The organism is Desulfobacter hydrogenophilus (assembly GCF_004319545.1).
In the GTDB taxonomy this organism is placed as follows: domain Bacteria; phylum Desulfobacterota; class Desulfobacteria; order Desulfobacterales; family Desulfobacteraceae; genus Desulfobacter; species Desulfobacter hydrogenophilus.
Window position 1 is genome coordinate 1 of record NZ_CP036314.1, and the last position, 45,346, is coordinate 45,346.

The 45,346-nt window shown below is 37.8% G+C and carries 47 protein-coding genes; 21 read left to right on the forward strand and 26 right to left on the reverse strand.

Annotated features, from left to right (window positions below; genetic code table 11):
• Positions 1-22: 22 nt before the first annotated feature.
• From EYB58_RS22745 to EYB58_RS22835, 19 genes are all read right to left on the reverse strand, one after another.
• Positions 23-664, reverse strand: a complete 642-nt coding sequence (locus EYB58_RS22745) for a TrbM/KikA/MpfK family conjugal transfer protein (RefSeq protein ID WP_111959047.1) — start codon at positions 662-664, stop codon at positions 23-25.
• The gene (trbB, locus tag EYB58_RS22750) at positions 661-1,596 is read right to left on the reverse strand and encodes a P-type conjugative transfer ATPase TrbB (RefSeq protein WP_111959045.1); all 936 of its coding nucleotides are present in this window, start codon (positions 1,594-1,596) and stop codon (positions 661-663) included. Before trbB ends, EYB58_RS22745 begins: the two co-directional genes overlap by 4 nt.
• Positions 1,597-1,624: 28 nt before the next feature.
• Entirely contained in the window at positions 1,625-2,062 is a 438-nt protein-coding gene (locus EYB58_RS22755) for a S26 family signal peptidase (protein ID WP_111959157.1), read from the reverse strand.
• A gap of 2 nt (positions 2,063-2,064) precedes the next feature.
• On the reverse strand, positions 2,065-3,864 hold the full coding sequence (locus tag EYB58_RS22760; protein ID WP_111959043.1) for a type IV secretory system conjugative DNA transfer family protein: 1,800 nt from the start codon (positions 3,862-3,864) through the stop codon (positions 2,065-2,067).
• Positions 3,861-6,182, reverse strand: a complete 2,322-nt coding sequence (locus EYB58_RS22765) for an ArdC-like ssDNA-binding domain-containing protein (protein ID WP_111959042.1) — start codon at positions 6,180-6,182, stop codon at positions 3,861-3,863. The genes EYB58_RS22760 and EYB58_RS22765 overlap by 4 nt, the downstream gene beginning before the upstream one ends.
• Positions 6,183-6,380, reverse strand: coding sequence for a hypothetical protein (locus tag EYB58_RS22770; RefSeq protein ID WP_111959040.1), 198 nt, complete (start codon positions 6,378-6,380; stop codon positions 6,183-6,185).
• 3 nt (positions 6,381-6,383) lie between these two features.
• Positions 6,384-8,546 carry a DNA topoisomerase III gene (locus EYB58_RS22775; RefSeq protein WP_131072146.1) on the reverse strand — a complete coding sequence of 721 codons (2,163 nt, stop codon included), beginning with the start codon at positions 8,544-8,546 and terminating at the stop codon, positions 6,384-6,386.
• Positions 8,547-9,872 carry a TrbI/VirB10 family protein gene (locus EYB58_RS22780; protein ID WP_111959155.1) on the reverse strand — a complete coding sequence of 442 codons (1,326 nt, stop codon included), beginning with the start codon at positions 9,870-9,872 and terminating at the stop codon, positions 8,547-8,549.
• Positions 9,869-10,297, reverse strand: coding sequence for a conjugal transfer protein TrbH (locus EYB58_RS22785; protein WP_111959153.1), 429 nt, complete (start codon positions 10,295-10,297; stop codon positions 9,869-9,871). Before EYB58_RS22785 ends, EYB58_RS22780 begins: the two co-directional genes overlap by 4 nt.
• A 1-nt stretch (position 10,298) precedes the next feature.
• On the reverse strand, positions 10,299-11,132 hold the full coding sequence (gene trbG / locus EYB58_RS22790; protein WP_111959151.1) for a P-type conjugative transfer protein TrbG: 834 nt from the start codon (positions 11,130-11,132) through the stop codon (positions 10,299-10,301).
• Between the two features lie 18 nt (positions 11,133-11,150).
• A complete protein-coding gene (locus tag EYB58_RS22795) occupies positions 11,151-11,813 on the reverse strand; it encodes a VirB8/TrbF family protein (RefSeq protein WP_111959149.1) in 663 nt (220 codons plus the stop codon).
• Between the two features lie 2 nt (positions 11,814-11,815).
• Positions 11,816-12,892 carry a P-type conjugative transfer protein TrbL gene (gene trbL / locus EYB58_RS22800; protein ID WP_111959148.1) on the reverse strand — a complete coding sequence of 359 codons (1,077 nt, stop codon included), beginning with the start codon at positions 12,890-12,892 and terminating at the stop codon, positions 11,816-11,818.
• A gap of 138 nt (positions 12,893-13,030) precedes the next feature.
• Positions 13,031-13,783 carry a P-type conjugative transfer protein TrbJ gene (gene trbJ, locus EYB58_RS22805; RefSeq protein ID WP_111959146.1) on the reverse strand — a complete coding sequence of 251 codons (753 nt, stop codon included), beginning with the start codon at positions 13,781-13,783 and terminating at the stop codon, positions 13,031-13,033.
• A gap of 30 nt (positions 13,784-13,813) precedes the next feature.
• On the reverse strand, positions 13,814-16,513 hold the full coding sequence (locus EYB58_RS22810) for a VirB4 family type IV secretion/conjugal transfer ATPase (RefSeq protein WP_111959144.1): 2,700 nt from the start codon (positions 16,511-16,513) through the stop codon (positions 13,814-13,816).
• A complete protein-coding gene (locus tag EYB58_RS22815; RefSeq protein WP_242637684.1) occupies positions 16,513-16,926 on the reverse strand; it encodes a TrbC/VirB2 family type IV secretion system protein in 414 nt (137 codons plus the stop codon). Before EYB58_RS22815 ends, EYB58_RS22810 begins: the two co-directional genes overlap by 1 nt.
• Positions 16,927-17,067: 141 nt before the next feature.
• Positions 17,068-17,817, reverse strand: a complete 750-nt coding sequence (locus EYB58_RS22820) for a P-loop NTPase family protein (RefSeq protein WP_111959138.1) — start codon at positions 17,815-17,817, stop codon at positions 17,068-17,070.
• Positions 17,818-18,110: 293 nt separating this feature from the next.
• Positions 18,111-21,290: a 7TM diverse intracellular signaling domain-containing protein gene (locus EYB58_RS22825; protein WP_111959136.1), complete on the reverse strand. Its 3,180-nt coding sequence runs from the start codon at positions 21,288-21,290 to the stop codon at positions 18,111-18,113.
• Positions 21,203-21,475 (reverse strand): helix-turn-helix domain-containing protein, encoded by a 273-nt coding sequence (locus EYB58_RS22830; RefSeq protein ID WP_111959134.1) that lies wholly within the window; start codon positions 21,473-21,475, stop codon positions 21,203-21,205. Before EYB58_RS22830 ends, EYB58_RS22825 begins: the two co-directional genes overlap by 88 nt.
• Positions 21,476-21,675: 200 nt before the next feature.
• Positions 21,676-22,044: a TraK family protein gene (locus EYB58_RS22835; RefSeq protein WP_131072147.1), complete on the reverse strand. Its 369-nt coding sequence runs from the start codon at positions 22,042-22,044 to the stop codon at positions 21,676-21,678.
• A 385-nt stretch (positions 22,045-22,429) separates the two neighbouring features.
• Between EYB58_RS22835 and EYB58_RS22840 the strand changes: the two genes are divergently transcribed.
• The 3 genes from EYB58_RS22840 (at position 22,430) to EYB58_RS22850 (ending at position 23,545) form a co-directional block, all read left to right on the forward strand.
• On the forward strand, positions 22,430-22,708 hold the full coding sequence (locus EYB58_RS22840; protein WP_111959131.1) for a hypothetical protein: 279 nt from the start codon (positions 22,430-22,432) through the stop codon (positions 22,706-22,708).
• A 206-nt stretch (positions 22,709-22,914) separates the two neighbouring features.
• Positions 22,915-23,136: a helix-turn-helix domain-containing protein gene (locus tag EYB58_RS22845; RefSeq protein ID WP_111959129.1), complete on the forward strand. Its 222-nt coding sequence runs from the start codon at positions 22,915-22,917 to the stop codon at positions 23,134-23,136.
• Between the two features lie 16 nt (positions 23,137-23,152).
• Entirely contained in the window at positions 23,153-23,545 is a 393-nt protein-coding gene (locus EYB58_RS22850) for an RDD family protein (protein ID WP_111959127.1), read from the forward strand.
• 245 nt (positions 23,546-23,790) lie between these two features.
• Here EYB58_RS22850 and EYB58_RS22855 read toward each other — a convergent pair whose 3' ends face one another.
• The 3 genes from EYB58_RS22855 to EYB58_RS22865 all read right to left on the reverse strand — a co-directional run bounded on the left by EYB58_RS22855 (position 23,791) and on the right by EYB58_RS22865 (position 27,554).
• Entirely contained in the window at positions 23,791-24,039 is a 249-nt protein-coding gene (locus tag EYB58_RS22855; protein WP_207309190.1) for an excalibur calcium-binding domain-containing protein, read from the reverse strand.
• A gap of 377 nt (positions 24,040-24,416) precedes the next feature.
• Entirely contained in the window at positions 24,417-25,103 is a 687-nt protein-coding gene (locus EYB58_RS22860; RefSeq protein ID WP_111959125.1) for a thermonuclease family protein, read from the reverse strand.
• A gap of 1,146 nt (positions 25,104-26,249) precedes the next feature.
• Complete coding sequence (locus EYB58_RS22865) at positions 26,250-27,554, reverse strand: hypothetical protein (protein ID WP_211318000.1); 1,305 nt, start codon at positions 27,552-27,554, stop codon at positions 26,250-26,252.
• Positions 27,555-27,750: 196 nt separating this feature from the next.
• On the opposite strand from EYB58_RS22865, the gene EYB58_RS22870 reads away from it, so the two are divergent.
• From EYB58_RS22870 to EYB58_RS22925, 12 genes are all read left to right on the forward strand, one after another.
• On the forward strand, positions 27,751-28,368 hold the full coding sequence (locus tag EYB58_RS22870) for a ParA family protein (protein WP_111959123.1): 618 nt from the start codon (positions 27,751-27,753) through the stop codon (positions 28,366-28,368).
• Positions 28,369-28,413: 45 nt separating this feature from the next.
• Positions 28,414-28,827, forward strand: a complete 414-nt coding sequence (locus EYB58_RS22875; protein ID WP_111959121.1) for a hypothetical protein — start codon at positions 28,414-28,416, stop codon at positions 28,825-28,827.
• Positions 28,828-29,042: 215 nt separating this feature from the next.
• Complete coding sequence (locus EYB58_RS22880) at positions 29,043-29,225, forward strand: hypothetical protein (protein ID WP_131072148.1); 183 nt, start codon at positions 29,043-29,045, stop codon at positions 29,223-29,225.
• Positions 29,226-29,318: 93 nt separating this feature from the next.
• Positions 29,319-29,771, forward strand: a complete 453-nt coding sequence (locus tag EYB58_RS22885) for a hypothetical protein (protein WP_111959104.1) — start codon at positions 29,319-29,321, stop codon at positions 29,769-29,771.
• Positions 29,772-29,867: 96 nt separating this feature from the next.
• Entirely contained in the window at positions 29,868-30,818 is a 951-nt protein-coding gene (locus tag EYB58_RS22890) for a tyrosine-type recombinase/integrase (protein ID WP_111959081.1), read from the forward strand.
• A 58-nt stretch (positions 30,819-30,876) separates the two neighbouring features.
• A complete protein-coding gene (locus tag EYB58_RS22895; protein ID WP_111959079.1) occupies positions 30,877-31,257 on the forward strand; it encodes a hypothetical protein in 381 nt (126 codons plus the stop codon).
• A 53-nt stretch (positions 31,258-31,310) separates the two neighbouring features.
• Positions 31,311-31,583: a hypothetical protein gene (locus EYB58_RS22900; RefSeq protein ID WP_111959077.1), complete on the forward strand. Its 273-nt coding sequence runs from the start codon at positions 31,311-31,313 to the stop codon at positions 31,581-31,583.
• Positions 31,584-31,614: 31 nt separating this feature from the next.
• Entirely contained in the window at positions 31,615-31,869 is a 255-nt protein-coding gene (locus EYB58_RS22905) for a hypothetical protein (protein WP_111959075.1), read from the forward strand.
• A 167-nt stretch (positions 31,870-32,036) separates the two neighbouring features.
• On the forward strand, positions 32,037-32,468 hold the full coding sequence (locus tag EYB58_RS22910) for a hypothetical protein (protein WP_111959073.1): 432 nt from the start codon (positions 32,037-32,039) through the stop codon (positions 32,466-32,468).
• 234 nt (positions 32,469-32,702) lie between these two features.
• The gene (locus EYB58_RS22915; protein ID WP_111959071.1) at positions 32,703-32,891 is read left to right on the forward strand and encodes a hypothetical protein; all 189 of its coding nucleotides are present in this window, start codon (positions 32,703-32,705) and stop codon (positions 32,889-32,891) included.
• Between the two features lie 58 nt (positions 32,892-32,949).
• Positions 32,950-33,186 (forward strand): hypothetical protein, encoded by a 237-nt coding sequence (locus EYB58_RS22920; protein ID WP_111959069.1) that lies wholly within the window; start codon positions 32,950-32,952, stop codon positions 33,184-33,186.
• Entirely contained in the window at positions 33,183-33,755 is a 573-nt protein-coding gene (locus EYB58_RS22925; protein WP_111959067.1) for a lytic transglycosylase domain-containing protein, read from the forward strand. Before EYB58_RS22920 ends, EYB58_RS22925 begins: the two co-directional genes overlap by 4 nt.
• Positions 33,756-34,184: 429 nt before the next feature.
• Here EYB58_RS22925 and EYB58_RS22930 read toward each other — a convergent pair whose 3' ends face one another.
• A complete protein-coding gene (locus tag EYB58_RS22930) occupies positions 34,185-35,099 on the reverse strand; it encodes a substrate-binding domain-containing protein (protein ID WP_111959065.1) in 915 nt (304 codons plus the stop codon).
• A gap of 183 nt (positions 35,100-35,282) precedes the next feature.
• Between EYB58_RS22930 and EYB58_RS22935 the strand changes: the two genes are divergently transcribed.
• From EYB58_RS22935 to EYB58_RS22950, 4 genes are all read left to right on the forward strand, one after another.
• A complete protein-coding gene (locus tag EYB58_RS22935; RefSeq protein WP_111959063.1) occupies positions 35,283-36,179 on the forward strand; it encodes a sulfite exporter TauE/SafE family protein in 897 nt (298 codons plus the stop codon).
• Positions 36,180-36,692: 513 nt separating this feature from the next.
• Positions 36,693-37,250: a hypothetical protein gene (locus EYB58_RS22940; protein WP_111959061.1), complete on the forward strand. Its 558-nt coding sequence runs from the start codon at positions 36,693-36,695 to the stop codon at positions 37,248-37,250.
• 104 nt (positions 37,251-37,354) lie between these two features.
• Positions 37,355-37,984: a hypothetical protein gene (locus EYB58_RS22945; RefSeq protein ID WP_111959059.1), complete on the forward strand. Its 630-nt coding sequence runs from the start codon at positions 37,355-37,357 to the stop codon at positions 37,982-37,984.
• 90 nt (positions 37,985-38,074) lie between these two features.
• The gene (locus EYB58_RS22950; protein ID WP_111959057.1) at positions 38,075-38,746 is read left to right on the forward strand and encodes a hypothetical protein; all 672 of its coding nucleotides are present in this window, start codon (positions 38,075-38,077) and stop codon (positions 38,744-38,746) included.
• Between the two features lie 543 nt (positions 38,747-39,289).
• On the opposite strand, the gene EYB58_RS22955 is transcribed toward EYB58_RS22950, so the two are convergent.
• Positions 39,290-41,053: a site-specific DNA-methyltransferase gene (locus EYB58_RS22955; protein WP_163354521.1), complete on the reverse strand. Its 1,764-nt coding sequence runs from the start codon at positions 41,051-41,053 to the stop codon at positions 39,290-39,292.
• On the opposite strand from EYB58_RS22955, the gene EYB58_RS24625 reads away from it, so the two are divergent.
• Both EYB58_RS24625 and EYB58_RS22965 read left to right on the forward strand, forming a co-directional pair.
• On the forward strand, positions 41,029-41,394 hold the full coding sequence (locus EYB58_RS24625) for a helix-turn-helix domain-containing protein (protein ID WP_249037239.1): 366 nt from the start codon (positions 41,029-41,031) through the stop codon (positions 41,392-41,394). The two genes, EYB58_RS22955 and EYB58_RS24625, sit on opposite strands and share 25 nt — an antisense overlap.
• A gap of 5 nt (positions 41,395-41,399) precedes the next feature.
• Positions 41,400-42,869 (forward strand): HEAT repeat domain-containing protein, encoded by a 1,470-nt coding sequence (locus EYB58_RS22965; protein ID WP_111959053.1) that lies wholly within the window; start codon positions 41,400-41,402, stop codon positions 42,867-42,869.
• A gap of 374 nt (positions 42,870-43,243) precedes the next feature.
• Here EYB58_RS22965 and traI read toward each other — a convergent pair whose 3' ends face one another.
• Both traI and EYB58_RS22975 read right to left on the reverse strand, forming a co-directional pair.
• A complete protein-coding gene (traI, locus tag EYB58_RS22970) occupies positions 43,244-44,767 on the reverse strand; it encodes a TraI/MobA(P) family conjugative relaxase (protein ID WP_111959051.1) in 1,524 nt (507 codons plus the stop codon).
• Between the two features lie 97 nt (positions 44,768-44,864).
• Positions 44,865-45,209, reverse strand: coding sequence for a plasmid mobilization protein (locus EYB58_RS22975; RefSeq protein WP_111959049.1), 345 nt, complete (start codon positions 45,207-45,209; stop codon positions 44,865-44,867).
• Positions 45,210-45,346 lie beyond the last annotated feature (137 nt).

Genomic DNA, 45,346 nt, shown 5'->3' on the forward strand with positions numbered 1-45,346 from the left:
ATTAACAGATAACTAAACTTCGCTATTCAAGCCATTCCCAATGATTATTTTGTATTGCGGTTATGGCCTGTTGTTTTTCTTGTGAACTCATGCCTCTTGTATTAACAATATAATAGGCTTTGCCTTCATCGTCTTCACGTCTTGCACCTAAAGCATAATCGCCGTAAACGGGTTGAAAATCAGCATATGTTGAATATGCTGTATAGTCATTACCTCTAAGGGCGGCATAATATTGTCCACAATATGATGGCATCTCCGGATCAACGGCACGGATCGTAGTATAAGAATAACTGGAATCTTTAATGCTTCTACGACGACCTGTTGTAAATCTTACCTCAACAAACCGTTTATTTAATTTTTCCACGGTACAAGCAGAGCAATTGTAATTAACGAGGGCATTAATTAATTTAGGCATACCGTCTGCATCTGAATCCGGACATTTTTTTAAGAACTTTTTTCTATCATCTTTTTCATCAATTCCAAAAAAACGCTTTAAGGATGGGTTACACTCTGGTGGACGATCCCCCGAAGATAAACACAAGATGGATTCACAAGCCAATTTTTCTTCGTTCGTTAAATCGTCATCTCCCCATGAAAGAGACGTTCCACTTAAAAACAATATACAGGCAAAGAAAATTATATTTATTGCTGAAAAATTTTTCATTTTAAAATCCTTAATTTTTGTGTTTCCGCTTGAAATCCGGAATCGTTTCCTATTTCGGCTATGTCCTCAATTTTTCGTCCTTCTTTGGTCCGTTTGATGAAAATCACCAGATCAACCGCCTCTTGGATTAAATCATCCATGGGATTCGGCACAACTTCGGCAATCAACTGCTGCAACCGAACCAACCCCCCGGCACAAGAATTGGCATGAACGGTGCACACTCCACCAGGATGACCGGTATTCCACGCCTTTAACAGATCAAGGGCTTCACCGCCTCTAACTTCACCAACAATGATTCTGTCCGGTCGAAGCCTCATAGTGGCTTTAAGAAGTTGCCGCATATTGGTGTTCAGGTTTGTACGCAGCATCACCTTATTTCTTGACAAGCATTGTAATTCGTTGGTGTCTTCAATAATGACAAGACGTTCATCGCCTGCAATATTTACCAATTCTGCAAGGATCGCATTTGTCAGGGTCGTTTTTCCGGAACCTGTTCCTCCCACCACCAGGATATTTTTTTTGTTTGCAACGGCATCGCAGATCATTTGTTGCTGATCCGGTGACATGATTCCGGATCGCACGTAATTATCCAGGGTAAATATATTGATCGCCTTTTTGCGTATCGTGAACGTGGGATTTTCCACAATTGGAGGGAATAATCCTTCAAATCTGCTACCGTCTATAGGCAACTCCCCTTCAACAACGGGGGAATCCTTTGTAACGATAATACCAAGCATAGATGCAACTTGGCTTAGTATTCCGGAGGCGGATGATGCAGGAATGGCGGATACTTCAATCATTCCCTTGTCAAACGTATCAAGCCATAATTTGCCGTCAGGGTTGAGCATAACCTCAATTACGTTATCATCATCCAGGGCCTGGGTAACAATGGGACCTAAATTATGCTTCAAACTATCTAAAACAACGCTCATTTCCATTCCTTTCCTTTCTAATCTTTTCTTAGAAAACAAAAAGCGGGGAGACTGTATCAATTATTGACGATTGGGGGATAAACCCAAGATACCGACTATCCAACGAATATTTTGTATTGCCGACCACAACTAATTGCTCAGAAGGCACTATGCCTGTTTTCGGAGAAAAAGGTGTAATCGTTCGGCCTTTACTGTCGATATTAGACGCCGGCGGCAAGTGGAATGTCTGACCTGATAGAAAAGCAACTCTTTTCATTAATGGAATACCAGGGGAAACATATTTCGCGGCAAAAGGATTTTCATTAAGGTCCGGATAAAAAACTACAATAGACCCTATTTTTATAGGCTGATTTGTTTTTAAATATAAACCAACTGGCAAGCTTGCCGTTGCGTTTATATAACAATAGTTAGATATAAACAGGATCACTATGGCTGTCAGGCTAATTACAAATAACAAGTGTTTCATAGTCATGCTGCCTCAATTTTGGTTCTTTTTAACAATTCTTCATCTTCAAAAAACAACATTTGTTGACCATAAATTGGATTATGCCCGGCGACGAAAATTAACATATCACCAGGGGCAATAATGTTCTTATTCCCATCTTTTAAGGGGGCTTTTAGCCTTGAACATTCATCCGGAGTTAATAATGGGCGGGCGACTTCATTCATTTGTATAGAGGCATTTCTCATGCTGCCAATTCGGTCGCCGGATACACTTATCTTTTTATCCACAACCGTTGTTTTTCCGGTCATTTCAGACAAAAGCCTCGCTGTTTCTGGCTTGTTAGGTGCATAGGCAAGCCTGACATGACAGTTTGATGTGATTGATTCTTCCTTCGTGTATTCTTTGTGTAGTTGGGATAAATCTTGAACAATGACGTAAGCCTTAATGCCGTAACCGGCCATAAATGCCAAGGCTTTCTCTATGATTTCCAACTTACCCAGGCTGGTGAACTCGTCCAGCATGAGTAATAGCCGATGTTTATAATGGGCGACGGCTTTTCCCTCTTTGAACTCCAATTTTTCGGTCATTTTACGCAAAGCTAAATTAAAAAAGACACGAAGCAAGGGTCTTAATCTATCCAGATTTGCGACAGACACCACCAAATATAAATCTACTGGCTGCTCAGATCCCATAAGATCAGATATTGCAAAATCTGATACTGATGTGTTTTTAGCCACGGTTGGGTCACGATATAATGATAAGTTGGTTATAGCTGTAGAAACAACGCCGGATAATTCTCTATCAGCTTTAATCACAGCTTCCCCGGCATAACTATCAATTGAATTTTTGATATTTTCGGCATAGCTGTTGTCCATCGTCGGGAACCGTTGCATTAAAATATTTTTGTGGTCCTCGTCCATAATTGCATAGAGTAAATTTTTTATATCGCCGTCGTTATCACTTTTCGTTATTTCAGCCACAACATCGGATAGGGCAGCATTCCTTTTAACAACAATTGTATGTAAAATTAATCCGGTTAAAAAAGCATACCCGGCCTGAGTGAAATAATCTTTCATTCCCTTGCCATCAGGATCACAAATCATTTGGGCAATATTTTGGGTATCCGCGATAGCTTGGCTGCCGGATAGCCTAATTTCAGACAAAGGATTCCACCGGGCAGAAGAATGGCTTTCATCTGCCGGATCAAACCGCAAAGTTTTATGTCCTATTTTCGCCTTATATCCAGCAGTTAAAGCGTAATTTTCTCCTTTTATATCAAGAGTTATGCTTGATCCCTTCCATATCAACAAACTTGGGATAACAAGCCCAACGCCTTTACCGCTTCTAGTTGGAGCAAACGCTAATATATGTTCAGGGCCGTTATGGATTAAATATTTTGTGCCATTCTTAACGGGGAAACCACCGACATAAACGCCTTCATCTTCTTCCAAACCCATATCTTTAAGTTCTTTTTGTTCTGCCCAGGTTGCGGTGCCGTGCAATTTAGTATTGGCCTTGGGTTTCTTTTTAAGCAAAAAAATAAAAAAAGCAGCAGAAACAAGGCCAAATACACCTAAAATTATATCCACCTTGTTGGACACGGGTTTTGTTAATAATGATTGCCATTCAAAGACTTTCCAGGGCCAATAAAAGTGCCTAAATATCGGAGAGCCTAACCGGGGATCATATTTATATGCGTTCGCTATGGTTTGCGTAGCATAGCTCATGCAGACTATAGCCCAAGAAATAAACCCCAAAGGAAAAAGCCAGGAAAAAACATTTCTCTCCACGGTTGCCTGCCTAAGACCGTATTTTGCTTTCATCTTCCGATCTCCTGTCCCTTATCTTTCGCCAAAAACGGAATTTTTGATTGAAGTTGCCTTTCAATGCGGCTTTTACCCATCTTACACTTTGAGAGATCATTAAAATCTGTCATCCCCTGCCGTATGCTCGCCTCAGAAAATTTGGGAATAATCACTTCACCACCCACCGCTTTGGCGGCTTTTTCTGCTTTTTCAACACCAACATTGTTTTTAAGGGCATGATCATTGTCCGCACAAAAATATAAATCAGCAGACGGCATCAACTCTCTGATTTGTTTAGCAACATTTTCAAGGTTGTTGGCATCGAAACAAACGACAGCCGGGAGGTTGCTTATATCGTGCAGCGTTTTACCTGTCGAATAACCTTCGGCAAGAAGAACAGGCTTGTTTTCGTCTAACTCTCCCAGGATATGACAGTTGCCCGTTTTCTTGCCACCTGAAAGAAATTGTTTAGAACCATCCGAATTAATGAATTGAAGCGTTTCAATTTTTTTTGTTTTTGGATTAACGGCTGGTATGATAAGCCTTCCACTTTTATCTTGTCTGTATTCTTTCCCGCCATTGACACCTTTTGCAGAAAGGTAAGGGTGATCTGTTGTTTTTTCGGCGTTGACATAAATTCCAAAAGCGGTTTTAGCGGCCTTTTCAAAGCCTTCCTGACGATCTTTAATTAATTCATCTGCTTTTTTAAAGGCCTGATCCAGTTGGATATCGACATGACCCTCAAATTTAAACTTAATAAATTCATCGGTTCTAAAATTTTTGATCTGTCCGGCAGGCCTGCCGTCTGGATGAAGAACATATTCACCGGATTTTTTTTTATTTGTATCACCTTCTACCTGGACCCGATGTTTTTTCCCATCGGCAATTGGATTATCAATCAAAGCACCTATTCGGGAAGCATTTTCCCGAAATTGATCAAAAACTTTTTGCATATCAACACCTTTTTTTTCTTGAGGTCCTAACCACTTCTGGAAAAGTTGCTTATCGGCATCGGGTCCAATGAACCAAGATTTTTGATTCGTATCCCATTTTGCCCCCAGGTCTTTGGCTTCATTTTTTTCGGCATAAGGAACATTGATATAAATTTTTTGTGTTACATTGTGAGATTTTTCTTTAATTGTCGGCTGGTTAGCTTTCTTTTCAAGGCGTTCTGACTCACCCAAACCATCTTTAAAACCGATATTCCAAGCTAGGGAATTATCCGTTGAATCCATTGGATTTACCAAATTCGCTCCGGACAGAAATCCGGCCTTGTATGATTGACTCAATTTTTGATCTTCACCCTGATCAATTTTAATACCTGACTGTTTCGCATAAGATCGAATGTCAGCAAGAACGTGGGTCATGTCTTTTTTGGTCAACTCATCCTTAGCCAAATCTGTTAAAGTCTGTTCCGCTGATCCTGCCACTACATTGTTGTCGATTGACCGCTCCTTATCCATACTAAGTATATAATCTGCAATTTTTTCAGCGTCTTTCATCGCAAAGCCTAATTCTTTGGCCCGATCTTTATCGCCCAATGCAGATAACCATCCGGCAACATAATTTACGTTGTTCTCCTGCTCTGCAGGATCATACCCAAGGCCAATTTGAGAACAGATAAGCCAGGTCGAAATTTCAGCCCGTAATTCTTCTTTTGCCCTGCCTTCCTTACTTGTAATATCTTTGTCCCGATCCAACATAGTATGGTGTCCTGTCGCATGGGCCAATTCATGGAAAGCAGTTGAATAATACTTTGATTTGTTACTAAACTGTGCTTTGGTAGGAGTTTCAATGATATGAGTTGACGAACGATAAAATGCCCGGTCAAGCTGACTCTCTATAATTGGCATGCCAGACGCTTTTAATATTTTTTCCGCTTTTTCTTCCGGCGCCCAGGACGGCACAGGCTGTTTGTATGGCTCCATGCCCTCCACTTGAGTTGCATTAAACAATGAAAAGGATTTGAAAACAGGCTTATCAACAGACACCAATTTTTCTTTGCCATTTTCGTCAAGGACAGGTTTTCCGTTCACAAGTTCTTCTTCCAGGCGAGTGGGCGAATAATAAAAACCAGCACGCGATTTTTCACCTTTCCGGACTTTGCAATTTAATTTTTTTGCCTGGTTAAACGTCAACCATCGGGGATCATTATACCCACTCAATGCAAGATTAATGAGATTCACCCCCTTATAACCGTTATTTGTGGTTACGTTTTTAGGGATTTCAAGAAGCTCTCCTTCTTTCCATGGTTTTTGCCACGGGGCTTTACCGCTTTTAATGGCTTTAAGAACTTCTTTGCCAAATTCATTTAATTTATCCTGATATCTACCCATTTAAGCCTCCCCATCTAAAAAAAATTCAGGGGGGGCTTGCTCAAATCCGTAAACAGCGGCTATGTGTTTGGCTACATCAGGGGAATTTTCCGCAGAGTCAAAATCAAAAAATTCAAGTTGAAGATCCAGCCATTTTTTATATTCAGCTAAAGTCATTCCTCGTTGATTGGCATATTCTTTCATTTCGTTTTGGCCCATTTTTTAAATATCCTCCTTAAATTTGGGTTTTCCATTAGTATCAAAATATGTTTCCCGGCAACCTGGAAAGCCTGAACATCCCCACCAATATTGTGTCTTACCTCTCTTATCTTTTTTCTTTGCCGCCCTGCGGATCAACGGCTTTCCACAGCCCTGACAACTAAATTTTGACAAAGCCGCTGGTTTTTCTTTTTTTGGGGTTAAATCTGGCTTCCCTTTTTTATCCGGATAGGTTGTTGTGCATTCTGGATACCCGGAACAGCCCCAAAATACGCCGTTTTTACCTTTACGCTGACGTAATTGTTTATTGCAATTAGGGCAGGCAAACCCTGGCTTTTCTTTAAAATTTTGTACGGTCCCGCCTTTAATATGATCAATTTCCGCTTTCACCCAGGCGGCGATATCTGCCTGAAATTTTTCAGGGTTCCCGTTATTAGATGCAATTTCATTTAATGCAAATTCCCAATCTGCCGTAGTGACAGGATTAGAAATAGATTCAGGCAGTACCGTTAACGCTTCTTTGGCCTTGTCAGATGAAATGATATTTTTCCCTGATACAACGAGATAACCCCGAAATTTTAAACCGTCTATGATGGCAGCCCTGGTTGCCTCTGTGCCTATGCCTTTTACTGTTTCCGATTTAAGTATTTTTTTTGCTTCTTTATCTTCAACATATTTGGCTATATTTTCCATATCAGCAATCAAGGTGCCTTCGGTGTAAGCTGCTGGGGGTCTGGTCTGCTTAGTTGTTACACCGGTTTTTTCACAATTCACCGGGTCACTTTCTTTAACGGTGGGCAATTCGGAAGTTTGGTCTTTATTTTTGCTTTCATCGTCAAAAAGAATTTCTTTCCATCCCCAAATAACAGGGGTGGTGCCGGTTGTTTTAAAAAATTCTTCACAACATTCCGTTATGATAGTCGTGGAATCAAATTCATAAGCGGCCATGAATTGGGCGATATACCGCCTGCGGATCGCGTCATAAACCTTTAATTCATCGTCATTCATGCCGTTAATATTTGGTGCTTCGGTGGTGGGAACAATCGCAGTATGAGCGGTTATTTTTTTATCATTAAAGCACCTGGGAACTGCGTCTACCTTGCAAGCTTCCATGAATTTTTCAAGGCTGTTATCTGCTACCACAATGGCTTTTAATGTTTCTTGGACTTCGGAAAAAGCCCCGCTTGCAAGATACCGGCAATCTGTCCGAGGATATGTCGTGGCTTTGTGTTTTTCGTAAAGAGCTTGGGCTATTTCAAGCACCTTCTTTGCCGCCATTCCCCATCGTTTGGAGCAATACGTTTGTAGGGCAGAAAGCGAAAAAGGAAGTTCAACTTCTTTTTTTTTTCTGGTTTTTTCCGCTTTCCGGACGATTCCTTTTTGTCCCTCAATTTTTCCGGCAATTTGTTCAGCAACGGATTTATCAAGGCACCGTTTATTAAAGTCTGCCAAATTTTCCGGTACTTGCCAGGTGGCATCATAAATGCCTGCCTCAGATTTAAATGTTGCTGTAAGCACATGATAATCAACGGGTTTAAAATTAGCTATTTCAGCATCCCGGTTTACCACAAGAGCAATGGTAGGGGTTTGGACCCGCCCCACAGAAAAAACGCCTTGATGCCCGGCCTTTTGAGCAAGTAAAGTAAAAGCCCTCGTTAGATTCATTCCCACAACCCAATCAGCGACACTTCGGCTATAAGCAGAATCCCGCAAGCCTTTATAATCAGCGTTTGGCATAGGTGCGGCCAAGGCGTGTTTAAGTGCTTTGCTATTTAATGCCGTTATCCATATCCTTTCCGTGGGACCGCTCCATGCCAATTCTTCAAGCACTTCGTCAATTAAAAGCTGCCCTTCTCTGTCTGGATCACCGGCATTAACAACGGTATCAGTATTTTTGAGTAATTTTTTAATTGTTGCTATTTGGCCTTTAGTTTTAGAAATGGGTTTCCTTTGATAATCCTGGGGCAATATTGGTAAATTATCAAAAGACCATTTTTGGAACTGTTCGCCGTAATCTTGAGGGTTCCATAATTCAAACATATGCCCAAAACACCAGGTGACTGTATCTTGCCCACATTCTATAAAAGAGCCGGATTTTTTTGTTATGCCGAGGCTTTGAGCAATTTCTCTGCCGAGTGACGGTTTTTCTGCAATGTAAAGTTTCATCTACAATTTCCCTTCGTAAGGTTCGGTAAAATTTAAATCTTTAACGACGACAACGTTTAGTCGATACCCAGGCCGGATATTCAAAGTTGGTGACATATTCATGTGTTTGGAAAGCAGGCTCATGGTAGTTTGGCCCATCTGTTCAGCTACAGCAGATCCCATAGATTCGCTGAAAGTTGTCGAATCGCTGGTGTCTTTATTTAAAGAATCTATTGCAAATGCCGTGGTGCCGGTTACTATGCTCATAAGGAGAGCATGACCATAAATTCGCAAATAATGATTATCTACCTGATCTTTTAAGCCCGAATATCCAAGCTGATCTGCTCCCGGCATATCGTTTAACGTCATTGTTCTACCATCTGGAAATATTAATCGTTTCCAGACTACAAATAACCTTTCCTGTCCCATCAAGACTTGGTTTTGGTACTGACCAAAAACTTTTGTACCTTGAGGAATCAGGAGATTATCACCGGTTGCGGTATCCCATACGTTCTGGCTAATTTGACAGCTTATATAGCCTGCTAAAGTAGAATTTATGCCTGTAATTAACACTGAGGGAAGAATAGAACCTGTTTTAATTGACAAAGCATTGGTCTCTTGGTCCATCATATAACCGTTATCCCATTCTCCCCCACCATCATCATTGGACCCATCACTTTCAGTATTAGATTGCAGGGCAGAAAGGGTAAGAGAAGTTTTGCCACGAGATGACCCAAGAAACGTGGCTGTTCCATTCTTCTTCGTAAGGCCATTTTGATTCAATTTGTTTAAGCTTGATTTCGCTTGCGCTAATTCCTGTTTTAATGCACCCAGGCGGGATGAACTATTTGATATTGTAAAATCAGTTGAGGTAAAAATCGGCGTGTCTTTTTGATATTTGATTAATGGAGATGTTAAAGCAGATCTCTTTAATTCAAACCGATATTGCATTGCTTCTAATTTTTGTTTTTCGATAAGTTTGTTAAAGGCGGCTTTAGATTTTTTTTGGGGTTTTGAAGCCGCTATAACATGAATAGGCTCTCTATCTGATTTTTTTTGGGGGGGATCTTCACTCTCTTTTGATCCATCCTCCTGGACAACGCCTTTCCCTTTTGGTGGTTTTGGTAGATTTAAACCTTCTTCATCTGTGGTTGTTGATGCCTGTCCTGGTTTAATTAATAGCGTTTTTTGATTTTTGTTTTTGTTTCTATCTCCACCGTCGTCAAAAATGGAAAAGACTAATAACATAACAATAACAAAAATAAGTCCCATCATAAGAAAAATGGGTTTTTTACTTAAAACAGTAGTCATAACACCAGGTCTTTTTAATCCCTTTGGCGCAGTCATTTTTTAACCTCGCTGATTTGTTTAGTATAATTGCCATACAAAAGGTAATTAGGCAGTCTAAACATTTGATTAAAAACAAGACCTTTACTGCTTTTAAGATGGATATACCCTATATGTTCATCCATCATGTCGATGATATAGCTTATTTTTACTGATTCTCTCCTTTGACTGATTTTATAACCAGCTTTTCGCGCTTTACTTTCAAGAAGTTTATCGAAATCAAGATTTTCGCTTTTTGAAAGGTGAAGGGTTGTTTGGGCTGGGGGATATTCCAATACAAGGCGATCTATAATTACATCACAACATGGAGCAGGATTATTTTCTTTTGATTTTAGGACCCAAGACTCTTTTTTTGGGGTGGTAGAGACACAGCCCATTAAAGTTAAAACCACAAATAAAAAAATGGGGATTTTTATAACTCTCATTTTACACCCCCAATCTTTTAAGAGTTATTCGCTCTTTATGCTTCCCAACACCGATGACGAGATAGCCCTCATCAAAAAGTAGATCAACGATGAAACAATTATTCTTTACCCGATAATTAACAAGACCCTCCCCGGCATCCGTTTTTACCAGGAACATTGGTAATTCTTGCATTTTAGGCAATTTAATATAGGTTTTAATTCCATTGTCGAAAACTTGTACTGGCTTCCAATTGGCATCGCCTACAATGTCGTAATTAAAATTTAATTTGGAAATATCGAAGCCTTCGGGTGTGATTTTTTTTTGATCTTCTGTTCTAATTCTTTCTTTGGCGGCATTCGCTATTATCAAATGTTCTTGAGGATAAAGAAAACCAGAGTAAAGCATGTGTTTGCGCTTATCTGATTTTAAAACCAAATGATAAACACGACGGTCAGTCGTTATTACAACAGTCGTTTGGATTCCTGAATCTAAAGTTTTAAAAACAACGTGGCTAGTGCTAATCCCGCCAGATCCGGAAAAGACTATTTCTGCCATCCACCGGGCATTATCACCTAAAACCATTGCATTAATAATTTCACCCGGCTGTAGCTCTACATCTGCCGCTCTATAAGGGGCTACAACTATCGTAGGGACGCTTTGTCCATAAACGAAACAAGTTTTTCCATTTTGTGTTGTGATTGGTTCTAATGTTCCGCGTTCCCATTTTTTTTGTAGCTCTAACGCTTTTATCTCTTTTTTACTAAGACGCGCTCCTACAGGACTGACAAATTCTGCGGCCTGACTCGTTGTTAAAAAAATGGAAAGGCATAATATTGTAAATAAGATTTTTTTCATTTTGCGGAGACTCCTTTCTTATTGGATTTTTTGGCTATAACTTATTTCGGCGATATATATGCCGTTAGCATTACAAAGAATTTCTTCCTGAGTTTCTGGTATTTTACGTTTTATGACTAAATTGGCTTGAAAAGTTTTGCGGGATCGCTCAACGCCTTTATGTGATCGTTCAATTTCAAGCCATTCCACCAACCAAGTTTCACCGCTGATATATAGCGGCAAGGCTTGAATTCTGACTTCGACTAATTTCTTTTCACTGGTGATATATGGATTATTTTTGCTATACCATTGGCTGAGAATATTTCTAGCAGCGCCTATAGACATGAAACTTGATTGACGAAGGTATTTTTCTTGTAATGCAATATCGGCGGTGACTGTTCGCCAGGCCGAAATAAATTGAGCTAAACTGTATTGAATTATTTCTTGTGTGGTTTCAAGTTTTTTAGCCATCAAGCCACCAGAAACACGCCCCGCCCTGTCAACTTCAACGACATATGGAACAACCTTATTTTGCGTTAATTGCATGATATTACCAATAGCCAAAAGAATTGCGATAACACTGATGAGGATTGCCGCCCTACGCCATAAGTTTCGCTCCTGAATAAAAGAACCGAACATTTCAGACCATGCCTGCCGACCAGCTAAATAATGATTTTTTAATGTTTTATTTTCTGCGGTCATTGTTATTCATTCCCCTCGTTTGATTCTCTTTTTTTTGCGTTGTTTTTTAGTGCTCTTTCAATTGCTGAGAGTGGGCCGTTTTTGGCTCCACCAAGAGCACCACTTATGCCGCCACCACCGGCAGCACCAGCAGCAGCACCAGCACCCATGGATGCTGCGCCTACTGCCATACCTGCCCCTGCGATCATTGCGCCGGTCATCGCTCCGGCACTACTACCACTATGAATCGTTACAATCCTAGCCATTGCATCCGGTAAGGTTTTTACGAGAAAGGCAAGAATTAAAAATGAAGCTGTAATAACTAAAACTTCGCTTAAATCTTCGAAATAATAATTAATCATGTCAGCCATGAAGATTGCTAAGACATAAAAAAGACATTTAATCGTAAAAACTTTAAGGCCTACACCAAGGGCGTATTTAAGAAAACTGGTTGAAAAACCTCTTGATGCTTTAAGACCGCCAAAACCTAAAAGTAAAATACCTATATTCAGGATAATCCATGCTTCGCAGGCGATTAAAATATACATGCCATATATAAAGGCACCGCAAAGCAATGTTACAATGATACAAAGTCCTATTAATGGGGCTTTAACGGCTCCGAATATTGATATTGGATTAGTCATGTTATCGGCTATTTTAAGGGAGTTGGTGAAAACGTCTGTTGCGTTGCTACCGCTACCCGCAACCTGAACGCTTAATGAGGACATTCCAGAAATCAACTTATCTGAATAATCTTGACTATATATAATTAAACAGAAAAAAATCGACCCAAAGAACACTACAATTACAAATTCTTCTATCAGGTTATGCAGAGTGCTTTGTTTTAGTCCAAGCTTTAAAGCCATCCAAATAAGCTGTATGGTCAACATAATTTTTAGCAACCACAAGGAATGACTTTTTATATTACTTCCCCATGTGGACCCTAACGTATGATATTTACTAATAATCTTTTCAATGATTTTTTGGTCAACAGTTGAGGCAATTACATTTTCATTGAAAATGAAAAACACTGTTGTTATGATCAGACAGTATAGAAAAAGTCTGATAGGAGAAAATCTGATGCTCAAAAGTTTAGTCATTCTTACCATCTCCATTGCGATTGCGATTAGCGTGTACCTTTATGTTGATTTTGCTAATAATCCTTCACCAACCCCACAAGAAAATACGGATACTGTTGGAATAGATCGCGAGAACGCTACGTTACCCGATTTTTGACGTTATAAATCTGGTAACGTAACACCGGTTCGATTAATCCCTTTCTCTAAATCACGTTGTTCTTGAGCCTCAAGTACCTTTTTTTCCTGTTGTTCTTGAGCTAATGCGGTGGTTTGGGCTTGCACAAAATTAGCCAGCAACGCCCTATTTTGCCTTAGTTCGTTAACTGCTATAGAATTAATTTGGTTGCCTGCTTCAATTGCTTGCTGCCTGCCGGATTTAGACAAAAGGAGATCGGCCATGTAGTCTTCAAAGTCTCCCGAATCTTGCATTTCCTGCAATTGTTTACCTGAGAGTTGGAAATTAGATCGTAAAATATTATCCATTTTTTTGACGGCGCTTTTAAGCTGACTTGACCTTTTCAAAATACGGTCGCTCATTAATGTTCCATCACCATCTTTCATATTTTTAAGTTCTGGCCAAGTGTCCGTAAAAATAGTATATAAAGCGTCCATATCACCTTTATACGTTTTTAACTTTTCGACATTTGATACAGCACTATCTAATTGAGACATCAAATTACCTTTAAGATCAGATGGTAAATTTTTAGTGTTTTTCATCATATTTTCTGTTTGCTTGGCAAGTTCCTCGTATCGTTTTATAGCCTCCAACAACTGTTCAATTTCATTAATATATTCAAGTGCTTGCGTGAACAAGTTGGAGCAATTAAGGCAGGTGACAGGGATACCAGCCATAATATTGGAGTAAAAAGTAAACAGTGAGAAAAAAATGATTGATACGCTTATGCTTTTCATTTTTGTTGGTTCCTTTTCTTGAAAGTTGGATTAAAAATTAATTCCTCTTTTTGATAACCAGACTTCCGGCCAGGATGGGCCATACTCGTTTATTAATTCTTTAATCGTGGCTATATCTTCTTTGCCGCTTGCACCGACAAACGATAAAGCGAAAGGAGATAAAGACAAATTAATCAGACGGGAACCATTTGAAGATGTTACATAATATTCCCGTTGTGGTTTAGCTTCGGCAATAATTTGAAGCTGAGCAGAATTAAGGCCCAAGGCGGAATATAATTCTTTTTGAGTATCTTTTCTGGCATCTTCATTTGGTAAGAATATTTTAGTTGGGCAACTCTCTGATAATACATCTACAAGGCCTGAATTTTGGGCATCAGAAAGGCTTTGTGTGGCAAGGACAACCGCACAATTGGCTTTTCTGAGGACTTTTAACCATTCCCGTATCTTTTGGCGAAAAACAGGATGTCCTAACATGATCCAAGCTTCGTCCAGAATCAGTATGCTTGGTTGACCTTTAAAGGCTTTTTCTATTCTGTGAAAAATATATAAAAGCACCGGGATTAAGTTTTCTTCGCCAAGATTCATTAAATCTTCGATTTCAAATACAGTGTATTTTTCCAAAGTCATAGAATCGGTGGGAGCATCAAGAAGTTTGCCCATCGCTCCTTGGTTTGTATAATGCTGAATCGCTTCTTTCAGTTCTTGGTGCTGAATATAATGAAACAAGTTACTTAATGTGCGAAATTGTTCAGGAGAATTTCTGATCTGTGTTACAGCTTTATGTATAGCGGCTCTGTGTTCCGGCTTAACATCAACTTTCTGTAGGGTGCTTAAAGTGGTTATCCAATCTTCGGCCCAAGCTTGTTCCGCATCTGTATCAATGTATTTTAAAGGGCAAAAGGCGAGTTGGTTGTCATCCCCTGCAATATGATAATGGGTGCCGCCTGCCGCCGATACCAATGGAAACATTGACATTCCTTTGTCAAACACAAAAATACACGCATCTTTATAACGCCTGAATTGTGCTGCTATCATCGCTAAAAAAACGGATTTACCCATGCCTGTAGGACCAAAAATTAAAGTATGGCCCAAATCGTTTACATGTAAATTTAATCGAAAAGGTGTTGAGCCATCCGTTGCCGCGAACATAAGTGGTGGTGAATCAGGTGGATAAAATGGGCAGGGGGCGTGCCTGGACCCCGCATATATGGTTGAGAGGGGGAGGATATCAGCCAGGTTAAGGCTATGTAAAAGAATGCGCCGGAGATTGGAATATCCGTTGCCAGGGTGAGAACCTAACCAACCTTCCAAAGCGTTTAATGTTTCGATTCGTGCTGAAAAGCCTTGAGATAAAACCTTTTTTCTAATTTCTCTTGTTTGATTTTGTAATATTTCCTTGTCTTCATGGAGTAGAATAATATTGCCAGAATAATAACCAAAGCTCACCAAACCGGACTGATTGATTAAATATGCGTCTTCTGCATCTTTCGTCATCAATACCGCATCTTTATTTATTTTGGCTTTTGCGTTATTAAAAAACTTATCGAAAAAGCCAAGAATCTTTTGGGTCCATGTTTTCTGGTAAACTGTTATTTCTTTTAAAGCGGAGTATTGATCCATACAGATATATCGCGAATTGAAACGATAAGGGATCGCCAAGCTATCTAAATTGTGAAGCATCATAGGATAACTTTCAGCCGGGAACCCATCAATTGCAATTACGCTGATATACTTATCTGCGATTTTAGGAACAATTCCACCAGTTAGGTCTTGATTAGCAAGGAGGTAATCAAGATACATAGGAATTTTAGGGAGTTTAATTTTGTGCCGGTCGCCTGTAATTATAAAATTAATAATTTCTAATATTTCAGAATACGCCCCGGTCTTGGTTTCAAATTCTTTTAATTGACTGATCTTAAAAGATAATTTCAACCTATCTTCTATTTCATTAAGTGTTTTCTGAAATGACTTTAGACTTTTAAAACCAAGATCAGTGTTTTGTTTTTTTTCTTGGTTTTCTTCTGTATAGAGAAATGAACTAAGTTTTTGTGTAGATATATCGGGTTTCCATGAAATAAAGAGATAGTGACTGGTTCTAAAATGCTTCCCCTTTTTAAAATGCTTTCGTCTTTCGTCATCAATAGCCTGGGTGATTTCATCGGAGAAAAAATTTTCATTTTTTTCCGGATAATAATCCTCCGGACTACGGATACAATCAAAATGCAAAATCCAACCGTCACCTAAATATTTAAGTGAGGATGATATAGAGGCTGAAAAACTTTCAAGTTCTGCGTCTGTAGAACTATCTGTGTCCTTGGTCGTTACTTCATATCCAACTAAAAATGAGCCGTTTTTACATAATAATATGCCGTTATCGACCATAACGGCATATTGCAATAAACTTTGTAACCCTATTTCTTTTCTATTCATGGCGTTAAAATTTATACTTTTGGCTGGTGCAATGTGACTGTCTTTCGCGGGATAAAATTTTTTATGTCGCATATATTGGCGAAAAACTTTCGTCAAAATCGGTTCGGCTTTATTAATTTTTCTGGCATAAGAAAAGCCGACTAAACAAAGAACCAGGCCGATTAATATTTGCCATGGGCGATTGCCGCTAGTTACAATCAATAAACCAGCGGCAATACCAATAGGGAAAATCAAATCCCGTTCAATACCCATGGTTAGGTCGGGCCGATGTAGGGATTTATGGATAGAGATGCGTCTCATTAAGTCAGCGCACCTGAACCGAAGGAGAACAGAGTATCAAGAATAGGCTCTGCCAGGGTCAGAACAGAAATGATACAGACCACAACTAAAAAACCCTTTGCCATACCATCGAGGTCATCTTTCTTGAACCACATCATAAAGGCGGCAGCTAAAATCATAATAACAGCAACGGCCTTTGCCCATGGGCCGCGTAGAGTCTCCATCAATTTTTCTGTGGGCGTTGCAAATTCGCTTATAGTTGCTGCAAACACAGAGTCAGGGAAAAGAGCGATTAAAAGAATTAATGACATTACAATCAAGGGAAAATACTTTTTCATTTTTTGTGGTCCTTTCATTTGAAAAATAGTTGAATAATCATCCCCACCACTACACCGAACAGGAACGCTATGGTTAGAGACATTCGGTTGATACATGGTTTTGTTTTTTCCTCCATTCTTTGTATGAAATTGGTTTCATTTTTTGCCAATTTCTGTTGGTATTCCTCGGCAATAAACTCGCAAACAGTAACGACAAGCCATATTGGATCGTTCTCACTTACGGCTATATTGTGTGTTTTAGCTATCTGTGCCTGTATTTTGGATTTCATTGATCAATCCTGCCTCATCAAATAAAGACCAAATATCTTTACAAACGATTTTAAGACGTTGTTTAGCCATTATGTTTATTTGTTCAGAATTAATAGCTTGGTCGAAGGTAAGGCGAGATTTCAAGATGGTTTCTATGTCGTGACCAAAGGTTTCTTTTTTGTAGGATGGTAAGAATATGATCACTCCACCATTTTTTTCATTTTTTTTCGCGAGTTCGTGAGTATCTGAGAATTCAAGAATCTGTCCGAAAAAAGGATTTACCCATATTGTTATTGGTGTCCCGGGAAACGCATTTAAAAGTGAATTTAATCCCTGAATAGTGTCTGTTTCAGCCTGTCCACCCGCAATTAGCGTATGTAAAACTAATTTATGTCCCGTATCGGAAAAAAATTGGGCAATATCATTTTCCGCTAAATAAGCCGCTAAAGGGAAAAATGTACTCGCCCCGCTGTCGATTACAGCATAAGCGTTATCTGGTAGCTCTATTAATTTTTCAATGAGCGTATCAAATAAACGGCTGTTTATTACATCGCCGTCCATGATTTCCACTATGGTTGCTTGCAACTCATCATAAGCCGCGAAAGTTGTATTGACGGGATCAGTGTCAAAACAAGCCACCAATTGCCTGCGGTCAAGTAGGTATTGACTTAAAAGACTTGATGCGAGGCTTTTACCGATACCACCTTTGCCTTGCAAAACGAAATTAACAACTGCCATTTCATCCCCTTTCTTTTTAAAAATATACTTTTTAGATTAAAAAACGTATTTTTTAGATAAAAATAATCTAAAAAATACATCCTGTAAAGCAGAATATGCTTTTTTAACTGAAAAAATGGCTCTTTTGAGAATAATTTTCGTTAAAAAATGAAGATTTCCCGGTGAAATGCGGAAGCATTTTTAAAAAAATGCTATTATTTTAAATATTTACAATTATGAACCGTGATGTGTTTTTTAGCGTGAAATGCGGGAGTAAAAAAAAAGAATAGGCTGAAATGCGGAGAGAAAAATTTCTATTTCAAAAATTTTTTCATTAAAACAGGTGGAAAGGTGTTTAATAAATTATCTGAAATCGTGATTATTTCACCATCAACATTTATTGTCACTTTGTGTTTTTTGCCGGTTTGATCAAAACTTTTATCTATCCCTAATATTTTTTTAGGATTGATTAAACAAAAGCGGTTAACTCTAATCAAGAGGTCACTAAAGAAACATTCCAGCGTGTTTAATGACGATTTTAAATAAATAATACTATCGTTTTCATCTTCATATAAAGCCGTTTGTCCATCTTCAGTTTTTATGAATTTTATATATTTTTTCCGATTAGCAACAATATGAATATCATCTATAAAATATACATCGCCTATAAGACGTTTAAAGTTTTGAACAATAATTTCAGCTTGGGATTTAAGATTTTTAAAATATTCCGCATCAAGCAGAGTGGATTCCGGCTTTAATTCAATCATAAGATGATAGTTTCTCATTTCTTCAAGATTAAGAGAGATGTAATTATCCGGCAATATACCTTCAACTTTCCATTTTTCAAAATTAGTGACATATGCCTGCTTATCAGATGTACACTTCATAAGTCGGCTATTTTGAAAAATTGCCACTGAATTAACCTTTTCATCTTCGGCTATATAATAAAATAATTCTTTTATAAGGATATCCACATTTTTAAACTGATTAATTTTATTTGCAAAATCTCTCAATTTAACCATTCTATCCCTTGCTTGGGTTATAGATAGTTGACATCTTACCCTGGCAAGCAATTCATTTTTTACAAATGGTTTTGTCAGATAATCATTAGCCCCCAAGCTATAGCCGTGAACGAGATCCGTTACTTGATTTTTTGCTGTCACAAATATTATAGGTACTTCAAGCTGATTGTATTTTTTCCGGACTTTTTCACAAATGGAAAATCCGTTGACACCAGGCATCATTATATCAAGTATAATTAAATCCGGTTTTCTTTTATTTAAAAACAACAAAGCTTCTTCTCCGGATCTGCACGAGTGGACCTCATAATTATTCATTTGTAAATAATTTGATATTATTTTTAAATTTATAAGTTCATCGTCGACAATAAGTATAAGGCTGGAACCGGGCGGGGTATCGTTTTGAAGACTCTTTTTTTCGTCAAAATTTGTGACTGCATTGCAATACCGGATAAGGTTAGTATCATCATAATTTCCGAGTTCGACCGGGCTGGCCGAAGGTAGGGTGAAACTAAATTCAGATCCTTTGCCTTCTTTAGACTTAAGAGTTATTTCACCGGATTGTAATTCTACCAACCGTTTAGCAATGCTAAGTCCTAATCCAGTACCCCTATTTTCTGTATTATATGAATTAATTTGTTCAAACGGCTCAAATATTCTTTCTTGATCTCTTTTTGTAACACCAATGCCGGTATCTATTACTTTGACAACAATCGTGCTAAACCCTTGTAATTCGGCACTAATTTCAATTATTCCAGAATATGTATATTTACAGGCGTTACTTACGAGATTTTGAATTATTTGATATGTTCTATTCATATCCGCATAAACATAACATTTTTCCGGAGGAACATTATTTATAATTCGAACATGCTTATTTTTTAACAATGGCCTTGATAATACATCAATAACAGAAACAATTTTATTCAGATCAAACGCCTGCAATTCCAATTTGATGTCTTTATACTCAAGGCGTTGCACATCTAAAATATCATTAACAAGTATTGATAGACGTTGAGCACTATTTATTATGATACTCAACGTGGAGTGGACGTCTTTGGGAATTTTACCATAACCACCGGATCTGATTGAATCTGCAAGGCCAATAATTCCATGCAGAGGCGTTTTTAATTCGTGGGTTGTCGTTACCAAGAAATTATCCTTGAGGTTATTTAACCTTACTAATTCTTGATTTCGGATGGCAATTTTAGATTTCATATATTTTATTTTTAATGCTAATCCGATTGATAGAATTAGGATTTCTGCTGTGATGCCGACCTGTGGGATAATATTAACGAATGCATTATTCGGTAATAATCCAAAATCCATTAAAGCAACAGTCAATGTCCCAATTAACAGCATAAATGTAGCGGCACTAAAATACAGGGACGGCTTGAATTTTTTAATCAAAGACAATGATAGTATAATTGTAAAAATAGGGATGATTATCCCCATGTAAGCATAAATTTTTATTGTTTTTACATAGGGGATAAAAACAGAACTTATTGTAAATATCCCTAAAATCAGTACTGTGATGTTTAATTTTTGATTTAAGTTTGGATAGAATGTCTTTATTTTTAAAAAAGAACTTGTGAATAATAATAGACAGGTAAAATAACTACCTAAAAAAAAACTTAAACTTTGATTATTCCAGGTTGGCGAATTAGGCCAAATCTCATTCACAAACCCGTTAAGCCCTAATAACACAAATAAAGTTGATATGACGTGTAAGACATAAATGGCAAATCTTTTATCTTTTGTGGCTAAATAAATGAATAAATTATAAAATATGATGATTAACATCATGCCATAATGTAATGAATATAATATAGTTACTTTACGATCATGTTCTATAAAATCATATAGTTTCCATATTTTAATAGGTATTGTTAGCACCCCCGTTGATTTCACTTTGATATACACTTGAGTTTCGGCATAAAAGTTCACCGGAAAAAGAAATTTTCTATGTTTTATAGGGCGTGTCGATAGTTGTAAATAATCACCAGTTTTAATTTTCGTCACGTGATCCGGTCCACTCGACGGGAAATAATACAATTCGATTTCATCAAGAAGACCATAACTGATTGATATAAGATAATCTGTGGTTAAGGCATCACTCTTTATTTTAAATTTGAGCCAGCAATTATTATTGTTAAAGCCAAAATTCAAAATAGGTTGGCTTGATAATGAAAACGCTTCTTCTGGTAAAATTTTAACTTCATCAAAAGTCATATTTTTAGGTGTTAAAAAAAACATAACTTTTTTACCGATAGGGGTTGGCTTATAGCCGCTTTTAGTTATGACGATTCCAGCGGCTTGAGCATAAGCATAGGTAGGAGCGAGAATGATATAAAAAAAAAGGATTAATAAGATTGGATTAGATTGGATTAATTTTTTGACGCTTGGGTGAGGGCTTCTTCTATTTTTGCTGCGACCTCTGTGAATGAGACATTTAAAAATTTGCAAATTTCCCATAACTCTGCCACATCTAAATGGCGTTGACCTGTCTCAATACGCTGTTGAAAAACAGGTTGGCTAAAACCTAAAGCGTTTGAAACATCTTTCTGCGTTATATCTGTTATTTGTCCCCGGCGAAGTGTCTTTATCACTTTGCCAATAAGTTGTCGTTCTTCCATTATCGTCTTTTTAACCACGGCCATAGTAATCTTTTAAAATTTTAAAAACAACCCATTATTATCTAATTTGAAATATATTATTTCAAATTAGATAATATTATATATTATTTTAAATAATTTATCTTAGTCAGATTGCATTGTGAGTAATTTGAAACTTAAAATCAAGATAAAATTAGTTGTTTTTTTAAAAACGATTTATTGAAAGACCTTGAATAAACTAATTTTCACATATCGCCTTTTGAGATAAGAGTAACGGGTAAATCTTTTTTTTCTTGTGGTTTTAAGTCAGATTGAGAGGCATATGGTCTGCTGTTATGTTGAAATCCTTTTTTATTTACAGTAATTGATTTTGATTTGGTGGGGGAAGAATTCGGAGTTGATTTTTTTTTGGGGGTGGAGGTTTGTGCAAATGGATGAACCTCATTTGCATTATTAATTAATTTAGTCCAGGCAACATATGACATATCAATTTTTTTTTGTTCACAAAAAAAATTATAGATCGCTTTTTTGGTGTACCCTTGTTCGATATATTCGCTTGCTTCTTTCCAGACTGCCAAAAACTGGCTTTTGCATGATTGTTTTAAATTCATCATAAAAACCTTTTATTTTTCGTTAATTTCCCTTTACTATCGTTAATTATAATATACTTTCCTTAATTTTTGGAAACTTTCGTTAATAATTAACAAAAGTTTCCGTTAATTAACGAAAATTAACGTTGGTTGGATGGCAGGACATGCAAAGTAGGCCCACTTTTTCAAAGGGGTCTACTTTGCGTCCTGCCTTATTCGCTATCGCTCAACGGAAACTTATTCGCTGTCGCTCAACGTAGAAACCTAAAAAACCACAAGAAAAAAAGATTGAATTACCTGAATTTATAAAAAAAGGTTGACATTGTACCTAAATTTAGGTACAATGTTTATCAGAAATAAGGGAAGGCTGTTGGAGCCGCCCATAATAAAAGTCAAAGGAGACAACACTATGAAACTTTCTAAATGTACTTGTGGGTATGGGTCTGGTTGGTATCATAATGAATCCGGAACAACCCATGAATTTAATCCATATGTTACGGAGATCCAAGCGACACATAGATTTTGGACAAATCGTCAGGCATTGGGGTTTTTTTATGAACATATTTCAAACTATATTCTGGCATCTATAAACCGCTATGAAAAGAATGCTTCGCATACTATAACTTCTAAAAAATTTGATTTTAAAAAATACAATTCAGAAAAGGCAGCAAAAAAAAGCTGCGGCTGAATGGGTGATGAAAAAAGTGATTAATGAAAATATGATAGCACCAATTAAAGAAGTTCAAATGGAATTATTTACATAAAAATTGTGGGTCGATCCTGGTTAGTTTCGGGATTGATCCATTTATATTCAATTTGGATCAAAAATGAGTCTAAGCAACTTTTTAGTTATGCTTTGATATTTGTGTTTGTAAATAGAAACAAGGAATTAAAATGGGACCTAAAGAACTAAGAAAATCTGGGGAAGCTTTATTTGGTCAACGCTGGCAGACTGATCTTGCCAGAGCGTTAGATGTTGATTCTAGGCGTATTCGTCAATGGATAAAAGGGGAAAGGCCTTTACCCAAAACAATAGATCTGGACATCTTAGCTTTATTAAAGCAGCGACAACAGAAAATAAGTCAGCTTTTAGAAGATTTTGAAAATAGTGAATGAAAAAGGAGCATGAAATATGGGGATTTATGCCGGATTCAGAAAAAGATTTATAGCCATTGTGATAGATACAATAATTTTGATTCCCTTTTTATTAATGGCAAAATCGTTGGGTTTTGAGGGACAATTATTTGAAGCTGTAATTTGTTGGGCTTATTTTTCCGGAATGGAAAGTTCACCAACACAAGGGACTATAGGGAAAATAGTAACAGGTATAAAAGTCGTTGATTTAGAAGGCAATAAGATAACCTGGAAAATTGCGTCTGTTCGTTATATTGGGAGGGTTATTTCTTTTCTTTTATGTTTTGGTGGTTTTTTGATTGTTCCGTTTTCACCAAAAAAACAAGGGCTGCATGATATGTTGGCAGGATGCTTTGTTGTTAACAAGGCGTATATAAGTGGCATATGTTAGAAATATATAATTTTCATATCAAAATTTTAATTAAATTCATCAAGTTATTTATATCCTCAAAAATAATATATTTTGTAATTCAAAATATATTAAATAATACATAAAAGATTGGCTTTATACCTAAATTTAGGTACAATATTTATCAGAAATAAGGGAAGGCTGTTGGAGTCGCCCATAATAAAAGTCAAAGGAGACATTTACAGTTAACCCTGCCCCTTCGAGCGTATTGTTAGAACGTCAGCGCATCATCTGCACCACTGCCGCTCACATGGGATGCCATCATTATCCCCATCCATTTTTGTATTTGGACAGTTTCTCAAAAAATAGGTTGCTTCTGCACAAGAAGTCATTTGGGAACAACGTGTTCGACCATCACATCTGAATTGTTGATTAAGCACATTGGACGTAGAAATACTTGATTTTGCTGGTTCTGAAATGTTTACGCTGGACAAATTTGAAATTTGGGATGTGACGGACGATATTCCACCGTTCATATAAGCAAAGGCAGCCATGATTAGAAAGCCAAAGGCTTGTATTTTGAATGAACCTTTGGCATCCTGCCAACAAAAGATTGTGTATATTATTGCCATTGGTGCAACAAATAAAACAGCAAGCCCCCATAGAATACTTGTCTTGAAAGCGGAAATTAGTAGGCCGATTCCGCCAATTATAAATATTCCAAGGCCGACGTAAAATACTATTTCGTTCACTTTGTGTCCCTTTTTTAAAGTGCTAAAGTAAAAGCTGAAATTACAATTGGTTGATGATGTCCTTAATCGGTTTTTTCATGAATGGCCCATCTTATGATCAACCCCACAAAATTGATTTTGGGGGCTCTTCGGCGAACGACATCAATATGCTTCAGAACAGCCTATGGCTTGCAGATTCCACATGGTTTGAACCCGGCCTTTATAGCGTCATCCCGTGAATTAAATATTTTGACGCAGTTTTTACAATTATAATGTTTGCAGCCTGGTGCATGAAATACATGGCTTGAGATGTTACCGTGATATTGTCCGGTTAATGCAGGCTTGATTTTGCTTTTTTTTGACTTGGATTGAAAACTGTTTATTCGACCTTCCGACCAAATATTTAATCGTTTGGCTTTAGCTTCTTTTTCCGCCGACAAAAATTCATCGTGGTGATTTTGGCTTGACCCATATTTTGTGTAGTATGGGCTCCAACCTTTTCGAACAAGCTCAACATTGAAGTTATGACCATCCAGAAACACATACGTCAGAAGGCGCCCATATTTTCCCCTTTTCCTTTGACCTTCAAATTCTAAATCAACTGTTTTGCTTGTCAGTCTTGATTTTGTGTAATTTGAAGCTTCGATACCCATTGGTGTGTTGCGTGACTGATCAGGGTGTACAGATTCCGGTGTGTCTACGCAAAGCATCCGTATCCGTTCTTTTTTACCATAATAAAGGACGTCAATTGTATCACCGTCTATCACTTTGATAACCTTGTATTGTCCAGCAAAGCAGGAGATAGACACAGAAACAATTAATAATGTTAAAAGAAGTGTTTTTTGAATTTTTATAGTAGTATTTTTCATATTATCAACTGAATAAAAAGAGTCTATGGATTAGGTAAAATTTGGAACAAAAATTCAATTTAATTAAAGATTAAACACCCCTGATAACGAAATGCAAGAATAAATTTTTATATATTATAACCCTGCTGCTATCTTTTGGTTTCCTTTTTTGAACAAGGTTGTATCTTATCGGCATTGTCGCTATTTTGTCGGTTTTGGACTCCCGAAACCGTGTTTAAATATTAAAGTTTGGAAACATCCTTAAATGACGGGTTTCGAAAAGGAAGTATCAATTAAAGTTGGCCCAGATCTCTTGATAAAATCACGCCAGGCTGATTATGAACAGCAATTTTCAATATGGATTTTAATCGACTCAAGGATACCGTAACCTGTTGAAATAACGTTAGCTGAAATCATGATTTTTTAGCCTCATTTGGGCCAAATTTAGAATTGCTGGATTATGAAATCAGGCCGCTACATATACTGGTCCCTAAATAAAAATAGACCATGATAAGACTGCCTCCTGCTGATCTATTATAATTATCACCTTCCGAAACCGAAAAAGTTAAGGAGATTATACTTTTTATTTTTTTGTGGTTTATTATTTTTTTACCCTAAAATTTTATTGGTGGATTAAAGATGATGAAGTCCAAAGCGTATTAATGAATGTGTGTTTGGCTAAAATTCTATTATGAATTTTTGACCCTAAATATTTCATTCTACCTAATTGACTCGGTATAGGGGGTAAGATTTTAATATAGTGGGATTTGGTTATGGGTTATGATTAATATATATAATATGATTAAAAGAAGAAAAGAATAGAGATTTGCATCTATTAAAAATAATCTATTATTTAAGATTGTTATACGAAAAAAAATGTTTTAACTGTGAGGCAGAACCACCACCTTGTCCCTAACTGTGAGGCAGAACCACTACTTTAAAGCCTAATTGTGACACAGAACCACTACTTTAAAGCCTAATTGTGACACAGAACCACTACATGTGTGAGACAGAACCACTACTTTGCCGGAAAAAATTAGCGTTATTACGGTAAATAATTTTATAAAATAATAAACTGTGAGACATAACCACTACTTTCTGTGACACAGAACCACCACATGTGTGAGACAGAACCACTACCTTGCCTCTAACTGTGACATAAAACCACTACTTTTTATTTAGTCGCTTCATTTGCGGCGTTGCCTGGTGCAAATTATTGGTCATACGCTTATTTGCAGCCTTTTGTTCTTTAATAAAATCTTGTGTCGGTTTGATTGTATATTTAACATCAACTATGGAACGTCCTTCCTTCCTATTGTCTATGTCATAGGTGTGGATAATTTGCCGTTCTTTTAATTCATCAAGCGCCCTTAGAACTTTCTTTCTATTGTCGATTGCTCGTCCTTGCTGTAACAGTCCACTGTTGCACTCTAAACTTGAGAACATAAAATGATAATCATTTGAATAACTGGCTTGTTTATATCGGTGTATAAGTTGCTTATAAATCCATCTAGTAAGTTGATCATTGCAACTCATCAAACGGGCATAATTAAACTGCCTATAATTAAGTTTATCAATTGCATGGCTAATAAAAAGGGGCAATCTTGCAATGTGGTAAGAGTTTGCATCGGCTAAATATTCTTCTCGTCCAACTGTTACCAGGTCTTGTAAAATAGAGCCCTTCCATAATTCTTTATTATTTTTATATAAGGTAATGATACAACTCGACATAACCTCAATAGCATGTTTGATTTGATTTTTATTTCGGCTCCGTCCTCTAGCTGTCAATTCTTTTTCTAACATAGAAAGAGAAAAGCGAACCCAAGTTTCAGTGCTTTGCGGATCGTGTAAGCCATATTGTTGGTCGGTAAGAATCTTTTTTAAAGCTTCCTCTATTAATTCTTCCGTTATACTTGGAAAAAAAGCCTTATAACTTCCGTCCGTTTGTTCAATCAATGCGGGTTGGATTTTTACCATACAAGGGATACCATCATAGGTATAATTCCACTTATATGGCTCTGCCAGTCCGGATTCTGTGCGAAGCTTTTTTATTTGTTGAGGCGAAAAAAAATATTTTGGAATACTCTCCCACACTTCAACTGCATTTGACGTATCAACTTGATCATTCGTTATAAAATGGGCAAACAAATCATACTGAAGGCTTTTAATTGGTTCTGTGGGGGGGGTCTTTTTACTATTATTAGATTTTGGCAAATCCTTCCCTCCTATGTGGGTTCCTGTGCAGTGGGCATGTGTAAGCTCTAATTCTTTCTCAATCTTGATAAATTCAACATTAAGCAGGTCTTTTTTTTGTAAATCAGCGGTAGCGGTTATGGCTTTAATGATCTCAAATCGTTTTTTTTTTAATTTTATGATATTTTCTATTTTATCCATAATGCTTACTCCTGTCAGTAAGTATTGATGGCTAGCCCTGGTCGGTGCGGTAACACCGCCAGGGCTTTTTTTTACCATCACTATTAATCTCCGGCAATTTTATTAATTTTTTATAGCGTTGTTTTTTACCCTCCCTTTTTTTAAAAAATTGAAAATTATGGGAGAATAGAAAGTGATTATCAATATATTTTTTGTATTACAATATATATCTTGAAGTATAATATTATTTTGATATATATAATATATATTTTGAAAAACAAAAAGGGAAATAAAAATGTCAATTAAAAAAATAGCTTCTGTGTGGAGTCCAAAAGGGGGGAGTGGGAAAACAAGCGTTACTTTAAATATGGCATATTATTTAAGTATGGGAGATCGAAAGGTTACAGTCTACGACTATGACGAACAAGGTTCAACAACTAAATTTTTTAATAACAGCACTACCATGAATTTTAATTTGATTGGTGGTGAGCCAGGAGAAGATAATTTACCAACCGCTGATACAGAATATATAGTGATAGATTATCCTCCCCGGCACGATATTTTACCCATGGGAAATATAATAGTTGTTCCGTGTGGGTCATCCCCTTCGGATTATGATGCCGTTAAAGATGGTTTACGCCAATTGCTTAACCACGGAATTGAAGGGAAACGTTTTATATTTGTTCCATTTGGAGTGAGCCAGAATAAATTATCGTCAAAATTAATAGAAGACTCTTTTATCGAACTTTGTGAGATTATCCCTGGTGCTGTTGTGGCAGTCAGAGCTTCAGAACCCGCTAAAATGCTCTGGCATAAAGGCGTTACTGTTTTTCAAAACTCCAACAAGGTAATGGAAGGAATACGCCAGGATTATGTAAAATTAACTAAAACTGTTTTTGGTATCAGAAAATAGTTTTTTGCATTACAAAATATTTTTTAAAATTCAAGAAAGGATAAAATGGCAACTAAAAAAACAACTAAATCTTTGAATAGTGATTTAGATCTTTTACGGGATACCATAAAAAATAAACCCAAGGCCGGGGAGGTTCCAAATCCCATGGCTACGCCGGAAGAGAAACCGGCTCCCCAAGGAAGACCTAAAGATCCGGAAACAACCAAATTAGAAACTACCTTTCAGGAAATCCCAAGACCACAAAACGGACCAGTTGCTATAATTACGGGGAAAAATACAAGAAAAAATACAAAAGCGTTTACTGTGTATTTACCAAAAGATATTCAGGAACGACTTGAAAACGAGTGTTCTAATGTATCCGGAACATTAACCGGGCTTATTCAATACGCTATTCAACATTTAGATAAATTAGATCAAACTCTTTATATTAATAATCAAAAAAAGATAGGGGAAAATTAGGCGTTGTAAATATTTCGTTTCAAGTTTTAAAACCCCAAAAAAAGAAAGTGGGCGACAATAAATATTGCACAGCTTAAAATATATTTTGTAATGCAAAATATATTAAATAATGCAAAAAGTTATTGGCTATGTACCTCAATATAGGTACAATCTTTATTAAGAACAAGGGAAGGCTGTTGGAGCCGCCCATAATAAAAGTCAAAGGAGACAACACCATGAAAAAAAAATACCAAGATCCGGTGATAAAGGCGTTAATTCCTTTTTGGAAGAAAATAAGAAATATTGGTAACGGTCAGATGATCCCTGCTTGTGAAGTTAAGCGCAGAAGACAAGGCTTTTTTTCATGGATGTTAGTCGAGTTATACGAGGATGCTTGGCAACGTCGGCACGACTGTTAACTATCCGCAATAAGGGAGCCACCCACATTCGCGCGTAAATATACGCTAAAGTTACAAAAGCAGATGAACGCCAAAAGAAAAAAGGATGCAGCAATGAATATTGTCGGGGAGATCGAAGGGAAAGATTACGTCACACTCAGGGATTTTGTACTGAAAAACATGGACTACAACGAATGGAATCTGGTGGAACCTTATGCTGAAAAGGTTAAGGATCAAACCTTTGTCTATGACGATTTTATAAAAGCTGCAAAACTTTTGCAGACAGCCGTTCCGCTGTGCGCTCTGTTTTTTAAAGCCCCGGCCTTTGAAGCTGAGTATGCAAAGAATATCTTGGTATCGGTGGACGGAACGAAGATGGGGATGATGTACCCACCCACCGATGATTTTGAAGGCTTTTTTGAGCTATGGGTCAAAACTGATCTGATATCAAAAAATGGGCTCATCGGATTTTGCATCAAACTGGCAAACGACCTTCATGCAATCCAGGGGTATGAAGTTTTGGAAGATTTTGGGATTGATCCCGGTGAATCCGATTATTGGGAATAGTGTTTTTGTTTATAGCTATTAGTTAGACATAAAAGGCATTATGTCTAACTATTTTCCTTGACCCATTCCAGCCCCTATATAATAAGGTATAAAATAATGAATCACGACCTGATACCTAATCCGAAAAAAGAAGTTTCTATCCTTAAGGCGGTCAAAGATGTGCCGGAGGAACTGTTATGGAAAGCCAATTTTAATTCTGACAACTCCATTGAAACCTACGACAAAGCCATTCACTCTTTTTTGTCGTTCATCGGTGTAGGCGCCCCCGAGGAATTGAGGCAGGTTGAACATGGTCATGTCATTGCCTTTAAAAAATATCTGCAAAATTCTGGATGCAGCCCCAGGACGATCAACAACCGGCTGTCTGCCATCTCGTCGCTGTTTAACCATTTGATCGACAAACAGGTGGTCAAGGTTAATGTCGCCCAGGGCGTTCGCCGGATGCCGGTCAACGCCGACCGGGTGGAAGCCAAGGTGATGACGCCGGATGAAGTCAGGAAAATATTAAGCGTACCGGATACGGAAACGCTTAAGGGCATCAGAGATAAAGCCATTTTAGCCACGCTATTTTATACCGGGTGCCGGGTGTCCGAGGTCTGCAAGCTCAAGGTGAAAGATTTTTACCAGGAGCAGGGATACCATGTGCTGGACTTTTGGGTCAAAGGCGGGAAAAGGAATCGGTTGGCGATCCATCAAGAATTGCAGATTTTGATAAATAGCTACTTGAACGTTGCCGGTCATGGTATGGAGAATAGCAGCTATTTGTTTTTACCCGTTAGAAATGCCCCGAATTGTTCTGACCCCGAAAGGAAGCTGAGTCGAAAGACGGTCGATTATCTGTTTAAAAAATATGCAAAGCAGGCTTCCCTTTATGGCGTTACGCCCCATTCGGCTAGGGCAACCTTTATCACCCAGGCCCTGGAGAACAATTGTCCCATTGAGGCTGTTCAAAAAACTGTGGGGCATTCGCAAATAAAAACGACTCAGATGTATGACAAGCGCCGGACTAAATACAGGGAAAGTGCCAGTTTTGCCGTAAGGTATTAATAGCCCTCACCCGTTTCCGGTGATCTGTTCAAAACGAAATTTAAAATGGGAGAACTTTATGCACAAGCACATTCAGGAATATTTCAACTTAGCTGAAAAAAAAGGTGTAACCCCTATTGGAATTCATGGATTTGAAGACACCATCGAACTTTATAGGGCTGATAAGCTGATCGGGAGCAAATTTCATCCCGGTTATGATTTTTCAGAAGCCCCATTTTGGATCTGCTTTTCATATAGTATTTACAATATGAATTTTATCCCGATTCAGACCGCCCAGGAGCTTCAAGTCTTACTTGGAAAATTTTTGGAACTAAGTGGGGAAGATACTTTTTTGGGTGAGGATGGCGAAGATGGGTTTAATCAAACTTTCCAGAAACTTTACAAATGGTGGAGAATGCCGTTCCCGGTTGGAGTCGATAAAATTAAAGATCCGGCTTGATGGGATGAATTTATATCTTGAATGAAGCACAACCCAAAACAAAAAGGTGGACCATGAATAAATCTGATCGGTTTTTTCAAATGTTAAATAAATGCCCAAGAATTAAATACCTATGGGACAAAGAAACGCGAAAATTGGACGTTGAAAGTTTTGAAAAAGATATAAAAGGTATGAGCAGCGGGGAAATCCATTTGGCAAAATTTTTTGCCGGGGTTTGGTTTAACAATAACCGTTATGGGTTTGATCTAATCGCAGCTATGCAGGTTTTAGATGCCAATAATAAACGAATAATTTCTGATTGGATTGAACAACCGTTTTTTCCGTAAAATTTGAAATAAAAATATGAGGGGGTGAATAATGGCTCAAAGCGTTATTGTCAAAAAAAATGAAAAGATTGGTCAGGTAATTTCCTCTTTGCCGGTAGGTTTTACGAATGATCAATTTATAGATGCGTTTATTGAAAAATTTCCTAAAGAATGGGAGCGGATTAAAAAAGTTTATGCGGATCACGAACGCAGAACAAGACCGGGGAAAAGCCATCCTATGCCTGAGCCAAAAAAATATCTTGTGAATTCATTAACGAATTGGAAAAAGAAAAACTCAGCAAAATAGAAAACGGGGATACATTCTGCCAGGAGCCGGGAGGTCCCACTTTGTTTCCTTATATAAACTCATAACCAAAGAGATGGGAAATTTAAATACAGTCGGGCGAAGATTCTTTTCGTCCGTACAACAATAACAAGGGACAAATGAAAAAGAAAACACAAAGGAGAAGAATAATGATTCTGAAATCAAAACAATTAAAAGCAATGAATATTATTCTATATTTAATATTCACATCGTGTATCTTATTAACAATCGCGGGTTGTGGTACGGAAATGGGAAAGTCTTTTGAATATGTATTTACAGGAAAAACGGGTACGCCCCCACCGAGAACCATTGATGCAACAAAAGCCCAATTTAAAAATGATAAAGCCTTGATAATAGGTAAATCAACAGCATTAGATATTCAGAATGTTATGGGTTCCCCTACTGAAATTCAAAAAAAGAGCGGCAAAAAAATATATGTTTATCTTAAAAGTGTAGAAACATCGGGCGTAAGTGTAGACGTTGGAACTAATTATATTGCCAAATACACCGTCAGCAGTAACGGGCGACTTGCCAGTAAAGATTACAAAGCTAGTCCTATGAATAATCCTTTATTGCAATAATTTCATTTAAATACGGCTAAAACATATTGTCCCTGCTTCGATAGAGAACATGGTAAAAGCTATTGCCTGTTCTCTATCTTTCCTCTTTCTATAAAAAATCAATCATAAACAACATAATTAAAATAATATTTAATATATTTTGCATTACATAAAATATTAAATAATTCAAAAAACCTTGATTTAGTTCCTAAATTTAGGTACGATACAGGCAATAAAAAACGTAATAGGTGATGAATGAAAAAAACACAACTGCGTTTGAATAAAGAATCTTGGGAGAAAGGGTATCAAGATGGACTTAATATGAACCAAGAGATACCAAAAGGCATTGAAATTTTATCTTGGCATTTTGGCTATATCGAAGGACAGACCGCCGCTAAAGAGAAAAGACTTCACCAAGGCAAAGACCAGGAGATAAAATCATAAATATATTTTGCAATGCAAAATATATTAAATAATATAACAATCAAGGAGACAACCCCATATGAAAAAAAGAGATAGGGTTCTTACCGAATATGGCCCTGGTGAAATTATTTCGATTTCTGGATATGAATATACTGTGAGGTTGGATATCAAACCTATATGGTTGAAATCAGATATAAACACATTTCGTAAGTCTGAAATATTATCAATTGATAAATATGAAAAAACTTTGCCTCAGAAAAAAATAATAGAGACTCAATTAAGTCTTTTTGAAACCCTAAGTGATGATCTTAAATGAAAATCGGAATAAAAATATATCTTTTGTGGGTGATTTTTTTTGCTGGACCTGTCCACGCCGAATTTGGGAAATACATAGACGCCAATGGAGTGGTGCGCTTTACAAATACGCTCTCTATTGAAGAAAAAAATAGGATAAATAATAGAGACAGATCACAAAGACGTAAATATGATAATATTATCCGACAGGCGGGGAATTTATACGGCGTAAGCTATGCGCTAATCAAAGCTGTTATTCATGCCGAATCAAATTTTAACCCAAGAGCGATTTCTCCAAAAGGTGCCCAAGGTTTAATGCAAATTCTGCCAGAAAATAACGCCGCCCTTAGTATATCTGATCCGTTTGATCCTCAACAGAATATAATGGGCGGCACTAAATATCTTGGACGCATGTTATCCCGATACCCCAATGTATCTTTAGCATTGGCAGCCTATAATGCTGGCCCTGGTGCTGTAGATAAATATCAAAAAATACCGCCGTATAAAGAAACACGGATATATATTCATCGGGTTAATAAGCTTTATCGGTATTATATGCAGTTAGACGATAAGTGTAGCGGCCTGAATTAATCGTTTTCTTATATACTCAGTTCTTATTTAACTGTATGATTTATCCGAACTACCATAAACTGATTCATAGATGTAGCGGCCTGATTTCATAATCGCCCTGGCCTGATTTGATAAAAATTTTCGGCCAGAATTAAACCGTTTCTACAGTTCAATCTTGGCCAGCTTTATTCGTTACTGGGCCAGGATTAAATGTTTCTGGCCGAATTTATCTGATACTGAGCCAGATTTAAGTGTTTCTATAAATTTTCTCATAAACTCCAGTATTTTATGGGTACATGAGATTATGTTTTTCGAGACTTAATAAAGCCGAGCCTTACTTCTGCCATTTCCCACCTTTCTAAAATCATTGAAAACGGTTGATCATACCATCAATGCTCAGTCAATTTATATTTAGGTTTTTACAATGTTGCAAATAATTCGGCTTTTATGTCAGAGTTCGGCGATAATTTTTCCCATATTCTTCGTATCATAACCTCCTATTTGAGAGAATTCTTCCTGAAACGATTGCGCCTGAATAATATTCAATAGAGTTTGTACCCCGTATTGATCCGCATCTTCACGCCTGAAAACCAGGTCGTACTGCTCTTTTTTTATAGGGATAAACTCAATCCCTTCTACTTGTTTTGCTATTTTTTCAGTACCAATGGCAACATCTGCTTTCCCCGATGCCACAATACTGGCAACAGTGAGATGCGATTGAATTTCATGATTATACCCGGCAACATCTTTACTGGAAATGCCTGACAGGCGTAAATTTTCGTCCAGCAACACGCGCGACCCAGCTCCCTTCTCACGATTGACCATTGTGATGTCATCCCGGCTAAAATCGTTCCAATCCGATATTTCTTTAGGATTTCCCTTTGCAATATAAAAGCCTTGCATGCGACAGGTCAAATGAACTATTACAGCAGGAATTCCAGGCAATAATCGTCTTACGTATGCCACATTATATGTGTCTGTATCGCTGTCCCATAGGTGTGCAAAGGCAACATTAACTTGCTTTCTATATAGTGCGATCAGGCTGTCATAACTTCCGATATAGGCACGTAGTGCTGAGACCCCACGCTGGCGCATATAATTTGAAAGAATGTCCAGCATGATATCCTGACCGCAAAGTACAAAATCGTCTTTTTGAAGTGAGGAGCCTGTTTCCTGCTCGTGAGCGCAACTTCCTTTTTTCGAATTTTGAATATAATTTTTTATGTCATTTTCAGAAAAGCGCACCTTACGACCAACTCTGTAAGACTGGAGTTCTTCATTTTTTATCATGCTGTATATTTTGCTTTTACTGACTTTAAGTATGTCAGCGACATCTTGTACGGAAAGTTCATTTTTGGGATTCACAGAAGATCTCCTATTCCCGGTTAACTATTGATAAAAAAAATCAATTAATATTATATAACAGATATAATACACAATTAAACTTAGTTTAATATTATTTGGTATTATTTGGCACTTTTTGAAATATATATTTAGTATGAAATAATACCAAAGTAGACAAAAAAAATAAGGGGGAGTTTAACGAATATGATATTTTCAATATCAGGTGTAGAGACCCATCCACTAATCCCTTTTTTTGTTGCTTTTATTGCATCCTTTTTTACCTCTATGGGCGGAGTTTCTGGTGCATTCCTTTTATTGCCGTTCCAGATAAGCTTTCTCGGATATACAGCGCCGTCAGTTAGCGCAACCAATCAGGTTTTTAACGTTATCGCTATTCCCAGCGGAGTGTATAGGTATATTAAAGAGGGGCGAATGTTGTGGCCTTTGACATGGGCTGTGATCATCGGCACTTTGCCTGGTGTTTTCATTGGAGCATGGGTTCGTATCAAGTATCTACCAGACCCAAAGAACTTCAAATTATTTGTGGGTTTGGTTCTTTGCTATATCGGCCTGCGGTTGTTGGTAGATGTTATAAAAACAAATAGAAGGCCAAGGTTGTCAGGAGGCACTCAAAAAATACAGGCACAACACACTGTCAAAATCATTAAATCCTCCATTCGGCGGGTAACTTTCAATTACGAAGGGGAAGAATATAGGTTTTCACCGTTGGTTATCTATGTGATCTGTTTTTTTGTGGGAATCATTGGCGGGATATATGGCATTGGCGGCGGATCAATAGTAGCGCCTTTTTTTGTAGCCATTGTTGGTCTGCCTGTTTACATAGTAGCTGGAGCAGCATTGATGGGTACGTTCATCACTTCTATTGCGGGTGTTGTTTTTTTTCAATACCTTTCGATGATCTATACAAACATGACCGTTGCACCTGATTGGATGCTTGGAGCTTTGTTCGGATTTGGGGGAATTTTTGGTATGTACTTAGGGGCACGTACGCAGAAATATGTCCCGGCAAGAACAATTAAAAGCATACTTTGCTGTTGCGTGTTGTTCGTGGCTATCCGTTATATTGTCGGGTATTTCTGAATCACATATTCGCTGGAACTTGCTGATAAATGAATGTTAACTATCTATGAAAAACGGTATTGTTTCTGAAAACCCCATGAGCACTGGCGTTTCTATTGTTGGGGATTGGGATCATTCCAATCCCCTTTGAATTTTTATCGGTAAACATTTTCAATACAATACGTGGTCTCATCATCGGAAAATTTTTCGATATACCCCATGGAATCGACAAATGGACAAGATTTTTTCAGAAAAGATTGGAAAATGCCTGAACAGTAGGAATGCGTACTTGATCTGTTATTGGTGAGGTGGCTGAAACGCAGAATTGAGTTTTTTCATACCATAAGTGCTTGGTCAACTATGTGGCAAATTCAAGAAAAAAATTTGCAAGCCTTCCCAGAGGATGTTAATTATTTTGGAATTAATTTTTTTTACATTTATACTGATCTGGTTATTCTTGCTTTTCGGATGTTATCCCGTTAGATAAATGAAAACCACAGATCAACTCGTTAGAGATCAATACGGAGGTAGGCAATGTCGCTCCGCAATTTCCATGTTAATGGCAACGTCACGGATGAGGAGTTGCTATCGAGATCTTCAGGGTTCATTGAGACTCTCGTAGCAAGTTTTAGGCAGGCTGCGGCAAATGGAAGCTTTTCGTTCGGGCCGTTAACACTTAAAGATCCTGACCTAAACAGGGTTCACTCTGTTGTCACCGAAATTGATTCAAGAAGGCTTTTTTTTGCATGTGGAGATGACGAAATACCCCACTACGCAATGAGAAGCTTATATGAGGTAAGAAATTCCATCAGAGAGCATGCAAAGGGCGTCTGGGCTAACCCATCGTGTGAGCTACTCGTTCAAGAAATTTCTCATACTCTTAGCGAGGCATGTACCGCCGCAGAAAAGCTGGGGGGTGAACAGGTACACATGGGAAGTAAAGAGTTTGAGCCATTCATCGACATTATCGCTAATATGAGGCTCAAGGTCTGGGCATTGGTTGCTGCACTTAAGACTAAGCTTGGCTCGGTTATCAATCCACGTAACTTGCCCCAAGAAATCAACGTTCAGGTGGAAAAACATGATCTCTAACAAGAGTCGGCAATATGCACCCTACGGTCGCCGGACAACAAAAACGCTGCGCTTATTTTGGCACCGTTGCGGCTGGCGATAGGTTATAAATGGATTAGCGTATAATGACTAAAATAAGCAATCCACTGAAAGGAAGATTTGATGAATACATGAAACTCATCAAAGTTTTGTGTGAGTGTTACGATCAAGGCAATGATATTGTAGCCTTATCCATTGCCACAGCAATTCGAGTGCTTGTTCATGACACAAAGAAAAGCAAATCTTTATTTGCACACCTTGATATCAAAGATGCAGAGTATCTGAGTACAAATCATCAAATCACAGAAGATATTGTGCATTTGGGGATAGTCCGCCGTATAAATGTTGGCGTTAATGATGGTATTGGTGGAGAAGCAAAGTATTGGCCTTTGTGTGATGAAAGATATTTCCCATCTCCCAAAGAACAATCCTTTCTCAAGTTTAATGATTGGTGGAACGAACAAGTTTTTAGGAATGATTCCTTTTCATTGAGTCGCCGTGATTTAGTGCTGAGCGTTACTAATAAGGATGGTGGCGCTCATTTTGATACGGAAGTTGAACAGCGTTATGACGATTTTCGGAAAACATGGTCAGGTGGTTCCAGTCTCGTTGGTCGAAATTCTGGTCGTGTAAGAGGGTATGACAATATTCCAATTTATCCGGCAGTGAGGCAGATTGCATACGAATTGCTTCACTCGAAATATAAGAAGGCATAACATTTGGTTCCAGGGGCCGCTTTCCTCTGCGCTCCAAGCGCCTCTGAAACATGCGTTTTATACGCTTAATCTTTTTAGGAATATACCAAGATGGCTATTGAAGATCTCTACAATCAATTTAATGAACTTTTTAATCGTGCTGTTGTTCATATTGAGTCTATTTATATGAAATTTGAAGCAGTTGGACTGCTTGATGGATTTATGGAGAGAACATATGCTTACGAGTTGTATCACCAGTTAAGATGTGCACAGGAAGTATTGGATTACAAGGATTTTGTAATACATGCCGAGCCTCAAAAACAAAGGACTCTGTTTTTTAGAAAAATTATTGAAAGACTAATAAATGAAAATGATAATCCAAATAAAATCGCCTTTCAGAAATCCGTCATGCCAGACATGCTAGTCCATATGCCAAATAATATTGATATCAATATTGCAATGTTAGAAGTCAAGCCAGAGAAGAAGCAGCCTGGCAAAATCCCAGAAGATGGACAGCCATGGAGGGGATTCGCAAAAGACATTAGAGTAATCAAAGAGTTCTTGGATGGAGGCGATGACGTACAAGGATACTATAGGGGAATCTCACTTCTTTATAAAACAGATTATGGCTTTAATTCAGAGGATGAAATTAAAAACTCTTATGCAGGTATAATAAAAGGAACATTAGGGGATGCGTGGGAGGAATATCAAGATAGAATTTTATTATTATGGCACAAGGAACCTGCTAGTGAAGTTGTTCAAATTCCCTGGTATGAAAATTGAAATTACATACCCCGGCAAATTCAGTCGATACAAAAATCTGCGCGGCTGATTTGCAACGTTAAAGTGTTGACTTTGTCTATTATCAAACGCTCAAAGCCTGTATTTATGGGGCGTTGACTTCTTATGTTATTCATTCCTGTCGAAGCTAAGAGGTTATATCCAAAGAGTGTTAATTCCTATGAAACTTTTCTTTCGTACCTTTGTTGGAATAAGGCCTTTTAGTCAGATAGTATCGAATAAAGCTGGCCCGGTAACATTTAAAGCTGGCCAGTAACATTTATTCCTGGCCCAGAAACGGTTAAATCCGGCCCGGAATTTTGGATAGAATCATTTAATCCTGGCCGAAATTTTCTGATAAAATCAAGCCAAGGCTATTATGAAATCAGGCCGCTACACTTACCTGTCTGGGAATCAGGGTTGGTCCTCTTTGATACCGGTAGTGCTTGCCCGGATCTGCCAAAGCTGCCCCAAAATCAATTACTTTGAAATTTTAAAAAAAGGTGTGGACGGACAGGGATATTCTCCTCAACCTTCACAAGAAGATTAATTGGGAGAACTCAATTTTCCAGTCTTTGGATCTACAGAATACCCTGCTTTTCTAAGAGCAATCAGGACATCTGACAAATGGAGGTTGTCAACCAACAGATGCCTTTTTATGGCTTCCCTTAAGATATGGGCATATACATAGCTTGGATTTTTGGCATCACCATTCTCTGCATCGAATATGGCAGCCTCAATCAACTCCTCTGGTTCCGCTTGCCGCCACTTCACATTTGATTCACCAGCAGCTTTGTCTGTTGGTTTGTGCACTGTCATGATCAAATCAACAGTGACAACGCTTTCAGATCCAGAAGAGAGCCCTTTGACTGATCTTTGTCCTTTATCAAGAATAGCAATATGATCAGGGACTGAATCAAAACCGGCTTCACGCAATGCGGTCAGGACAAGACTCCATACGTTCCCTTTGCTATTTCCAAATACAACTGACATATATTTACCGGGCTTCAATACCCTGTATGCCTCTTTGAAAGCTCCTTTTAAAAGCTCTCCATACCTCACGGCAGCATTGACCTTTTTTTTTCCACAAGTATGGATAACGGCTTCATTTGCATTATCAGTCGTTTGTCCAATCCACGCCTCATGAAACAAACTCATATCACTGTAAAAAATATTAGATCCAAAAGGAGGATCAGTAAAAATATAATCTATTGAATCGGAGTCCAAATGTTCCAATAAATCTGCTGAGGCAAGACTGTACCTTGCATTTCCATGTTCTATATCTCCAAATACATCAGAGCTATTATAAATAACATCATCTGATTTCTTTGCAGCATTAACCTTTCTTAAAAACAACTCAAAAACATTCCATTCAAAATAAACAGGTGAAATGTAATATGTTTGATTCTGGGCATTCAAAGGCCTCTGCTTACTCCATTGATATCGCCTTGAAGCTCGTGGGAGTATGGCGGTAAATGCAAACTGAAGCTTCTTTCTTATTCTTTCCTCTTCTATCTTTGATATGTTATCCCACAACTCTGTTAAAATTATTGCATTCCTTGCAGAAAAGAATTTTTTTGTCTCAGTCAACCCACGATTTTTTAACCCAGAACGGCTATACATCTCCCTCTCTGGGTCAATAGAAAGAGAAGGAACCTTAGACAGAATATCCTCGGCTTTGGCATCGTTTATATTCTGAAAATCAATTTCTTGAATATCTTGTTCAATCTGTTTCCCTTGTACCCCTTTAACAACAACCTTGACCGGGATATCTGATCCACCATTCCATGTTCTCCTGCTGAATTTTGTGTCACATTCCGGGCAGACATCTTTTCTTTCAGCTTCTGGCAGCATGACATGATCATAAAAAATTAGTTCATAACCACACTTTGGACAGGCATAAACAAAAGACCAAATAGTCCTCACAAGTTCTATATCAGTTCCATCTTCTTCTCTGATAGTCTGATAGTAATGCCCAAATTTTTTTCTTGTTTTCGAAACAACTGATTTCGCAGCTTTGGTTAATTCTTGTGGAGTGACCTTTGCCAAATACCCTTGAGCAATATGCTGTCCTAAAACTGAAATATCACTGAGTTCAACATCTCTGCCAGACATGACTGCGGCAATCCCGGTCATGCCAGATCCAGCAAATATATCAGCTACTTTTTCGGTTGGCTTAGAATAATGATTTATAAAAGGGATAATTGCACCAACAGGCACTTTAGTTAAATAGCCATGGCAATTATAAATTGGGTCAGTTCTTGGAACTTTTATTATATCTGAAATTGGTTGATTCTGTACTCCAGCCAAGCATTCCTCCAAACATTATAAAATTTGCAGATGGGAATCATATAGTCTGTAGACTTATAGTTGTCAAGAATATAACGTCTGCAAAATTATATCTCCATATATTAGGTGTTGCTATCACATCCGATGCTAAACAAATACTGGCCAACAATCTCAAAAGACTTAGAGTTTCCTCTGGCCTTTCTCAGGAAGCCCTTGCTGAAAGAGCTGGACTCCATCGCACGTATGTCAGTTCTGTAGAAAGAGCACAAAGAAATATTACTGTAGAAAATATTTACGCACTGGCTCAAGCTCTTAGCTGCGACCCTCGTGAACTTCTTAATCCAATTATCAAAGGCGAATAACATATATGGGATTCAAAGCAGATGCAAGCTTCTTGAAATTTCTTACAATGGGTGCCGTAGGCGTCCAGCAGGTTGTAAAGCAACTCAGAGACCTTGGCTTTCAACCAATAGAATTAGAAAGATATTGTGCTTCAAATAAAATCTGGACAACAAAAGTAAAAAGATTGCGTCTTCCTGATCTCCTCTGTATAAAAACCGGTCTTCGTATTGAAGCTAAAGGAAAATCAGATCTCACAGTTAAAATGAGCCACGCTGAACATAATCCTGATAGATCATGGGATGCAGGATTAAATCCGCAAGACCTGATTGCTTTTATCAAATGCTACACTGAAGATACAATTTGCGCCGCAGAATCAGCACTATTTTTTGAAGTTGGAGATCTTAAAGCTAATATCCATTCCGCAAAGTTAGGACCTCCAAAATCTGCGTCAGAAGGAGCAGAAAGAGATTTGACATGGCCTTGCATTGTGGCAAAAAAAGATGGTGAAGTCCTTGATGTAGACCAAATAAATGGAAAAATAAAGACAAAACCTGATGAAGGGAGAAAGTACACCTATACTCTTCGTGGAAAAACGCCGTATGTTGCAGCCGGTGACAGATATAAAGCCTTTGAATCTATCCTTGCCGGTACTTTATCAGGGCCGGTTGATGTAAGACAAAGACTCAATGATACATGGGACCCATTTGATCTTCTAAATTCAGAGATTGACATTGATCGGTATGCTGCTACTAAAGCTATTCCTTTCTTGGAGATAAATCCTGCAAATGATGCTGTAAATATTTTAGAGGGGCTTTTAGATAATGAATTAGATGAACGTGTTGCGCTTGAGATGGCCTCCTCTCTTGCCAGGCTTAATTCACAGAAGGGATTCGATTTCATTTGTAACAAAATTGAGAATCCTACTGAAGCCTATATACCAATGGAAGCAACCTTCATATTAACTGAAATTGCTAACAATCCAAGCATCCAAACAATGGAATCTCTTGCTGGCAATCAAGATTTTGTGGGGAACGAAATTCGACAAGCTGCGGTATGGGGATTGGGTAAAGCAGGAGCAAAAGCCTACAATAAACTTATTCAATTCATTGATGATGAAGAAGATGAAGTAGCTCTCCATGCTATTGCAGCCTTTGGAAACGATACTGATAATGCTACCATTGACAACCTCATAGAATTATTGGTCTCAGGAAGTCCAAGACAAAAAGCTGCCGTTTGCAAATCACTCTCCATGATTCAATCCGACTATGTTATAAATCAACTCAAACAAGCCGCTGAAAACTCACCAGGACAAAAGAGTTGGATTATTGCATCATTGGGTCAACAGACCCCTGAAAACGTAAGATTGGCATTGGGAAACAGCTCACTGCTTGAACAAACTCAGCCTTTGTTTCATATGTCAAAATATGAAAACTGGCTTGCCACAACAGAGAAGGATATAGACCTTAAATTCCTTGTAGCGCAAAGCATATTTTAATCTACCAATTAAAAAGCCCTGCTGAAATAGGCCGGCCTGGCAGGGCATAATTTTTTATTGCGACGCTGGGGTTTAATGAAGCATAGTGAGCTTTATGTCTATCATTCAAGCCAAAAGCCTTTATTGAAAGGGGTATTGACTACTTCTGTTATTGACCATATCAGATTCAAATCTTATTAACGTATAAAAGTGAGCCCAGCCTGAATTATTCCAAACCGCTACAATTACAGAAACACTTAAATCTGGCTCAGTATCAGATAAATTCGGCCAGAAACATTTAATCCTGGCCCAAAATTCTTATTAGATCAGGCCAGGGCGATTATGAAATCAGGCCGCTACAGCTACAGATAAGAGGCTTAAACAATGACAAAAGTTTAGCGTTCATATTCTTCGCAAAAAAAACGTTTAAAATTCTTATTAAATTTATTCCAACTATAATTATATTGCTTTTGTTCGCGAATATAAATTCTCCATGCTTCTTTTTCTTTTGCGGATTTCAGTTTTTTCACTGGTTCAAATTTGTAGGGATTTTCAATTGTATAGCCGCCTTTGGATAATTCAAATTCTCCTAAAATTTTTAACCTTCCATCATTGCCCCATCGCAAGCTTTCAGGCTTTCGTCTATAAGAGCGTGCATCAAACGACAAAATACCCTTAACTCGTCCTGTTCCGTGATGTGCCAGACGGCAAAGGGACAAGTTGCGCAAATTGTTTTTGGAGAGCGGCCCAGGTCGCCTAAAACCGGACTGCTTGTCTGTGTTTCGGTGTTTTCCTGTGCTTCTATCACCGGGCTGTCTTGTGTTGTTTCCATTTTTCGTCTCTCCTTTTTTGGGACGTTCAAAGATGATGCCATTTTTGGCAATTCGCATTCCGGTTTTAGAAAAAGGAATGCTTGATTTTTTTTTAGTCTTCCCACCGATATCCGCTAAAACATAACCGGCACCCCGTGGTTTAACTTCAAGACCGATCTTAGCCAGTTCCATATGGAAATCTTGCCAAGTATCAGATTTCATTGCCGCCTGGACGATAAAATCTTTTGATTCTAAAACAAAGGTATCAAAAGATTTCAGGCCGGTTTTAGTTTCAAAATCTTTGGCTTTGGCATTTGCCCGTTTTGGCTCTCGTTGAAAAAATTCTTTAACCTCATAATCTCCGGCTGATTTTTCATAAGCCCCAAGCCGATCCTGAAGTTTTTTCTTTGACAAGTTCTTATCAAATTCGCTTAATTTTATATGATAACCGTCTTTGTGCTTATGACCGATGGCGGATAGGATACAACCATTACCACGCATTTGTACTGATAGCCCATAAATAGCAAGTTTTTTATGCAAAGATTGCCAATCTTGGGCATTGTCGAAGGCTTGTTTAATATCAGATTGTCGTTGTTGAACGTAATTACTAAATTGCTGTTCAACACCAACATCAACTTTCAATCCATATTTTTTTTCAAGACTTCTGCAAGTTTTGTCACGCTTATAATAATCATAGAAAGGATCATGCCTGGTAAACTTTTCTTTGTGGATCATATTATATGCAATGTGCATGTGTGGGTTTTCAGTGTTTATGTGTATTCCACAAAGCCTTTGATGTTCCTCAAAGCCTAAAGCTTTTGCAAATTCTTTTTCTATGTCTTTAAAATCTTCCAGGGACAGTTTTTTAAAGTCTTCGGGATGAAAACTTACCACCAGATGATATGTTTTTTCTTTTGTGGTTCTTGTATTAAGCTTTTGAGTGGCTTTAATTTCGTCAGCCGCAAGATCATAGTCTTGTCCGGCATAACAACCAGCGGCCCATTTTTCAAAAAGTTTTTCCCCCTCATGATTAGCCGCCGCAATATATGAGCCTAAACGCTTTATATTATCGTTTTGGGGTTCACAATGGACACGTTTTGAGATCATGATTTAGACACCGCACTCGTTTTATTATCCGGAGCATTATAAGGGTGTTGCCCATATTCGCTCGTAAATATACGCTAAGCGTTATGGGTGGGACCCTTTATAGTATTTGTCGAATTTTAGAAATAATTGGGGATAAATCCCGCTGCCGTAAGTCTATTTGATGTAGAAGGCTTTTGATTTCGCCAGGGGAAACATTTTTAAATCCTTGAGAAATATAATACTTAAAAAGCCCTCCAAGCCTGCCAAGATCAGCATTAACTTTGAGAGCCGCCAAGAATGCGTGATTATCAACCATAGATGTTATGGGTCTATTTGTGGCAACCCTTCGAATATATTCAGAGACAGAAAGCCCTGATTGTTCAGCTATTTTTTGAAGTTGCTCATGTTCTTCAATTGTAACGTATGATTTAATACATTTTATCCGCGTATCAGCTTTTTTCATTAGTTTACCCTATCTCTTTTTTTCAGGATTAACCGCAAATATTTTTGTATTATTTAATATATTTTGCATTACAAAGGTGTTTATGTGTTTTTTATAATGCCAAGAAAATACCCCCGAATTATGGTGGAGGTATTTTC

Excerpts from the sequence above, each read along its gene's own strand:
- EYB58_RS22745 (WP_111959047.1), bottom strand. The coding sequence starts at position 664 with ATGAAAAATTTTTCAGCAATAAATATAATTTTCTTTGCCTGTATATTG.
- trbB (WP_111959045.1), bottom strand. The coding sequence starts at position 1,596 with ATGAGCGTTGTTTTAGATAGTTTGAAGCATAATTTAGGTCCCATTGTT.
- EYB58_RS22755 (WP_111959157.1), bottom strand. The coding sequence starts at position 2,062 with ATGAAACACTTGTTATTTGTAATTAGCCTGACAGCCATAGTGATCCTG.
- EYB58_RS22760 (WP_111959043.1), bottom strand. The coding sequence starts at position 3,864 with ATGAAAGCAAAATACGGTCTTAGGCAGGCAACCGTGGAGAGAAATGTT.
- EYB58_RS22765 (WP_111959042.1), bottom strand. The coding sequence starts at position 6,182 with ATGGGTAGATATCAGGATAAATTAAATGAATTTGGCAAAGAAGTTCTT.
- EYB58_RS22770 (WP_111959040.1), bottom strand. The coding sequence starts at position 6,380 with ATGGGCCAAAACGAAATGAAAGAATATGCCAATCAACGAGGAATGACT.
- EYB58_RS22775 (WP_131072146.1), bottom strand. The coding sequence starts at position 8,546 with ATGAAACTTTACATTGCAGAAAAACCGTCACTCGGCAGAGAAATTGCT.
- EYB58_RS22780 (WP_111959155.1), bottom strand. The coding sequence starts at position 9,872 with ATGACTGCGCCAAAGGGATTAAAAAGACCTGGTGTTATGACTACTGTT.
- EYB58_RS22785 (WP_111959153.1), bottom strand. The coding sequence starts at position 10,297 with ATGAGAGTTATAAAAATCCCCATTTTTTTATTTGTGGTTTTAACTTTA.
- trbG (WP_111959151.1), bottom strand. The coding sequence starts at position 11,132 with ATGAAAAAAATCTTATTTACAATATTATGCCTTTCCATTTTTTTAACA.
- EYB58_RS22795 (WP_111959149.1), bottom strand. The coding sequence starts at position 11,813 with ATGACCGCAGAAAATAAAACATTAAAAAATCATTATTTAGCTGGTCGG.
- trbL (WP_111959148.1), bottom strand. The coding sequence starts at position 12,892 with ATGACTAAACTTTTGAGCATCAGATTTTCTCCTATCAGACTTTTTCTA.
- trbJ (WP_111959146.1), bottom strand. The coding sequence starts at position 13,783 with ATGAAAAGCATAAGCGTATCAATCATTTTTTTCTCACTGTTTACTTTT.
- EYB58_RS22810 (WP_111959144.1), bottom strand. The coding sequence starts at position 16,513 with ATGAGACGCATCTCTATCCATAAATCCCTACATCGGCCCGACCTAACC.
- EYB58_RS22815 (WP_242637684.1), bottom strand. The coding sequence starts at position 16,926 with ATGTATCAACCGAATGTCTCTAACCATAGCGTTCCTGTTCGGTGTAGT.
- EYB58_RS22820 (WP_111959138.1), bottom strand. The coding sequence starts at position 17,817 with ATGGCAGTTGTTAATTTCGTTTTGCAAGGCAAAGGTGGTATCGGTAAA.
- EYB58_RS22825 (WP_111959136.1), bottom strand. The coding sequence starts at position 21,290 with ATGGGAAATTTGCAAATTTTTAAATGTCTCATTCACAGAGGTCGCAGC.
- EYB58_RS22830 (WP_111959134.1), bottom strand. The coding sequence starts at position 21,475 with ATGGCCGTGGTTAAAAAGACGATAATGGAAGAACGACAACTTATTGGC.
- EYB58_RS22835 (WP_131072147.1), bottom strand. The coding sequence starts at position 22,044 with ATGATGAATTTAAAACAATCATGCAAAAGCCAGTTTTTGGCAGTCTGG.
- EYB58_RS22840 (WP_111959131.1), top strand. The coding sequence starts at position 22,430 with ATGAAACTTTCTAAATGTACTTGTGGGTATGGGTCTGGTTGGTATCAT.
- EYB58_RS22845 (WP_111959129.1), top strand. The coding sequence starts at position 22,915 with ATGGGACCTAAAGAACTAAGAAAATCTGGGGAAGCTTTATTTGGTCAA.
- EYB58_RS22850 (WP_111959127.1), top strand. The coding sequence starts at position 23,153 with ATGGGGATTTATGCCGGATTCAGAAAAAGATTTATAGCCATTGTGATA.
- EYB58_RS22855 (WP_207309190.1), bottom strand. The coding sequence starts at position 24,039 with ATGAACGGTGGAATATCGTCCGTCACATCCCAAATTTCAAATTTGTCC.
- EYB58_RS22860 (WP_111959125.1), bottom strand. The coding sequence starts at position 25,103 with ATGAAAAATACTACTATAAAAATTCAAAAAACACTTCTTTTAACATTA.
- EYB58_RS22865 (WP_211318000.1), bottom strand. The coding sequence starts at position 27,554 with ATGGTAAAAAAAAGCCCTGGCGGTGTTACCGCACCGACCAGGGCTAGC.
- EYB58_RS22870 (WP_111959123.1), top strand. The coding sequence starts at position 27,751 with ATGTCAATTAAAAAAATAGCTTCTGTGTGGAGTCCAAAAGGGGGGAGT.
- EYB58_RS22875 (WP_111959121.1), top strand. The coding sequence starts at position 28,414 with ATGGCAACTAAAAAAACAACTAAATCTTTGAATAGTGATTTAGATCTT.
- EYB58_RS22880 (WP_131072148.1), top strand. The coding sequence starts at position 29,043 with ATGAAAAAAAAATACCAAGATCCGGTGATAAAGGCGTTAATTCCTTTT.
- EYB58_RS22885 (WP_111959104.1), top strand. The coding sequence starts at position 29,319 with ATGAATATTGTCGGGGAGATCGAAGGGAAAGATTACGTCACACTCAGG.
- EYB58_RS22890 (WP_111959081.1), top strand. The coding sequence starts at position 29,868 with ATGAATCACGACCTGATACCTAATCCGAAAAAAGAAGTTTCTATCCTT.
- EYB58_RS22895 (WP_111959079.1), top strand. The coding sequence starts at position 30,877 with ATGCACAAGCACATTCAGGAATATTTCAACTTAGCTGAAAAAAAAGGT.
- EYB58_RS22900 (WP_111959077.1), top strand. The coding sequence starts at position 31,311 with ATGAATAAATCTGATCGGTTTTTTCAAATGTTAAATAAATGCCCAAGA.
- EYB58_RS22905 (WP_111959075.1), top strand. The coding sequence starts at position 31,615 with ATGGCTCAAAGCGTTATTGTCAAAAAAAATGAAAAGATTGGTCAGGTA.
- EYB58_RS22910 (WP_111959073.1), top strand. The coding sequence starts at position 32,037 with ATGATTCTGAAATCAAAACAATTAAAAGCAATGAATATTATTCTATAT.
- EYB58_RS22915 (WP_111959071.1), top strand. The coding sequence starts at position 32,703 with ATGAAAAAAACACAACTGCGTTTGAATAAAGAATCTTGGGAGAAAGGG.
- EYB58_RS22920 (WP_111959069.1), top strand. The coding sequence starts at position 32,950 with ATGAAAAAAAGAGATAGGGTTCTTACCGAATATGGCCCTGGTGAAATT.
- EYB58_RS22925 (WP_111959067.1), top strand. The coding sequence starts at position 33,183 with ATGAAAATCGGAATAAAAATATATCTTTTGTGGGTGATTTTTTTTGCT.
- EYB58_RS22935 (WP_111959063.1), top strand. The coding sequence starts at position 35,283 with ATGATATTTTCAATATCAGGTGTAGAGACCCATCCACTAATCCCTTTT.
- EYB58_RS22940 (WP_111959061.1), top strand. The coding sequence starts at position 36,693 with ATGTCGCTCCGCAATTTCCATGTTAATGGCAACGTCACGGATGAGGAG.
- EYB58_RS22945 (WP_111959059.1), top strand. The coding sequence starts at position 37,355 with ATGACTAAAATAAGCAATCCACTGAAAGGAAGATTTGATGAATACATG.
- EYB58_RS22950 (WP_111959057.1), top strand. The coding sequence starts at position 38,075 with ATGGCTATTGAAGATCTCTACAATCAATTTAATGAACTTTTTAATCGT.
- EYB58_RS22965 (WP_111959053.1), top strand. The coding sequence starts at position 41,400 with ATGGGATTCAAAGCAGATGCAAGCTTCTTGAAATTTCTTACAATGGGT.
- traI (WP_111959051.1), bottom strand. The coding sequence starts at position 44,767 with ATGATCTCAAAACGTGTCCATTGTGAACCCCAAAACGATAATATAAAG.
- EYB58_RS22975 (WP_111959049.1), bottom strand. The coding sequence starts at position 45,209 with ATGAAAAAAGCTGATACGCGGATAAAATGTATTAAATCATACGTTACA.